The sequence below is a fragment of the Variovorax davisae genome (assembly GCF_030316845.1).
GTDB lineage: Bacteria > Pseudomonadota > Gammaproteobacteria > Burkholderiales > Burkholderiaceae_C > Variovorax > Variovorax davisae.
The window spans coordinates 110,694-163,597 of sequence record NZ_JASZYS010000009.1 but is presented as its reverse complement, the minus strand read 5'-3'; the positions used below and the strand labels follow the sequence as shown (position 1 = coordinate 163,597).

60 protein-coding genes (2 of these 60 cut by a window edge) are annotated in these 52,904 nt (G+C 70.3%); 23 read left to right on the top strand and 37 right to left on the bottom strand.

Annotated elements, in window-relative coordinates; translation table 11 throughout:
* The 5 genes from QTI33_RS21255 to QTI33_RS21235 all read right to left on the bottom strand — a co-directional run.
* Positions 1-195: the 5' end (the start) of an ABC transporter ATP-binding protein gene (locus QTI33_RS21255; protein ID WP_286508253.1), read on the bottom strand. The gene continues 528 nt to the left of window position 1, outside the view; the window shows 195 of its 723 coding nt (coding positions 1-195); it begins with the start codon at positions 193-195; its stop codon lies off the left edge, out of view.
* Positions 192-989 (bottom strand): ABC transporter ATP-binding protein, encoded by a 798-nt coding sequence (locus QTI33_RS21250; RefSeq protein WP_444814864.1) that lies wholly within the window; start codon positions 987-989, stop codon positions 192-194. The genes QTI33_RS21255 and QTI33_RS21250 overlap by 4 nt, the downstream gene beginning before the upstream one ends.
* A complete protein-coding gene (locus tag QTI33_RS21245; protein ID WP_286508252.1) occupies positions 986-1,849 on the bottom strand; it encodes a branched-chain amino acid ABC transporter permease in 864 nt (287 codons plus the stop codon). The genes QTI33_RS21250 and QTI33_RS21245 overlap by 4 nt, the downstream gene beginning before the upstream one ends.
* Positions 1,850-1,851: 2 nt before the next feature.
* Positions 1,852-2,733 carry a branched-chain amino acid ABC transporter permease gene (locus QTI33_RS21240; RefSeq protein ID WP_286508251.1) on the bottom strand — a complete coding sequence of 294 codons (882 nt, stop codon included), beginning with the start codon at positions 2,731-2,733 and terminating at the stop codon, positions 1,852-1,854.
* 145 nt (positions 2,734-2,878) lie between these two features.
* On the bottom strand, positions 2,879-4,030 hold the full coding sequence (locus tag QTI33_RS21235) for an ABC transporter substrate-binding protein (protein ID WP_286508250.1): 1,152 nt from the start codon (positions 4,028-4,030) through the stop codon (positions 2,879-2,881).
* 118 nt (positions 4,031-4,148) lie between these two features.
* On the opposite strand from QTI33_RS21235, the gene QTI33_RS21230 reads away from it, so the two are divergent.
* Together QTI33_RS21230 and QTI33_RS21225 are read left to right on the top strand one after the other, a co-directional pair.
* Entirely contained in the window at positions 4,149-5,228 is a 1,080-nt protein-coding gene (locus QTI33_RS21230; protein WP_286508249.1) for a TRAP transporter substrate-binding protein, read from the top strand.
* A 38-nt stretch (positions 5,229-5,266) separates the two neighbouring features.
* A complete protein-coding gene (locus QTI33_RS21225) occupies positions 5,267-6,487 on the top strand; it encodes an SUMF1/EgtB/PvdO family nonheme iron enzyme (RefSeq protein WP_286508369.1) in 1,221 nt (406 codons plus the stop codon).
* A 6-nt stretch (positions 6,488-6,493) separates the two neighbouring features.
* Here QTI33_RS21225 and QTI33_RS21220 read toward each other — a convergent pair whose 3' ends face one another.
* Positions 6,494-7,597: a substrate-binding domain-containing protein gene (locus QTI33_RS21220; protein ID WP_286508248.1), complete on the bottom strand. Its 1,104-nt coding sequence runs from the start codon at positions 7,595-7,597 to the stop codon at positions 6,494-6,496.
* Positions 7,598-7,722: 125 nt separating this feature from the next.
* Here QTI33_RS21220 and QTI33_RS21215 point away from each other — a divergent pair, with 125 nt between their 5' ends.
* Genes QTI33_RS21215 through QTI33_RS21205 form a run of 3 tightly spaced genes read left to right on the top strand, consistent with a single transcriptional unit; the run spans position 7,723 to position 10,021 of the window.
* A complete protein-coding gene (locus tag QTI33_RS21215) occupies positions 7,723-8,472 on the top strand; it encodes an ABC transporter permease (RefSeq protein ID WP_286508247.1) in 750 nt (249 codons plus the stop codon).
* Entirely contained in the window at positions 8,469-9,179 is a 711-nt protein-coding gene (locus tag QTI33_RS21210; protein WP_286508246.1) for an ATP-binding cassette domain-containing protein, read from the top strand. Before QTI33_RS21215 ends, QTI33_RS21210 begins: the two co-directional genes overlap by 4 nt.
* Positions 9,180-9,190: 11 nt before the next feature.
* Positions 9,191-10,021: an ABC transporter substrate-binding protein gene (locus tag QTI33_RS21205; protein ID WP_444814871.1), complete on the top strand. Its 831-nt coding sequence runs from the start codon at positions 9,191-9,193 to the stop codon at positions 10,019-10,021.
* 18 nt (positions 10,022-10,039) lie between these two features.
* Here the strand turns inward: QTI33_RS21205 and QTI33_RS21200 are convergent, their stop codons facing one another.
* From QTI33_RS21200 to QTI33_RS21160, 9 genes are all read right to left on the bottom strand, one after another.
* The gene (locus tag QTI33_RS21200) at positions 10,040-11,302 is read right to left on the bottom strand and encodes a cation:proton antiporter (RefSeq protein WP_286508245.1); all 1,263 of its coding nucleotides are present in this window, start codon (positions 11,300-11,302) and stop codon (positions 10,040-10,042) included.
* A gap of 39 nt (positions 11,303-11,341) precedes the next feature.
* A complete protein-coding gene (locus QTI33_RS21195; protein WP_286508244.1) occupies positions 11,342-12,142 on the bottom strand; it encodes a ParB N-terminal domain-containing protein in 801 nt (266 codons plus the stop codon).
* A gap of 61 nt (positions 12,143-12,203) precedes the next feature.
* Positions 12,204-13,355, bottom strand: coding sequence for an acyl-CoA dehydrogenase family protein (locus QTI33_RS21190; RefSeq protein ID WP_286508243.1), 1,152 nt, complete (start codon positions 13,353-13,355; stop codon positions 12,204-12,206).
* An 11-nt stretch (positions 13,356-13,366) separates the two neighbouring features.
* The gene (locus QTI33_RS21185) at positions 13,367-14,155 is read right to left on the bottom strand and encodes an enoyl-CoA hydratase/isomerase family protein (protein ID WP_286508242.1); all 789 of its coding nucleotides are present in this window, start codon (positions 14,153-14,155) and stop codon (positions 13,367-13,369) included.
* Between the two features lie 2 nt (positions 14,156-14,157).
* Positions 14,158-14,988 carry an SDR family NAD(P)-dependent oxidoreductase gene (locus QTI33_RS21180; protein WP_286508241.1) on the bottom strand — a complete coding sequence of 277 codons (831 nt, stop codon included), beginning with the start codon at positions 14,986-14,988 and terminating at the stop codon, positions 14,158-14,160.
* A gap of 19 nt (positions 14,989-15,007) precedes the next feature.
* Positions 15,008-15,427 carry a MaoC family dehydratase gene (locus QTI33_RS21175; protein WP_286508240.1) on the bottom strand — a complete coding sequence of 140 codons (420 nt, stop codon included), beginning with the start codon at positions 15,425-15,427 and terminating at the stop codon, positions 15,008-15,010.
* An 11-nt stretch (positions 15,428-15,438) separates the two neighbouring features.
* Entirely contained in the window at positions 15,439-15,879 is a 441-nt protein-coding gene (locus QTI33_RS21170; protein WP_286508239.1) for a MaoC family dehydratase N-terminal domain-containing protein, read from the bottom strand.
* A 13-nt stretch (positions 15,880-15,892) separates the two neighbouring features.
* Positions 15,893-17,077: a lipid-transfer protein gene (locus QTI33_RS21165; protein WP_286508238.1), complete on the bottom strand. Its 1,185-nt coding sequence runs from the start codon at positions 17,075-17,077 to the stop codon at positions 15,893-15,895.
* Between the two features lie 28 nt (positions 17,078-17,105).
* Positions 17,106-18,665: a long-chain-fatty-acid--CoA ligase gene (locus tag QTI33_RS21160; protein ID WP_286508237.1), complete on the bottom strand. Its 1,560-nt coding sequence runs from the start codon at positions 18,663-18,665 to the stop codon at positions 17,106-17,108.
* Positions 18,666-18,814: 149 nt separating this feature from the next.
* Between QTI33_RS21160 and QTI33_RS21155 the strand changes: the two genes are divergently transcribed.
* Positions 18,815-19,822 carry an AraC family transcriptional regulator gene (locus QTI33_RS21155; protein ID WP_286508236.1) on the top strand — a complete coding sequence of 336 codons (1,008 nt, stop codon included), beginning with the start codon at positions 18,815-18,817 and terminating at the stop codon, positions 19,820-19,822.
* Position 19,823: 1 nt separating this feature from the next.
* Here the strand turns inward: QTI33_RS21155 and QTI33_RS21150 are convergent, their stop codons facing one another.
* The gene (locus QTI33_RS21150) at positions 19,824-20,291 is read right to left on the bottom strand and encodes an Lrp/AsnC ligand binding domain-containing protein (RefSeq protein ID WP_286508235.1); all 468 of its coding nucleotides are present in this window, start codon (positions 20,289-20,291) and stop codon (positions 19,824-19,826) included.
* Between the two features lie 130 nt (positions 20,292-20,421).
* On the opposite strand from QTI33_RS21150, the gene QTI33_RS21145 reads away from it, so the two are divergent.
* The 3 genes from QTI33_RS21145 (at position 20,422) to QTI33_RS21135 (ending at position 23,026) form a co-directional block, all read left to right on the top strand.
* Entirely contained in the window at positions 20,422-21,732 is a 1,311-nt protein-coding gene (locus QTI33_RS21145) for a D-amino acid dehydrogenase (RefSeq protein ID WP_286508234.1), read from the top strand.
* A gap of 95 nt (positions 21,733-21,827) precedes the next feature.
* Positions 21,828-22,205: a nuclear transport factor 2 family protein gene (locus tag QTI33_RS21140; protein ID WP_286508233.1), complete on the top strand. Its 378-nt coding sequence runs from the start codon at positions 21,828-21,830 to the stop codon at positions 22,203-22,205.
* Positions 22,206-22,246: 41 nt separating this feature from the next.
* Complete coding sequence (locus tag QTI33_RS21135; protein ID WP_286508232.1) at positions 22,247-23,026, top strand: TOBE-like domain-containing protein; 780 nt, start codon at positions 22,247-22,249, stop codon at positions 23,024-23,026.
* A gap of 8 nt (positions 23,027-23,034) precedes the next feature.
* On the opposite strand, the gene QTI33_RS21130 is transcribed toward QTI33_RS21135, so the two are convergent.
* From QTI33_RS21130 to QTI33_RS21120, 3 genes are all read right to left on the bottom strand, one after another.
* Positions 23,035-23,361, bottom strand: coding sequence for a thioredoxin family protein (locus QTI33_RS21130; RefSeq protein WP_286508231.1), 327 nt, complete (start codon positions 23,359-23,361; stop codon positions 23,035-23,037).
* A 55-nt stretch (positions 23,362-23,416) separates the two neighbouring features.
* Positions 23,417-24,586 carry an ABC transporter substrate-binding protein gene (locus tag QTI33_RS21125; RefSeq protein ID WP_286508230.1) on the bottom strand — a complete coding sequence of 390 codons (1,170 nt, stop codon included), beginning with the start codon at positions 24,584-24,586 and terminating at the stop codon, positions 23,417-23,419.
* Positions 24,587-24,694: 108 nt separating this feature from the next.
* Positions 24,695-25,813 carry a helix-turn-helix domain-containing protein gene (locus tag QTI33_RS21120; RefSeq protein ID WP_286508229.1) on the bottom strand — a complete coding sequence of 373 codons (1,119 nt, stop codon included), beginning with the start codon at positions 25,811-25,813 and terminating at the stop codon, positions 24,695-24,697.
* 181 nt (positions 25,814-25,994) lie between these two features.
* Between QTI33_RS21120 and QTI33_RS21115 the strand changes: the two genes are divergently transcribed.
* The 7 genes from QTI33_RS21115 to QTI33_RS21085 are packed head-to-tail and all read left to right on the top strand — an operon-like array spanning position 25,995 to position 33,512.
* Positions 25,995-26,489 (top strand): (2Fe-2S)-binding protein, encoded by a 495-nt coding sequence (locus tag QTI33_RS21115; RefSeq protein ID WP_286508228.1) that lies wholly within the window; start codon positions 25,995-25,997, stop codon positions 26,487-26,489.
* Positions 26,490-26,499: 10 nt separating this feature from the next.
* Complete coding sequence (locus tag QTI33_RS21110) at positions 26,500-28,941, top strand: xanthine dehydrogenase family protein molybdopterin-binding subunit (RefSeq protein WP_286508227.1); 2,442 nt, start codon at positions 26,500-26,502, stop codon at positions 28,939-28,941.
* A gap of 20 nt (positions 28,942-28,961) precedes the next feature.
* Positions 28,962-29,753: an FAD binding domain-containing protein gene (locus QTI33_RS21105; protein WP_286508226.1), complete on the top strand. Its 792-nt coding sequence runs from the start codon at positions 28,962-28,964 to the stop codon at positions 29,751-29,753.
* A 9-nt stretch (positions 29,754-29,762) separates the two neighbouring features.
* Positions 29,763-30,692 (top strand): AAA family ATPase, encoded by a 930-nt coding sequence (locus QTI33_RS21100; RefSeq protein ID WP_286508225.1) that lies wholly within the window; start codon positions 29,763-29,765, stop codon positions 30,690-30,692.
* On the top strand, positions 30,689-31,894 hold the full coding sequence (locus QTI33_RS21095; protein WP_286508224.1) for a vWA domain-containing protein: 1,206 nt from the start codon (positions 30,689-30,691) through the stop codon (positions 31,892-31,894). Before QTI33_RS21100 ends, QTI33_RS21095 begins: the two co-directional genes overlap by 4 nt.
* A gap of 37 nt (positions 31,895-31,931) precedes the next feature.
* Positions 31,932-32,504, top strand: coding sequence for an SRPBCC family protein (locus QTI33_RS21090; protein WP_286508223.1), 573 nt, complete (start codon positions 31,932-31,934; stop codon positions 32,502-32,504).
* Positions 32,505-32,507: 3 nt separating this feature from the next.
* The gene (locus QTI33_RS21085) at positions 32,508-33,512 is read left to right on the top strand and encodes an XdhC family protein (protein ID WP_286508222.1); all 1,005 of its coding nucleotides are present in this window, start codon (positions 32,508-32,510) and stop codon (positions 33,510-33,512) included.
* Between the two features lie 7 nt (positions 33,513-33,519).
* On the opposite strand, the gene QTI33_RS21080 is transcribed toward QTI33_RS21085, so the two are convergent.
* Positions 33,520-33,747 (bottom strand): hypothetical protein, encoded by a 228-nt coding sequence (locus QTI33_RS21080; RefSeq protein ID WP_286508221.1) that lies wholly within the window; start codon positions 33,745-33,747, stop codon positions 33,520-33,522.
* Positions 33,748-33,822: 75 nt separating this feature from the next.
* Between QTI33_RS21080 and QTI33_RS21075 the strand changes: the two genes are divergently transcribed.
* From QTI33_RS21075 to QTI33_RS21060, 4 genes are read left to right on the top strand one after another with little or no spacing between them, the layout of a single operon-like run.
* A complete protein-coding gene (locus tag QTI33_RS21075) occupies positions 33,823-34,821 on the top strand; it encodes a zinc-dependent alcohol dehydrogenase (protein WP_286508220.1) in 999 nt (332 codons plus the stop codon).
* Positions 34,822-34,845: 24 nt separating this feature from the next.
* Positions 34,846-35,268 carry a 6-pyruvoyl trahydropterin synthase family protein gene (locus QTI33_RS21070; protein WP_286508219.1) on the top strand — a complete coding sequence of 141 codons (423 nt, stop codon included), beginning with the start codon at positions 34,846-34,848 and terminating at the stop codon, positions 35,266-35,268.
* Entirely contained in the window at positions 35,265-36,329 is a 1,065-nt protein-coding gene (locus QTI33_RS21065) for a glycosyltransferase family 4 protein (RefSeq protein ID WP_286508218.1), read from the top strand. The genes QTI33_RS21070 and QTI33_RS21065 overlap by 4 nt, the downstream gene beginning before the upstream one ends.
* A complete protein-coding gene (locus tag QTI33_RS21060) occupies positions 36,326-37,213 on the top strand; it encodes a class I SAM-dependent methyltransferase (protein ID WP_286508217.1) in 888 nt (295 codons plus the stop codon). Before QTI33_RS21065 ends, QTI33_RS21060 begins: the two co-directional genes overlap by 4 nt.
* Here QTI33_RS21060 and QTI33_RS21055 read toward each other — a convergent pair.
* From QTI33_RS21055 to QTI33_RS21045, 3 genes are read right to left on the bottom strand one after another with little or no spacing between them, the layout of a single operon-like run.
* The gene (locus QTI33_RS21055; RefSeq protein WP_286508216.1) at positions 37,210-38,094 is read right to left on the bottom strand and encodes a RibD family protein; all 885 of its coding nucleotides are present in this window, start codon (positions 38,092-38,094) and stop codon (positions 37,210-37,212) included. The two genes, QTI33_RS21060 and QTI33_RS21055, sit on opposite strands and share 4 nt — an antisense overlap.
* A gap of 10 nt (positions 38,095-38,104) precedes the next feature.
* Positions 38,105-38,950 (bottom strand): hypothetical protein, encoded by an 846-nt coding sequence (locus QTI33_RS21050; RefSeq protein WP_286508215.1) that lies wholly within the window; start codon positions 38,948-38,950, stop codon positions 38,105-38,107.
* Positions 38,951-39,006: 56 nt separating this feature from the next.
* A complete protein-coding gene (locus tag QTI33_RS21045; RefSeq protein WP_286508214.1) occupies positions 39,007-39,696 on the bottom strand; it encodes a glutathione S-transferase family protein in 690 nt (229 codons plus the stop codon).
* A 154-nt stretch (positions 39,697-39,850) separates the two neighbouring features.
* On the opposite strand from QTI33_RS21045, the gene QTI33_RS21040 reads away from it, so the two are divergent.
* On the top strand, positions 39,851-41,074 hold the full coding sequence (locus tag QTI33_RS21040; RefSeq protein ID WP_286508213.1) for an NAD(P)/FAD-dependent oxidoreductase: 1,224 nt from the start codon (positions 39,851-39,853) through the stop codon (positions 41,072-41,074).
* 29 nt (positions 41,075-41,103) lie between these two features.
* On the opposite strand, the gene QTI33_RS21035 is transcribed toward QTI33_RS21040, so the two are convergent.
* Both QTI33_RS21035 and QTI33_RS21030 read right to left on the bottom strand, forming a co-directional pair.
* Positions 41,104-41,319: a hypothetical protein gene (locus tag QTI33_RS21035; protein ID WP_286508212.1), complete on the bottom strand. Its 216-nt coding sequence runs from the start codon at positions 41,317-41,319 to the stop codon at positions 41,104-41,106.
* Positions 41,320-41,390: 71 nt separating this feature from the next.
* Positions 41,391-42,188, bottom strand: a complete 798-nt coding sequence (locus QTI33_RS21030; protein WP_286508211.1) for an SDR family NAD(P)-dependent oxidoreductase — start codon at positions 42,186-42,188, stop codon at positions 41,391-41,393.
* Positions 42,189-42,301: 113 nt separating this feature from the next.
* Between QTI33_RS21030 and QTI33_RS21025 the strand changes: the two genes are divergently transcribed.
* Complete coding sequence (locus tag QTI33_RS21025; RefSeq protein ID WP_286508210.1) at positions 42,302-42,493, top strand: hypothetical protein; 192 nt, start codon at positions 42,302-42,304, stop codon at positions 42,491-42,493.
* 144 nt (positions 42,494-42,637) lie between these two features.
* Here QTI33_RS21025 and QTI33_RS21020 read toward each other — a convergent pair whose 3' ends face one another.
* Genes QTI33_RS21020 through cyoA form a run of 7 tightly spaced genes read right to left on the bottom strand, consistent with a single transcriptional unit; the run spans position 42,638 to position 49,324 of the window.
* On the bottom strand, positions 42,638-43,174 hold the full coding sequence (locus tag QTI33_RS21020; protein WP_286508209.1) for a response regulator transcription factor: 537 nt from the start codon (positions 43,172-43,174) through the stop codon (positions 42,638-42,640).
* Positions 43,164-44,468: an ATP-binding protein gene (locus tag QTI33_RS21015; RefSeq protein ID WP_286508208.1), complete on the bottom strand. Its 1,305-nt coding sequence runs from the start codon at positions 44,466-44,468 to the stop codon at positions 43,164-43,166. The genes QTI33_RS21020 and QTI33_RS21015 overlap by 11 nt, the downstream gene beginning before the upstream one ends.
* Positions 44,452-45,201 (bottom strand): SURF1 family protein, encoded by a 750-nt coding sequence (locus QTI33_RS21010; protein ID WP_286508207.1) that lies wholly within the window; start codon positions 45,199-45,201, stop codon positions 44,452-44,454. The genes QTI33_RS21015 and QTI33_RS21010 overlap by 17 nt, the downstream gene beginning before the upstream one ends.
* Positions 45,202-45,224: 23 nt before the next feature.
* Positions 45,225-45,626 carry a cytochrome o ubiquinol oxidase subunit IV gene (gene cyoD / locus QTI33_RS21005; RefSeq protein WP_286508206.1) on the bottom strand — a complete coding sequence of 134 codons (402 nt, stop codon included), beginning with the start codon at positions 45,624-45,626 and terminating at the stop codon, positions 45,225-45,227.
* A complete protein-coding gene (cyoC, locus tag QTI33_RS21000; RefSeq protein WP_286508205.1) occupies positions 45,623-46,264 on the bottom strand; it encodes a cytochrome o ubiquinol oxidase subunit III in 642 nt (213 codons plus the stop codon). The genes cyoD and cyoC overlap by 4 nt, the downstream gene beginning before the upstream one ends.
* Complete coding sequence (gene cyoB, locus QTI33_RS20995; protein WP_286508204.1) at positions 46,257-48,260, bottom strand: cytochrome o ubiquinol oxidase subunit I; 2,004 nt, start codon at positions 48,258-48,260, stop codon at positions 46,257-46,259. Before cyoB ends, cyoC begins: the two co-directional genes overlap by 8 nt.
* A gap of 2 nt (positions 48,261-48,262) precedes the next feature.
* Positions 48,263-49,324, bottom strand: a complete 1,062-nt coding sequence (cyoA, locus tag QTI33_RS20990; RefSeq protein ID WP_286508203.1) for a ubiquinol oxidase subunit II — start codon at positions 49,322-49,324, stop codon at positions 48,263-48,265.
* A 146-nt stretch (positions 49,325-49,470) separates the two neighbouring features.
* Between cyoA and QTI33_RS20985 the strand changes: the two genes are divergently transcribed.
* Complete coding sequence (locus tag QTI33_RS20985; protein ID WP_286508202.1) at positions 49,471-50,811, top strand: MFS transporter; 1,341 nt, start codon at positions 49,471-49,473, stop codon at positions 50,809-50,811.
* 10 nt (positions 50,812-50,821) lie between these two features.
* Here the strand turns inward: QTI33_RS20985 and QTI33_RS20980 are convergent, their stop codons facing one another.
* The 5 genes in view from QTI33_RS20980 to QTI33_RS20960 are tightly spaced (at most 12 nt apart) and all read right to left on the bottom strand, a layout consistent with a single transcriptional unit that may run on beyond the window.
* Positions 50,822-51,373 (bottom strand): DedA family protein, encoded by a 552-nt coding sequence (locus QTI33_RS20980; RefSeq protein WP_286508201.1) that lies wholly within the window; start codon positions 51,371-51,373, stop codon positions 50,822-50,824.
* A gap of 12 nt (positions 51,374-51,385) precedes the next feature.
* Complete coding sequence (gene mnhG / locus QTI33_RS20975) at positions 51,386-51,721, bottom strand: monovalent cation/H(+) antiporter subunit G (protein WP_286508200.1); 336 nt, start codon at positions 51,719-51,721, stop codon at positions 51,386-51,388.
* Positions 51,718-51,996, bottom strand: coding sequence for a K+/H+ antiporter subunit F (locus tag QTI33_RS20970; RefSeq protein WP_286508199.1), 279 nt, complete (start codon positions 51,994-51,996; stop codon positions 51,718-51,720). Before QTI33_RS20970 ends, mnhG begins: the two co-directional genes overlap by 4 nt.
* A complete protein-coding gene (locus tag QTI33_RS20965) occupies positions 51,993-52,484 on the bottom strand; it encodes a Na+/H+ antiporter subunit E (RefSeq protein WP_286508367.1) in 492 nt (163 codons plus the stop codon). The genes QTI33_RS20970 and QTI33_RS20965 overlap by 4 nt, the downstream gene beginning before the upstream one ends.
* A protein-coding gene (locus QTI33_RS20960; protein ID WP_286508198.1) for a monovalent cation/H+ antiporter subunit D crosses the window boundary here: on the bottom strand, positions 52,484-52,904 show its end. 1,280 nt of this gene lie beyond the right edge of the window; the window shows 421 of its 1,701 coding nt (coding positions 1,281-1,701); its start codon lies beyond the right edge, outside the window; it ends in the stop codon at positions 52,484-52,486. Before QTI33_RS20960 ends, QTI33_RS20965 begins: the two co-directional genes overlap by 1 nt.

Sequence of the window (52,904 nt, the reverse complement as noted above, 5' to 3'; positions counted from 1 at the left end):
GAGCAGCACGCGGCCTGTGGCCTTCTTGACCAGTCCCGACAGCGCCAGCAGCGTGGTCGACTTGCCGGCGCCGTTGGCGCCGACCAAGGTCGTGATCTGGCCTTCGTGCAGTTCGAAGTCGATGCCCTTGACGGCCTCGATGTGGCCGTAGGAAACCTTCAGGCCCTCGACCTTGAGCAGGGGAGCGGCACTCATGCGGCGGCTCCCTCGTTGCTCGCTTCGTCTTCCTCGCGGCCGAGGTAGGCCTCGATCACCTGCGGGTCGTTGCGGATCTGGTCCGGGCCGCCGCGCGCGATGATGCGGCCGAAGTTCAGCACGGCGATGTGCTCGCACAGGCCCATCACGAAGCGCATGTCGTGTTCGATCATGAAAATGGTGTAGCCGCGACCGCTGATGTTGCGGATCTCGTGCATCAGGTCGGTCTTTTCGCTGCTGTTCATGCCGGCCACCGGCTCGTCGAGCAGCAGCAGCTTCGGCTCGGTCGCCAGCGCGCGCGCCAGTTCGAGCTTGCGCTGGTCGCCGTAGGACAGGTTGTCGGCCGCGTCCTCGGCCTTGTGGTCGAGCTTGACCCACGAGAGCAGTTCGCGCGCACGCTCGCGCGCTCGGCGTTCCTCGCTGCGGAACAGGCCCGACGAGGCCAGCAGGCCGAGGCCGCCGTAGCGCAGCTTGGCATGCATGCCGACCATCACGTTCTCCAGCAGCGACATCTCCTTGAAGATGCGGATGTTCTGGAAGGTGCGCGCGATGCCGCCGCGCGTGATCTCGTGCGGCTTGATGCCGGCCAGGTCGCGGCCTTCGAAGCGGATCGTGCCGCCGGTGGTCGGCAAGAGGCCGGTGGTCAGGTTGAAGACCGTGGTCTTGCCGGCGCCGTTGGGACCGATCAGCCCGAAGATGCCGCCCTGCGGCACCTCGAGGTTGACGTCCTGCAGCACCTTGAGGCCGCCGAAGTGGCGCGACACGCCGTCGAGTTGAAGCAGCGGCGCGCTCATGCTGCGGCTCCCTTGCGGCCGAACCACTGGCGGAAACGCGCCGGGTCCCAGATGCCCTTGGGCAGGAACAGCACGATCAGCACCAGGATCACGCCGTTGACCACCAGCCGGAAGTCGCCGAAGGCGCGCAGCGCCTCGGGCAGGATGGTGAGGATCACGCCGCCGAGCACCGGGCCGGTCAGGCCGTTGATGCCGCCGAGCACGGTCATGGTGAGGATGTCGACCCCGCGGTCGAAGCCGAATTCATTCGGGCCGATGAAGAAGGTCTGGTGCGCGTTGAGCACGCCGGCCAGGCCGGCGATCGCGCCGCCGAGCACGAAGGCCAGCATCTTGTGGGCCTGGACGTCGATGCCCATCAGGCCGGCGGCGGTTTCGTCTTCCTTGATGGCCTCGAAGGCGCGCCCGACCTTGGAGCGGCGCAGCCGCCAGAGGCCCAGCAGCACCAGCACCAGCGCCAGCGCGACGTGCCACCACTGGGTGATGGGCGGGATGCCGTTCAGGCCCAGGGCGCCGCCGGTCAGCGATTCGGCGTTGAGCACCACGATGCGCACCACCTCGCCGAAGGCCAGCGTGGCCATCGCCAGGTAGACGCCCGAGAGCCTGAGCGTCGGCTTGCCGATCACGAAGGCGGTCAGCGCCGGCGCCGCCATGCCGGCCGCGATGGCGACCGGGAACGGCACGCCGTAGCTCATCGTGAGGATCGCCGAGGTGTAGGCGCCGATGCCCATGAAGGCGGCGTTGGCCATCGCCAGCATGCCGCAGGAGAGGGTGAGCCAGATCGACAGCGCCAGCAGGGCGTTGGTGCCCAGCGTGAGCACCAGGTTGCTGTAGACCGACCAGAAGTTGTTGAAGGCGTCCATGCTCAGACCTTGCGCTCTTGCATGGAACCGAACAGGCCCTTCGGGCGCACCAGCAGCACCAGGAAGAGCAGGCCGAAGGCGACCGCGTCGCGCATCGTCGAGCCGATGTAGGCCACCGACAGCACCTCCGCGAAGCCGAGGAACAGGCCGCCCAGCATCGCGCCGCGGATGTCGCCCATGCCGCCCAGGATGATCACCGCGATGCCCTTGTGCAGCATCGGCTGGCCCATCAGCGGGAACACGGCGTTGGAATACAGGCCGATCAGCACGCCGGCCAGGCCGCCGAGCGCGGCCGCCGCGAACGAGGTCAGGAAGAACAGGCCTTCGACATTGATGCCGAGCAGGTAGGCGGCCTTGGGCGATTCGGCGATCGCGCGCAAGGCGCGGCCGAGCTGGGTGCGCTTGAGCGCGACCATCAGCACCCCCATCAGCACGAAGGACAGCAGGATGATGCCGAGTTCGAGCGCGGTCAGGTGGATGCCCGCGAGGTCCAGCGATTCGCCCGACACCACGCCGGCCGGGAAGCGCACGTTCTCGGCACCGAAGATGCCCTGGATGCCGTTGTTGAGGATGATCGCGACGCCGATGGTGGCGATCATCGGGATCAGGTGGGGGGCGTTGCGCGCGCGCAGCGGCCGCAGCACCAGGAAGTCGATCAGCAGGCCGAGCAGGCCGCAGAACACGAAAGCGAACAGCAGTCCGGCCCACAGCGGCAGATCGAAGCGCGCCATGGCCTGCACCGCGGCATAGGCACCCACCATGAAGACCGCGCCGTGCGAGAGGTTGATGACGCCGAGCACGCCGAAGATGAGCGTGAAGCCGAGCGCAAAGAGCGCATAGACGCAGCCCAGAGAGAGTGCGTTGACGAGTTGCTGTTCAAGCATGGGAATTCCGTTCCGGAAGAAAGCGGGCCGGCCATGCCGGTCCCGCTGTTCGTGAAACACCGCGGAACCGGCTTTGCCGGGCCGCGGGTGTTGCCCCCGGCAGGGGGTGGGCGGCTACACGAAGTGAGCCAACCTGGGGGCGAGCTTACTTTGCGATGACGAACTCGGAGCCCTTCGTCACGCTGACGATCGGGGTCTGCTGGGCGTCGTAGCCGGCCGGCTTGCCGGCCTTGTCGTTGGCGCGGCGGAACTGGAAGGCGCCGGTGGCACCGGTCCACTTGGCGTTCGGCAGCGCGTCGCGCACGGCCGCACGGTCGGCGGTCAGGTTGCCGCTGATCTTGACGCCCTTGAGCGCCTGCGCCGCGATGTACATGGCGTCGTAGGCCTGGGCCGCGAACTGGTCCGGCGCCGTCTTGTACTTCTCGTTGTAGGCCTTGATGAACTTGGTGTTCTCGGGCGTCGCGTTGCTGGCCGACCAGGGGCTGCCGACGTAGAGGTTGTCGGAGTTGCCCTTGGCGAGCTCGAACACCTTGACCGAGTTCATGCCGTTGCCGCCGATGATCGGCACGTTGAGGCCGAGCTGGCGGGCCTGCACCATGATCGGCGCGCCTTCGGCCAGCAGGGCCGACAGCACGATCGCATCGGCGCCGCTGGCCTTGATCTTGGTCAGCTGGGCCTTGAAGTCGACGTCGCCCTTGGCGAAGGTCTCGGTCGTGGTGACCGGGATCTTCAGGTCGTCGAGCGCCTTCTTGAAGTTGTCGTAGCCGCTCTTGGTGAAGACGTCGTCGTTGCCGTAGAGCACGGCGACCTTCTTGATGCCGGCGTTCTTGACCGCGGTCTTGATGGTCTCGGGCAGCACGTCGGCCTCGGTCACCGAGTTGCGGAACACGTGGTCGCCGATCGAGGTGATGCCGTCGGCGGTGTTCGAGGTGCCGAAGGCCACGGTCTTGGCGGCCTGGGCGATCGGGTCGGCGGCCTGGGCCGAGTTCGACAGCGTCGGGCCGAAGACCATCAGCACCTGGTCCTGGAAGATCAGCTTCTTGAAGACGTTGATCGCCTCTTCCTTCTTGCCCTGCTCGTCGGCCACGACCAGCTCGATCTTGTTGCCGTTGATGCCGCCGGCGGCGTTGATCTCGGCGGCGGCGAGCTCGAAGCCGTTGCGGATCGCCACGCCGTACTGGGCGGCACCGCCCGACAGGGCTTCGGCGACGCCGATCTTCAGGTCGGCGGCCTGGGCGGCGAAGGAGGCGAAAGTCGCCAGTGCGAGCAGCGAGGTCTTGAACGGAAGTTGTCTCATTTGGGAAGATCTTTCGGGGAAAGGGAAGGACGGGGGGCGCCATTTTATAAGCTTGCGCGTTCAGTGATTCCTACAATCGCGCGTCCCCGCCTTGGGGGCTTTCCAGGAGTTCCGTTCGATGCAACGTCGTTTTCTGATCCAGCGTGCCGGCCTGGCCGGGGTGCTCGCTGCCGGCGTGGCGCCGGCCGTGCATGCGCAGGCGCTGACGCGCTGGCGGCTGGCATCGAGCTTCGCCAAGTCCCAGGACCTGCTGTTCGGCGCCGCCGAGTCCGTCGCCCGCAAGGTCGGCGAGATGAGCGGCGGGCGCTTCCAGATCGAAGTCCATGCCGCCGGCGAGCTGATGTCGGCGCAGGACGTGCTCGACGGCGTGCAGCGCGGCGCCATCGAGGCCTGCCACACCTCGGGCGCCCTGTTCGTCGACCAGAATGAGGCCTTCGCCTTCGGCGCCGCCATTCCCTTCGGCATGAACGCGCGCCAACTCAATGCCTGGATGACCGAAGGCAACGGCCTGCGGCTCAGCCGCGAGTTCCAGGCCGGCTTCGGCGCCATCGGCTTCCCGTGCGGCAGCGCGGGGGCCCAGCGGCTCGGCTGGTTCGCCCGCGAGCTGCGCGGCGGCAACGACTTCAAGGGCCTGAAGGTCCGCTTCGACGGCCTGGCCGGGCGCGTGATCGCGCGCCTGGGCGGGGTGGTGCAGGGCCCGGCGTCGGGCAGCGACCTGCGCCAGGCCTTCGCCCAGGGCCTGGGCGCGGCCGAGGGCCTGAGCCCGTACGACGACCAGAAGCTCGGGCTGGCCAAGGTCGCGCGCTTCTGCCACACCCCGGGCTGGTGGGCCGGTGCGATGCAGCTCGACCTTCTGGTCCACCAGAAGGCCTTCGATGCGCTCACGCCCGACTACAAGGCGATCCTGCAGTCCGCCAGCGCCACGGTGCACGCCGAGCTGATCGGCCGCTACGACGCCCGCAACCCGGCGGCGCTGCGGCAACTGGCTGCCGCGGGGGCGCAGATCAAGCCCTTCCCCCGGCCGCTGCTCGATGCCGCCTTCAAGGCGTCGATGGACCTGTGCCACGCCCTCGAGCGCAGCAACCCGGCCTGGAAGAAGCTCCACGGCGACTACCGCGCCTTCCAGCAGGGCCAGCTGTTCGCGGACCGCGCCACCGAGGCGCCGTTCGACGCCTACCTGCAAGGCGCCAAGCTGTGAGCCCGGCCGGCACCTCGCCGTCGATCGACTCCCCCGACATGCGCCGGGCCGGCCGCGAACTGCTCTCGCTGGCGTTGATCGACGCCCGCAACCACACGCTGCACCTGCTGTCGCTCTACGAGCAGGCGCTGGGCGGGGATAGCCTCGCGGTGCCGCGGGTCGCGGGCATCGACCCGCCGGTCTGGCTGGCCGGCCACATCGGCTGGTTCGCCGAATGGTGGATCGGCCGCAACACGCAGCGCGCCTTCGGTGAAGAGTGCCCGGTGCGCCCCACGCGGCTGGCGGCGATCGAGCCCGAGGCCGACGACTGGTGGAACCCGGCCCAGCGCCCGCCCGCGGACCGGGCGGCACCCGGACTGCCCGACCTGGCCCAGACCAAGGCCTATCTGCTCGACACGCTCGAGAGCACGCTCGAACTGCTCGAGCATGCGGCCGAGACCGACGCCGGCCTGTACTTCTATCGGCTCGCGCTGTTCCATGAAGACCTGCGCGGCGAGCAGCTGCTGGTGATGGCCCAGACCCTGGGGCTGCCGTTGAAGGTCGAGCTGCCGCCGGCCGCGGTGACCCGGCCGCCGCTCTCGCTGCCTGCCGCGCCGTGGGCGCTCGGCCTGCCGGCGGGTGGCTTTGCCTTTGCCCAGGAGCGCGGCATCGAGCGCGCCGAGGTGCCCGAATTCGAGATCGATGCCCAGCCCGTGACCTGGAGCCAGTACGTCGAGTTCGTCGACGACGGCGGCTACGACCGGCCCGAGCTGTGGCGGCCCGAAGGCCTTGCCTGGCTGGCACGGCAGGTCGAAGGCCGGCGCGGGCCGCGCCACGTCGAGCAGATCGGCGCCGCCCGCCACGGCACCGGCGGCTCGGTGCTGCAGCAGCAGTTCGGCCGCACGGTGCGGGCCGCCGGCAACCGCAGCGCCGTCCACGTCGCCTGGTGGGAGGCCGACGCCTGGGCGCGCTGGGCCGGCCGCCGGGTCGCGACCGAGGTCGAATGGGAAATCGCCGCCCACACGGCGGCCCGGCGCGGCTTCCGCTGGGCCGACGTGCACGAATGGACCGCCGGCACGCTGCAGCCCTGGCCGGGTTTTCGCGCCGACCCCTGGAGCCAGGGCGGCGAGTTCGATCCCCAGCCCGCCTTCGGCCAGGCCCGGGTGCTGCGCGGCGCCTCGTTCGCCACCCGGGCGCGCCTGCGCTCGCCGAAGCGCCGCGGCTTCGCGCTGCCCGAGCGCGACGATGGCTTCTTCGGCTTCAGGACCTGCGCGCTCTGAGCCGGCTCAATCGCCCTTTTTCTTGGGCTTGAGATTCCACCACGGCAGCAGCGAGCGCAGCGACTCGACTTCGCCGCTGCTGGCGCTCTCGTAGCCCGGCAGCGTGCCCAGCTGATGCTGCCAGGCGGCGCCGCGCAGCAGCACCAGCAGCGCCTGGATGGCGGGCTGCTCGAGCGCCGACTTGAGGCAGGCGAGGTGGTAGCGCTCGTGCACCAGCGGCACGAAGCCAAGGCCGGCGCCGAGCGCGGCCGATTCGATGCCGAGAGCGGCATCGGCCCCACCCGATGCCACGGTGTGGGCCGCGGCCGCGTGCGAGGGTTCGCAGTGCCCCTGGCCGTCGATGGCGTCGGCCGCCAGGCCATCGCGCGCCAGCAGTTCTTCGAACAGCACCCGCGTGCCGGTGCCGATCGGCCGGTTCACGTAGCGGGCGCCGCGGGCCGCGACGTCGGCCAGGTTCGTCAAGCCGAGGGGATTGCCGGGCGCGACGATCAGGCCCTGGGTGCGCCGTGCGAAGCCGATGATCTTGTGCAGGCCCGGCTTCAGCAGGGGCTTGTAGGTGCGCTGCGCGAGCGAGCCGGAGGGCGGCCGTTCCAGCGTGTGGAAGCCCGCCAGCACGCAGCGGCCCTGGTTCAGCGCGCTGATCGCGTCCACGCTGCCGGTGAAGCGGATGTCCAGTTGCAGCCGGGCCGTGGCGGCGGCACGCGCGCGCAGCAGCACCAAGGCATCGTCGTGGCTCGCGTGCAGGCTCAGCAGGTGGGTGCTGTCGTCGAAGGCGAGGGCGAAGGCGCGCTCGAGGTCGGCATGGAGCGCCTCGATCTGCGGGGCCAGCCGGGCCTGGGCCTGGCGCTCGGCCCACAGCAGCTTGTCGCCGAACTCCGAGAGCTGGGCCGCGCGCCCCTGGTCGCCGCTCACCAGCGGATGGCCGAGCGCCTGCTCCCAGCGCTTGAGTTCGCCCCACACGTGACGGTAGGAATAGCCGACCGCCCGCGCGGCGGCGGAGATCGATCCGTGCTCGCGCACCGCGTGCAGCAACTCCATCAGCGGATTGCGGATCAGTGCGCGGCCGTGGCGGCGCGGCGCGATGGCGTAGGAGAGTTCGATCTGTTGCACGGGTGAACGCGAGGAGGAGCAGGCGCCGGGGATTATGCAGATCCTGCCCGCAACCTATGCAAGTGCTTTCATAAGTCGGCCGCATCGGTCTGCCCATACTCCAGCGCTTCCCGCTCCACGCCCGCATGAACACTTTTGCCGACAGCGCCGCTGCCGCCTGGCTCCTCGTCGTCTCCGCCGATCCGGCGCTGCTCGCCATCGTCGGGCGCTCGCTGGCGGTCAGCGCGACCGCCTGCCTGCTGGCCTGCGGCTTCGGCCTGCTGCTCGGGGCCTGGCTGGCGGTGGCGCGCTTTCCCGGGCGCGGCCTGCTGCTGACCCTGCTGAACACGCTGCTGGCGCTGCCTTCGGTGGTGGTGGGCCTGGTGATCTACCTGCTGCTCTCGCGCTCCGGTCCGCTCGGCTTCCTGGGCTGGCTGTTCTCGTTCAAGGCGATGGTGCTGGCGCAGACGATCCTGGTGCTGCCGGTGGTCATGGCCCTGACGCGGCAGGCGATCGAGGACGCCGACCGCGGCCACGGCGAGCAGCTGCGCTCGCTCGGCGCCCGCCGCCTCGCGCGCGGCCTGCTGCTGGCGGCCGACGAGCGCTATGCGCTGGTCACGGTGGTGATCGCCGCCTTCGGCCGTGCCGTGTCGGAGGTCGGCGCCGTGATGATCGTCGGCGGCAACATCGATGGTTTCACGCGCGTGATGACCACCGCCATCGCGCTCGAGACCAGCAAGGGAGACCTGCCGCTGGCGCTGGCGCTCGGGCTGGTGCTGCTGGCGGTGGTGCTGGCGCTGAACCTGGCGATCGCGGCGCTGCGCGCCTGGCGCGAGCGGGTCGATGGCGGGGCCGCCGATGCGATGGGCGCGCGGGCGCTGGAGGTCGGGCCATGAATCGCCGGCCCGCCGCCGCGGCAACGCTGTTCAGCCTGCGCGGCATCGCGCTGCGCTTCGGCAAGGTGCAGGCCCTGACCGGCATCGACCTGGAGATCCGGGCGGGCGAGCGGGTGGCGCTGATCGGCGCCAACGGCAGCGGCAAGAGCAGCCTGCTGCGCCTGCTGCACGGGCTGCTGCCGCATTCGGCAGGCGCGTTCGAGAGCCATGTGCCGTCGGCCGCGCAGGCGATGCTGTTCCAGCGCCCGCACATGCTGCGCGCCAGCGTCCGCAACAACGTCGCGCTGGCGCTCTGGCTGAAGGGCTCGCGCTGGCGCGCTGCGCAGCGCGAGGCGGTCGCCGCGCTCGACAGGGTCGGGCTGGCCGATCTCGCGGGACGCAACGCGCGCACGCTGTCGGGCGGCCAGCAGCAGCGCATGGCGCTCGCGCGGGCCTGGGCGCTGCATCCCGAGGTGCTGCTGCTCGACGAGCCCACCGCCAGCCTCGACCCCACCGCCAAGCGCGACGTCGAGGCGCTGATCGCGGATGCGGCGCAGGGCCGCACGCTGGTCTTCGCCAGCCACAACCTCGGCCAGGTCAAGCGGCTCGCCAGCCGCGTCGTCTACCTCGAGCACGGCCGCAAGGTGGCCGACCTGCCGGTCCATGATTTCTTCCACGGGCCGCTGCCCGAGGAAGCCCGTCTGTTCGTCAAAGGAGAACTGGTTTGAAGCTGTTCCATCTGTCCAAGACCCTGGTGTCCGCCGTCGGTGCCGTCGTGCTGGCGGCCACTGCGCTGGCGGCGCAGGCCGAGACCCTCACCATGGCGTCGACCACCTCGACCGAGCAGTCGGGGCTGTTCTCGCACCTGCTGCCGGCCTTCCGGCAGGCCAGCGGCATCGACATCAAGGTGGTCGCCGTCGGCACCGGCCAGGCGATCGACATGGCCAAGCGCGGCGATGCCGACGTGCTGTTCGTGCACGACACCGCCGCCGAGGAGAAGTTCGTCGCCGAGGGCTTCGCGGCCAGGCGCTTCCCGGTCATGTACAACGACTTCGTGCTGGTCGGGCCGAAGGCCGATCCGGCCGGCGTCAAGGGCCAGGACATCGTGTCCGCGCTGAAGAAGATCGCAACCCTGAACGCGCCCTTCGTCTCGCGCGGCGACAAGAGCGGCACCGACGCCGCCGAGCGCCGCCTGTGGACGCAGACCGGCATCGGCGAGGCCGGCCAGCCGCTGCCGAACGACAAGAAGGGCACGGGCTACAAGGAGTGCGGCTGCGGCATGGGCCCGGCGCTCAACATCGCGGCCTCCAGCGGCGCCTATGTGCTGGCCGATCGCGGCACCTGGCTCAGCTTCAAGAACCGCGCCGATCTGGCGGTGCTGGTGGAAGGCGACAAGCGCCTGTTCAACCAGTACGGCGTGATGGTGGTGAGTCCGGCCAGGTTCCCGAACCTCGACAGCGCCGGGGCGCAGAAGTTTGTCGACTGGGTGATCTCGCCGGCGGGGCAGTCGACCATCGCGGCCTACAAGATCGACGGCGAGCAGCTTTTCTTCCCGAACGCCGGGCGCTGAGACGCTGCGCGGACCGGGTCAGCGAACGGGCGCCGACGGCGAGCCGGAACGCGGCACCGGCCGGCGGCCCAGCCCGGCGAACAAGGCCATCAGCGGCGTGGTCATCGCGGTGGTGGCCAAGGCCATGACCAGCAGCATGGTGAACAGCTCCGGACCGATCAGGCCGGCGTCGAGGCCGATCTTCATCACGATGAGTTCCATCAGGCCGCGTGCGTTCATGAGCGCGCCGGTCGCCAGGCTGTCGCGCCAGGGGTAGCCGGCGACGCGGGCGCCGGCCGCGCCACCGGCGATCTTGCCGATGACCGCCATGGCGAGCACCAGCAGCATGGCGCCGAGGCTGCCGCCGACGAAGGCGCTGGGCGTGGTGCCCAGGCCGGCGAGGGCGAAGAACAACGGCATCAGCACGACGATCGAGAACGGCTCGATGCGCTTGGCCAGGGAGTCCAGCAGGCGGTCGTCGCGCGGCAGTGCGACGCCGAACAGGAAGGCGCCGAACACCGCGTGCAGGTGCAGCCACTCGGTGACCAGGGCGGTGGCGAGCAGCCCGATCATCAGCGAGGCCAGCACCGGCAGGCTGGGCTCGCCCTCGGGCGCGTGGCGGCGCAGCAGCCAGGCGAAGGCCGGGCGCACCGCCCCGAACAACACGCCGATCAGCAGCAGTACACCGCCGCCGGTCTTCGCCAGGCCCAGGTAGCCGTCGCCCGCGCCCACCATGGCGACGACGAAGGCCAGCAGCACCCAGGCGAACACGTCCACCACCGCGGCGGAGGCGAGCGAGAGCTGTCCGAAGGCCGTCTGCGTCAGGCCGCGGTCCTTGAGGATGCGCGCCATGACGGGAAACGCGGTGATCGACAGCGCCGCGGCGATGAAGAGCGCGAAGGGCCAGAAGCCGACGCCGGCCGGCGCCAGCGTCGGATGCAGCGCGGGCGCGATGGCCAGGCCCAGCGCCATGGGCACGGCCACGCTCAGCACCCCGACCGAGCCGGCGGCCCGCAATTGCTCGCGCACGCCCTGGCGGGCCCGCAGCTCGAGGCCGACGATGAACATGAACATCACCAGCCCGACGGTCGACAGCGCGGACAGCCCGGCCAGCGAGCCCTTGGCGAACAGCTGCGCATGCAGCGTCGGGAACAGGGTGCCCATCACGACGGGGCCGAGCAGCATGCCGGCGGCCATCTCGCCGACCACGCCGGGTTGCCCCAGGTAGCGCAACAGCCAGCCGCAGGCGCGCGCCGTGGCGAGGATGACGATCAGCTGCAGCAGCAGGACGGTGGCGGACATGGTGCTTCCGATGGCGAGGGAGGGCAGGATATCAGCGGATCAGGCTTCGGCCGCCAGCAGCGCGTGCAGCGAGGCCACCTGGCGACGCAGGTCGGCGTTCTCGGCCGTCAGTTCGGCAATGCGCTGCGTGAGGCGCGCAACCTCGTCCGGTTCATCCGAGGCTTCGGCCGGCGCAGGCTCCGGGCGCGCCGGGCGCTTGGCCTCGCGCACCCGCTTGGCGGCCTGCTTGAGCTCGTCCTTGCCGCCGTTGGCCGCGGCGATCTGCTCTTCGGCCGGCAGCGTCGCCACGGCGGCCGCGGCATTGATCGAGATCGTGCCGGACTTGACCGCCGCCACCAGCTCGGGGGCCGCCTGTTTCTGGATCTTCTCGATCATCACGACCTGGCTGCTGCTCAGCCGCGCGGCCTTGGCGATCGCCTCGCGGCTGTTGAGCGGCGCCGCCGGCGGCAGGGCCGGATCGGCGTCGAAGGGCGGGTCGTCGGCGTCGTCGGCCGGCGCCGCGGCGGCCCGGGCCTTCTGGCCGGCCACGATGTCCTTCTTGCGCAGCGCCAGCACGCCGCGCAGGAAGTCCGACACGCTGCGCCGGCCCAGGTGCTGGTCGATCATCCAGAGGTGAACGTCCTCGAGCGACTTGAAGCGCGTGTTCTGCACCGTCTGGAACGGCAGCCCGTGCTTCTGGCAGATGCCGTAGCGGTTGTGGCCGTCGACCAGCACGTCGCCCCACAGCACCAGCGCATCGCGGCAGCCTTCGGTGAGGATGCTGCGCTCCAGCGATTCATATTCGTCCGGGGTCAACGGGTCGATATAGGATTTCAGTTCTTCGTTGACGACGATGTTCATGGAGCGCGATGCGGATGCGGGACAAGGGGCGGGATTCTAGCGAGCCCCATGCCCGCGACCTTCAGGCGCCGAGCTTGCGTGCGATCAGGTCCTTCATGATTTCGCTGGTGCCGCCGTAGATGCGCTGGATGCGCGCGTCGGCATACAGGCGGGCGATCGGGTATTCGGCCATGTAGCCGTAGCCGCCGAACAGTTGCAGGCATTCGTCCGTGACCTTGCCCTGCTGCTCGGTGCACCACCACTTGGCCATGTAGGCGGCCTCGGGCTCGAGCTGGCCGTCGAGCAGCCGCTGGATGCAGTCGTTGACGAAGCTGCGCACCACGTGTGCGAGGGTCGCGCACTCGGCCAGCTTGAAGCGCGTGTTCTGGAAGTCGAACACGGTGTGGCCGAAGGCCTGGCGCTGCTGCGTGTAGGCGACAGTCAGTTCGACCGCCCGCTCGATCACCGCGGCCGCCGGCACGCACAGCAGCAGGCGCTCGTAGGGCAGCTGGCTCATCAACTGCGCGAAGGCGCTGCCTTCTTTTTCGCCCAGCAGTTGGCCGGTCGGCACGCGCACGCCGTCGAAGAACAGCTCGGCCGTGTCCGATGCATGCTGGCCCAGCTTCTCCAGCCTGCGGCCGATCCGGAAGCCCGGCAGGTCGTCGGTCTCGAGCACCACCAGCGAGACGCCGCGGCTGCCGGCGTCGCCGGTGCGCACGGCCACCACCAGCAGGTTGGCGGTGAAGCCGTTGGTGATGAAGGTCTTGGCGCCGTCGATCACATAGGCATCGCCGTCGCGCCGGGCGCGCGTGCGCAGGGCCTTCAGGTCGGAGCCGCAGCCGGGCTCGGTCAGCGCGATGCCGGCCAGCAGCTCGCCGCTGGCGAGCCGGGGCAGCCAGCGCTGCTTCTGGGCCTCGGTACCGTAGTCGAGGATGTAGTGCGCGGCCAGGTTGTGGACCGCGGTGTTGGCCGGCACCTCGGCCTTGGCGAGTTCGTCCTGCACCACCAGCTGGTAGGCCAGCGAGGCGCCGGCGCCGCCGTAGGCTTCGTCGAGTTCGGGCAACAGGAAACCCAGCCGGCCGAAGGGGCGCCAGGTCTCGCGCGGGATGTAGCCCTGGCGGCGCCAGCCGTCGAGCCGGGGCGCGAGCTCGGCCGCGATGTAGCGGCGCACCGGGTCGCGGAAGGCTTCGATCTCGTCGTCCATCCAGCGATGGCGCAGCAGTGAGGGGAGCATGGGTTGGCTCGTCAGTGGGATGCGCGGGCCAGGAAGCGCGCGCAGGCATCGTGGAAGAAGGGGCCGGCAACGTGCTGGCGCTGCGCCGTGCGTTCGTCGGCGAGCTGCAGTTCGAGGCTGCGGGCGGGCGCCGCGTCGATCAGCCGGCGCGTGTCGCGCAGCGCGGCCGCCGACGTGCGGCCCAGCCGCTGGCCCAGGGCCTGGGCTTCGGCCTGCACCGCGTCGTCGGCGATGCAGCGCCAGACCAGGCCCCATTGCTCGGCCTGCGCGGCGTCGATCCGCTCGCCGAGCAGCGCGATGCCCAGCGCGCGGCTGCGCCCGAGCAGGCGCGACAGCAGCCAGGTGGCGCCCAGATCGGGCACCGCACCGAGCTGCGACACCTGCGGCACCAGGAAGTAGGCCGAACGCGCGGCCAGCACCACGTCGGCCGCCAGCGCGATGCCGACCGCACCGCCGACGCAGGGCCCGTTGACCGCAGCGACCACGGGCACCGGGCATTCGGCGATGGCGAGCGTGAGCGGGTTGCCGACGTCTTCCATGTAGCGGCCGATCTCGGCCTGCGCGTGAGGGCTGCCGCCGGCCAGCACTTCGCCGAACCAGCCGATGTCGCCGCCGGCCGAGAAGGCGCGGCCGGCGCCGGTCAGCACGATCGCGCGGGTTCGCGCGTCGGCGCTGGCGGCCTGCAGCGCCTGCGCCAGTTCGACCATCAGCGGCGGCGAGAGCGCGTTGAGCGCCTCGGCGCGCTCGAGCGTGAGGGTGGTCACGCCGTCCTGGAGCGCACTGCGCACGAGGGCCGTCATTCTCAAATCCCGGTCAGGCCGCCGCTGCACATCAGCGTCTGGCCGCTCACGTAGTCCGACTCGGGAATGCACAGCAGGTAGACCGCGCCGGCCGCCTCGTCGGGCGTGCCGCCGCGGCCGAGCGGGATGCTGCGCTCCATCGCGGCCATCAGCTCGGGGTTGACGCCGACCTTGATGTCGCGGCCGTCGATGCGGGCGGTGCCGCCGTCGGCGGCGCTGCCGGTGAGCCGGGTCTTGATGAAGCCGTAGGCCACGCAGTTGACCGTGACGTTCATGCGCCCCCATTCCTTGGCCAGGGTCTGCGTCAGGCCGACGATGCCGGCCTTGGCGGTCGAATAGTTGGCCTGGCCCGCATTGCCGAACAGGCCCGCCACCGACGAGATGTTGACCACCTTGCGCATCACGCGCTGGCCGGCCTCGCCTTCGGCCTTGGCGAGCGCGCGGATCACCGGCTGGGCGGCGCGCAGGACGCGGAACGGCGCCGTCAGGTGGCAGTCGAGCATTGCGTACCACTGCTCGTCCGTCATCTTCTGGATCACGTTGTCCCAGGTGTAGCCGGCGTTGTTGACGATGATGTCCAGGCCTTTGTACTCGTTCACCGCGGTGGCGACGAAGCGCTCGGCGAAATCCGTCGCCGTGACGTTGCCGATGCAGGCGACCGCCTGGCCGCCGGCCTCGCGGATGGCCTGCACGGCTTCCTGGGCCGGCTCGGCGTCGAGGTCGTTGACGACGATGCGCGCGCCTTCGCTGGCGAGCTTCAGCGCGATCGAGCGCCCGATGCCGCGGCCCGAGCCGGTGACGAGGGCGACCTTGCCTTCGAGTTTGCGTGTCATGCTTTTCCTTCTGTGGGTTTCAGGGCAGGGCGACCAGCGCCTCGCCGACGATCTTGGTCTGGCCGAACTGGTTGGCACTCATGAGCTCGATGCGCACGCAGCGCTCGCCGGCCTGCTCGAGCTTCTCGACCACGGTGCCGCTGCAGCGCATCGCATTGCCCAGGTGGGTGATGCCCTGGAAGCGGGCGTCGAAGCGGCGCAGCCGGCTCTGCGGCGCCCAGGCGGTGAGCAGGCGGCCGAGCCAGGCCATGCCCAGCATGCCCTGCGCGAAGACGTCGGGCATCCCGGCGCGGCGCGCCACGTCGATGTCGATGTGGATCGGGTTGTGGTCGCCCGAAGCGCCGGCGAACAGGGCCAGCGTGGCTCGGTCGACCGGGGGCAGCTGCAGCGGCGGCAGGGCGTCGCCGACCTGCACGCCGTCGAAGGTGGGAGGGTTCATGGGGCGTGCTCCTAGTGGCGGCAGACGATGACGGTGCGCAGCTCGGCGACCAGTTCGCCGTGCTGGTTGGTGGCGCGCGCGGTCTTGACGACGAACTCCAGCGCGCCGTTCTTCTTGTCGTAGATGTCGCTGATCGTGCTGCGCACGGTGATGGTGTCGCCGGCGCAGGCCGGTGCATGAAAGCTGAAACCCTGCTCGCCGTGCAGCAGCTTGGCGATCGGGATCTGCAGGTCGGCCAGCAACCTGTCGGAGGCGCCCGCGTCGAGCTCGGCCGCGAACAGGAAGGTCGGCGGCGCCGGCAGGTCGGGGTAGCCGGCGTCGCGCGCCGCGGCGACATCGGTGTAGACCGGATCGGTCTCGCCGATCGCCTTGGCGAAGAACTGCAGCCGGCTGCGCTCGATCGGCAGCACCGATGCGGGCAACTCGTGGCCGATCCATTTCTTGTCGATCATGGGCACTCCTGGTTCAGACGCGTTCGTAGAGGGTCACGACACAGGCGCCGCCGAGCCCGAGGTTGTGCTGCAGCGCCAGCCGCGCACCTTCGACCTGGCGCTGTTCGGCCGTGCCGCGCAGCTGGTGGGTGAGCTCATAGCACTGGGCCAGGCCGGTGGCGCCCAGCGGATGGCCCTTGCTCAGCAGGCCGCCCGAGGGGTTGGTGACCACCTGGCCGCCGTAGCTGTTGTCGCCGTCGCAGATGAACTGCTCGGCCCCGCCGGGCTCGCACAGGCCGAGCGCCTCGTAGCTGATCAGTTCGTTCTGCGCGAAGCAGTCGTGCAGCTCGACGACGTCGAGGTCTTCCGGCCCGACGCCCGCGGCCTCGTAGACCTGCCGTGCCGCCGCCTGCGCCATGCCGAAGCCGACCACTTCGCGCATGTCGCGGGCCTCGAAGCTGACGGGGCGGTCGGTGGTCATCGCCTGGGCCCGGATGCGCACGCTGCGCGCCAGGCCGTGCCGCTCGGCGAAGGCGCCCGAGCAGATGACGGCCGCGGCCGCGCCGCAGGTCGGCGGGCAGGCCATCAGGCGGGTCATCACGCCGGGCCACATCACCGGGGCGTTCATGACCTCGTCCTCGGTCACCACCTTGCGCAGCAGCGCCAGCGGGTTGTTCGCCGCGTGGCGGCTGGCCTTGGCGCGGACCTTGGCGAAGGTCGACAGCTGGGTGCCGTACTGCTGCATGTGGGCCAGGCCGGCACCGCCGAAGTAGCGCAGCGCCAGCGGGATCTCGTCGTGCCCGACCAGCGCCGCGGTGGCCTTGTCGAAGCGCTCGAAGGGGCTGGGCCGGTCGGTGAAGACCGCGCCGAGCGCGCCCGGGCGCATCTGCTCGAAGCCGAGCGCCAGCACGCAGTCGGCGGCGCCGCTGGCCACCGCCTGGCGGGCCAGGAACAGCGCGGTCGAGCCGGTCGAGCAGTTGTTGTTGACGTTGACGATCGGAATGCCGCTCAAGCCGACTTCGTACAGCGCGTGCTGCCCCGCGGTGGAGTCGCCGTAGACATAGCCGGCATAGGCCTGCTGCACCTGCTCGTAGCCGATGCCGGCGTCGGCCAGCGCCAGCCGGGTGGCCTGGGCCGCCATCTGCGGGTAGGCCTCGCCGGCCCCGGGCTTGGTGAAGGGGATCATGCCGACCCCGGCGACGAACACATCCTGGTTCATGAAAAGCTCCTTGGCAAGGAAAACGGGTTCAGGCCACGGCGCGCTCGCGGCCCTGCCAGAAAGGTTCGCGCAGCCGGGTCTTGAGCACCTTGCCGGCGCCCGACAGCGGCAGCGCATCGACGAAGTCGACGCTGCGCGGGCACTTGTAGCCCGCGATCAGGGACTTGCAGTGGGCGATCAGCGCGGCCTGCGCGAGCTCTCGTTCGGGCCGCCGCACCACCACCGCATGCACGCTCTCGCCCCACTCGTCGCTCGGGATCGCGATCACTGCGCAGGCCAGCACCGCAGGGTGCTGCGCCAGGGCGTTCTCGACCTCCGCCGAATAGACGTTCTCGCCGCCCGTGATGATCATGTCCTTGAGCCGGTCGGCGATGAAGATGAAGCCGTCGTCGTCCATCCAGGCGCCGTCGCCGGTGTGCATCCAGCCGTCGCGCAGTGCCGCCGCGGTGAGGCCCGGCTGGTTCCAGTAGCCCTGCATCACGTTGGGTCCGCGCACGACCACCTCGCCGACCGTGCCGCGCGTCACCTCGATGCCCTGCGGGTCGACGATGCGGACCTCGGTGCAGTGGCTGGCCCGGCCGGCCGAGCGCAGCTTGCCGAGGTGGCGCGCCTCGCGCGTGTGGTACCAGGCCGGATTGAGGGTCGCGAGCGGCGACAGTTCGGTCATGCCGTAGGCCTGCGCGAACGCGACGCCGGGCAGGGCGCTCATCGCGCGTTCGAGCACCGCCTCGGCGATCGTCGAGGCCCCGTACGTGATGGCGCGCAGCGAGCCCAGGTCGCGCCCCTTCTTCATCGCCGGGTGGTCGACCAGCATCTGGATCATGGTGGGGACCAGCAGCGCGTGCGTCACGCGGTCGCGCTCGATGACGTCGAGCACCTGCTCCGGGTTGAACACCGGGATGATCGAATGCGCGTTGCCCTCGATCCAGTGCGGCATCGCCAGGCCCATGTCGGCCAGGTGGAACATCGGCGCGCAATGCAGGTAGATGCCGTCGGGCCCGGCCAGGCCCTCGGCGCGCAGCGCCATGCCCGAGCTGCACATGTTGGTGTGGCTCAGCATCACGCCCTTGGGAAAGCCGGTGGTGCCGCCGGTGTAGAAGATGCCGGCCAGGTCCTCGCCGCGGCGCAGGGCGTCGGGCACCGGCGTGGCCTGCGCCAGCAGGGCCTCGTACGCATGCATGCCGGCAGGCGCATCGTCGTCGCCGCAGTACACGACCTCGCGCAGGGTCGTGGCCTCGCGCCTGAACTGATCGACCAGCGGGGCGAAGCTCGCATCGACCAGCAGGATGGTCGAGCCCGAGTCGTTCAGCGAATAGAGGATCTCGGCCGGCGACCAGCGGATGTTGCAGGGGTTGAGCACGCCGCCGCCCCAGGGCACGGCCATCTGGTATTCGAGGTAGCGGTCGGAGTTGAGCGACAGCATCGCGACCCGGTCGCCGCGCTGCATGCCGAGCGCCTGCAAGGCCGCTGCCAGGCGCGCCACCCGGTCGATCAGTTCGCCGAAGCTGCGTCGGCGATCGCCGAAGCGCACCGCCACGCGATCCGGGTGTTGCTGCGCCGCGCGGTGCAGCGCCTGAGTGAGGTACATGTCTTTTGTCTCCTTGCGGCCCCGGGATTCCGCGGCCTTGTTCTGGGTGGGCTCATGGTAGAAACCGCCGGCCATCCGGACGATTGCGCTTCGCATCGATCCGATGGCAAAAGACCTCAACCCGCATCCCGCCAAGGAGGCTTCGATCGATGCTGCGTCCGCCGGTCACGATCTCGATCGCGTTCGTCAAGGGCATGGTGTCCGGCGTCCAGGCGCGTGGCCGCGGCTGCGACGACCTGCTGGCCGAGGCCGGCATTCCCCCCGGGCTGCTGCAGGAACCCGGGGCGCGCGTCACGGCCGACCAGTACGCGGCGCTGTTCGGGCTCCTGATCGAGCGCTTCGACGACGAATGCCTGGGCTTCCTGTCGCGGCCCCTGCGGCGCGGCAGCCTGGCCCTCATGACCCGCGCGGCGATCGACGCGCCGACGCTCGAAGCCGCGACCCGTCGCGTCGCCCACGTGTTCCGCCTGCTGCAGGACGACCTGCGGCTGGAACCGGTGCGCGACGATGCCCTGGCGGGCGTGGCGCTGCGGGTGGTGGACCCGGCGCAGCCGCGCCCGGCCTTCCTGCACGAACTGATGCTGCGCGTGGTCTGGCGTCTGCTGGCCTGGCTGGCGGGCGGGCAGCTGCCGGCGGTGCGCTTCGATTTCGCGTTCCAGAGCCCGGCCTACGCGAGCAGCTACGGCAAGGTCTTTCCGGCGCCGCTGCAATTCGGCTGCGCGCAGTCGGCGTTCTGGTTCGATGCGGTGCAGCTGAAGCAGCCGGTGCGCCGCGACGAGGGCGCGATGCGGGCCTTCCTGGCCGACGCGCAGGCCCAGGTGATCGTGCCCCGGCGCGGCGACGACCTGTGCAGCGCGCGCGTGCGCGGCCATCTGCAGCACACCCAGCCCGCCTGGCCCGACCTGGCAGCCACCGCCGAGGCGCTGCACATGTCGACCTCGACCTTGCAGCGGCGGCTGGCCAGCGAAGGCACCTCGTTCCAGTCGCTCAAGGACGAGCTGCGCCGCGACACCGCGATCGTGCGCCTGATCTCGGGCACGGTGCCGCTCGCGACGCTGGCCTTCGAACTCGGCTTTGCCGACAGCGCGGCCTTCCAACGCGCCTTCAAGGTGTGGACCGGCAGCGCGCCCGGCGCCTACCGCCGCGGCGGGCCCTGAGTCAGCGGTCCATCGGCAGGTAGATGCCTTCCTTGATCTCCTCCATCACCACGTAGCTGTTCGACTCGGCCGGCACCGGCAGCTTCTTCAGCAGGTCGCCGAGCAGGTTGCGGTAGTCGCTCATGGCGCGCAGCCGGGCCTTGACCAGGTAGTCGAAGCCGCCCGACACCAGGTGGCATTCCATCACCTCGGGCACGTGCAGCAGCTCCTGGCGGACCTTGTCGAAGACATCGGCCGACTTCGACGACAGCGTGATCTCGACGAACACCAGCAGCGTCTTGCCAACCGCCTGCGGGTCGATGCGTGCGTGGTAGCCGGTGATGACGCCCTCGCGCTCCATGCGCCGCACCCGCTCGGAGCAGGGCGAGGTCGACAGGCCGATCTGCTCGGCCAGGTCGGTCATCGAGATGCGGCCCTGGCGCTGCAGGATGTCGAGGATCTTGCGGTCGGTGCGGTCGAGGTCGGTCATTTCACTCCTAGGGGGCCTTCTGGCAGGCTGGAAGCAGCTGAAAACACTGCGAATTGGCAAAAATTCAGTGGAGTTTATCGATGATCAATTCATAACATTGACTCCTTTCCTGCGTCCTTGGAGTTTTGCGATGAAAGTGATCGTTCTGGGCGGTGGTGTGATCGGCGTGACCACCGCGTATTACCTGGCGCGCAACGGCGCCGAGGTGACCCTGATCGATCGCCAGGGCGGCCCGGCGCAGGAAACCAGCTTCGCCAATGCCGGCCAGGTCTCGCCCGGCTACTCGACGCCCTGGGCGGCGCCGGGCATCCCGCTCAAGGCCCTCAAGTGGATGTTCCAGAAGCACGCGCCGCTGTCGATCCGTCCCGACGGCTCGCTGTTCCAGCTGCGCTGGATGGCGCAGATGCTGCGCAACTGCTCGCCCGATCGCTATGCGCTCAACAAGGAGCGCATGATGCGCGTGGCCGAATACAGCCGCGACTGCCTGCGCGCGCTGCGCGCCGACACCGGCATCCGCTACGAGCAGCGCACCCAGGGCACCCTGCAGCTGTTCCGCACCCAGGCGCAGCTCGATGCGGTGCAGCGCGACCTGGCCGTGCTTGACGAATGCGGCGTGCCCTACACGCTGCTCGACCGCAGCCGCCTGGCGAGCGTCGAACCCGCCCTGGCGCGCACCGGCAACCTGCTCGCCGGCGGCCTGCACCTGCCGAACGACGAGACCGGTGACTGCAACCTGTTCACCCAGGGCCTGGCCACGATCGCCCGCGGGCTGGGCGTCGACTTCCGCTTCGACCAACCGGTCGACGGCCTGGTCAGCGAAGGCGGCCGGATCACCGGCGTGCGCCTGGGCGGCGCGGCGGGCGAGGTGCTCAGCGCCGACCGCTACGTGCTGGCCTTCGGCAGCTATTCGCGCGACTTCATCGCGCCGCTCGGGCTCGACATCCCGGTCTATCCGGTCAAGGGCTATTCGCTGACGGTGCCGCTGGTCGATCCCGCGCTGGCGCCGCAGTCCACGGTGCTCGACGAGACATTCAAGGTCGCGGTCACGCGCTTCGACGACCGCATCCGGGTCGGCGGCATGGCCGAGCTCGGCGGCTTCGACCTGCGCCTGAATCCGCGCAGGCGCGAAACCCTGGAGCGGGTCATCACCGACCTGTTCCCCTGCGGCGACCTGCCGCGCGCCAGCTTCTGGACCGGCCTGCGGCCGATGACGCCCGACAGCACGCCGATCGTCGGCCCGACCCGCTACGGCAACCTGTTCCTCAACACCGGCCACGGCACGCTGGGCTGGACCATGGCCTGCGGCTCCGGCAAGCTGGTGGCCGACCAGGTCATGGGACGGCGGCCGGACATCCGCACCGACGGGCTGTCGGTCGATCGCTATCTGACGGCCGCGCCGGGACGGGCCAGCGCGGGCCGCCCGCAAGGCGTGCCGGCCTGAGGGCATGACCTCCGGGGTCATCGACCCGCGCGGGCCGCACGGCGACCATTCATCCACCCCGCGCTGTTGCGGGTCGTGAATCGAAAGGAACCGCCATGAACACCGCCGCCATCGATGCCACCCGCGTGGCCGAGCACTACATCGCCGTCTGGAACGAGACCGATGCCGAGCGCCGCCTGAAGCTGCTCGAAACCCATTGGACCGAGGACGCGCGCTATGTCGATCCGCTGGCGCAGGCCAGCGGCCGCCCGCAGATCAGCGCGCTGGTCGGCGGCGTGCAGGAGCGCTTTCCCGGCTTTCGCTTCGCGCTCAAGGGCCAGCCCGACGCGCACGGCGACCGGCTGCGCTTCTCGTGGACCCTGGGGCCGAGCGGCGCCGAGGACCTGATAGCGGGCACCGACTTCGCGCAGCTCGACGCCGGCCGGCTGCAATCGGTCACCGGCTTCCTGGACAAGGTGCCGGTCGGCGCCTGATCCGCGGCGGGGCGGGTGCGGGCCATCGGCACAATGCCGGCATGGCGAAAGCACCTGCAACCGCATCCCCCCGCTTCGGCGACGCGCTCGGCCACGGCATGAGCGACAAGCGCATCGAGATCCTGCGCGGCATCGGCCGCAGCGGCAGCATTTCGCAGGCCGCGCGCGACGCCGGCGTCAGCTACAAGGCCGCCTGGCAGGCGGTCGCGACCCTGACCAACCTGGCCGGCGTTCCCCTGGTGGCGAGCGCCGTCGGCGGTGCCGGCGGTGGCGGCGCCACCTTGACGGCGCATGGCGCGCAACTGCTCGAACTCGCGCAGGCGCTGGACCTGGCGCGGCGCGCAGTGCAGACGGGCGCCGAAGCGGCAGGAGGGGCGGGCGCCGGCACGGCGGTGGCGCGGCTCGCGATCCGCACCAGCATGCGCAACCAGCTGCCGGCCACCGTCGAGGCGGTCGAGTCGACCGGCCGGCTGGTGCGGGTGCGCCTGGCGCTGGGCGGCAGCCAGCGCATCGCCGCCCGCATCACGCGGGAGAGCGCGGAGCTGCTCGGGCTGGCCGAAGGCATGCAGGCGATCGCGCTGTGCAAGGCGACCGCCGTGCGGGTCGAGCGGGCCTCGGCCGAGGGCCGCCCCAAAGGCAATCACGTGGTGGGCGTGGTCGCCGGCGTGGCGCGGGGCGACGATGGCGACGAGATCTCGGTGGCACTCGAAGGCGGCCTGCAACTGGTGGGCTTCGCGCCCAGCGGCACGGCGCTGCGCGGGCGCCAGCGCGTGCTGGCCGCGGTCGACGAGGCGGCCGTGGTGGTGGCGCTGCCCGGTTGACCGGGTTCTCAGGCCGCCGTGCCGAGCCGGTCGAGTTCCTGCCGGATCGACGCCGCGCTGTCCGGTCGAACCAGCCGGCCGACCTCCTGGCCGTCGCGCAGGAAGACCAGCGTCGGCCACAGCTTGACCTTGAACGAGCGGCCCAGCGCGCGACCGCTGCCGTCTTCGATCTTCAGGTGGCGCAGCGCGGGTGCCGCGGCCAGCGATTCGGCCAGCAGCGGCTGCGCCGCCTTGCAGAAGCCGCACCAGTCGGTGCCGAACTCGACCAGCGTGGGGCCGGGCAGCGCGTCGACCTCTTCGCGCGAAGGCGCGAGCGTTGAATAGCTTGAACTCATCCGGCGATTCTGCGCGAGCCGCAAGAAACCCGCTCGCGGCCGCCGCCGGGGGCGCTCAGCTGAGCAGCCGGCCGTTGGAGCTGATCACGGCGACATCCACGAACTGGTTGCCTTCGCGGTTGCCGCGGCCGTAGTTGATCTTCACGCCGCCGAGGTCGTAGGCCTCGATGTGCTCCAGCGCGGCGATCAGGCCGGCGCGCGTCGGCGACGGACCGGCGCGGCGCAGGCCCTCGCCCAGGACGCAGGCGTCCATGTAGCCCTCCAGGCTCGGCAGCGAGAACTCCTTGACGCCACTGGCCAGCATGTCGGCCTGGTAGCGGCGCACGATCTCGAACTTGGTCGCGAAGGGCGAGGGCACGACGATCGCGAAGCCCAGGCCATGGGCCAGGTCGCCCATCGCGCCGAGCGCGCTGGCCGTGATCGACAGGCCGTAGGCACTGCTCTTGCCGCCGGCCTTGCGCAGGGCGCGAACGAAGGCCGGCGCGGTCCCGGCCAGGCCGATGATGACGATCTGCGGCTCGGCCGCAGCGATCTTGGCGGCGGCGGCGTCGACCTCCATGCTGGTCGTGCTCGGCGTGCTGGCGACCACCGCGGGCTCGAGCTTGGCCTTGGCGAGCGCGGCCTTGAAACCCGCCAGCAGCGACTGGCCCAGCGGGTCTTCCGAATAGACGATGCCGATGCGCGACTGGCCCAGCACGGAGGCGGTGGCGATCAGGCGGTCGAGTTCCTGGTCGTAGTTGGCGCGCACCCAGAAGGTGTTGGGCGCCGCCTTCTTGCGCAGCGAGACCGTGCCGGTGTTCGGGCCGACCACGGCCATGCCGGGCACGGCATCGCTGATCTCGGCGGTCTGCCGCGTGCCCAGCGGGTGCACCATGGCCAGCACCGAGCTGTCGGCGGCGAAGGCGAGGGCGTTGGACTTGGCGATGTCCGGCTTGAACTGGTCGTCGGCCATCACCAGCTCGACCTTCGTGCCGTTGATGCCGCCGGCCCGGTTCAGGGCGTTGAAGTAGGCCGACGATCCCACGAACAGGGCGATGCCGTTGGCCTTCTCGACGCTGCTGTTGTCGAACGAGGCGCCGATGCGCAGGGTCCGGGCCTGGGCGAACACCGGCAGTCCGAAGCCGGCCGCGGCTGCAAGGCCGGCGGCGCCGGCGATGCGGGTGATGACCTGGCGCCGGGTGGGTTTCGACGGCAGGGAAAAGCTATTGGCCTCAGGCTCACGCATGGTCAACGTCCAATCAGGCCGCCGGATTCGGCGCGCGGGTTTTAACAGACGCTGACAATAGCAACAATTTGTAAAACTGTCACTAGGGCGATGCCGGGCGTGGGTCCGTCAGCGACCCCGGCCGAGCTTTCTGTAGACGGTGGCGCGGCTGATGCCCAGTGCCCGCGCGGCCTCCGCCACGTTGCCGCGGGCGTCGTCGACGGCCTTGCGGATCAGGGCCGACTCGACGTCGCGCAGCCGCGGCGCAGGGGCGCCGGCGACCGCGCCCGGCCGGGGCTGCCGCGCCAGCCGCGGCCGGGCCTGGACCCGCAGGCCCGACCACAGCGGCACCTCGAGCACGGCGTCGCCGCGCCGGGCGGCATCGAACAGCATTTGCGGCGGCAGCGCGAAGAGGTCGTTGCAATGGAGCGACGGTCGCCCGCCGAGCGGCTGGTGCAGCATCTGGCGCGCGGCGGCGTTGGCCCCGCTGATGCTGCCGTCGGCGTCGACGCACAGCAGGCCTTCGGTGTCGGTGCCGGCGACGCTGCCCGGCCAGCCGATCTGCAGCAGCAGCTCGCAGGGGTGGCCTTGCACCAGCGCGTTCTCGATGCTGCGGGCCGATGAAGCCGCCAGATGGCGCAGTTCGGGCCGCTCGACCACCTGGACCCCGGTCAGGTCGAGCATCCCGATGCATTCGCCCCGCGGGCCGAACAGCGGCGCGCCGGCGCAGCTGTAGATGCTGGTGTCGTCGAAGAAATGCTCGCCGCGATGCAGCCAGACCGCGGCCTGTTCGGCCAGCGCCGCACCGATCGCCGTGGTGCCGACGGCGCGCTCCGACAGGTCGACGCCGACGCGCGCGATGTCGCGCGCATGGCGCGCGGCCGGGTCGCTGCCTGCGGGCAGGGCACCGACGTCGACCACGATGCCGTCGGCGTCGGTCAGGATGGCGAAATAGCGGGTGTCGGCGATTGCCCGTGACAGGCGGTCGAGCACCGGTCGCGCCGCCGCCACGAGCGCGCGGTTGCGCTCGGCCACCCGCCGCGCCTGCTCGGCCGACACCGGATCGAAGCTCACGTGCTGCCGCGGGCGGTGCCCGGCGGCCAGGCAGCGCTGCCAGGAGCGCACCAGCCAGGGTTCGACGGGCGCCGCCAATGCATCGGCCGGGCGCTCGCCGTCGATCCAGGCGCGGCGCGCCTGGGCGATCGACAGGGCGCGCTCGGGCGGCGGCGAAGCGAAAGAGGGCGTCATCGTGTGGGCATCGGGCCTGAGCGGCGCCTGTTCGGGACTCGCCGAAGGGCGAGCTGTTTCATTTTGAGAATTTCAAGGACAACGCGCAAGCGCCTAGGGTTTTGCCTAGGATCGTGCCTTGGCCGGCCGTCCAAGATCATGCGGCCGAAGTTCAGCCATCACCTACAACGGAGACAGCCACATGCAGGTTCCTTTCACGGTCAACGGCCGCGAGGTCACGGTCGACGCCCCCCCGAACACCTTCCTTGTGCAAGCGATTCGCGAGCATCTCCACCTGACCGGAACGCATGTGGGCTGCGACACCGCGCAGTGCGGCGCCTGCACCGTCCACGTCAACGGCCGCGCGGTCAAGTCGTGCAACGTGCTGGTTGCGCAGGTGGCCGGCGCCGAGATCACCACCATCGAGGGCATCGCCCAACCCGACGGCACCATGCACCCGATGCAGGCCGCCTTCAAGGAGTGCCACGGCCTGCAATGCGGCTTCTGCACGCCGGGCATGGTGATGAGCGCCATCGACCTGTGCACCCACCATCCGAAGTCGAGCGAGACCGAGATCCGCGAGCTGCTCGACGGCAACCTGTGCCGCTGCACCGGCTACCAGAACATCGTCAAGGCGGTCCAGATGGGCGGCGAGGCGATGGCCGCCGCGCCCGCCAAAGCCACGGCCACGGCCTGAGGAGCACGACATGGGCGCACCCGACTTCGCAGGCCTCCCGCACATCGGCGAGGCTCTCAAGCGCAAGGAAGACTACCGCTTCCTGACTGGCGCCGGCCAGTACACCGACGACATCGACCTGGCCAACCAGGCCCACTGCATCTTCGTGCGCTCGCCGCACGCGCATGCCACGATCAAGTCCGTCGACATTGGCGCCGCATCCAAGATGCCCGGCGTGGTCGGCATCTTCAGCGGCAAGGACGTCGAGGGAAAGATGGGCGGGCTGCCCTGCGGCTGGCTGATCAACAACCCCGACGGCACCCCGATGAAGGAGCCGATGCACCCGATCCTGGCGATCAAGAAGGTGCGCTATGTCGGCGACCATGTCGCGATGGTGGTGGCCGAGACCGTCGAGCAGGCGAAGAACGCGGCCGAGGCGGTGGTGGTCGACTACGACGTGCACCCGGCGCTGGTCGGCGTGGCCGATGCCGCGAAGAAGCAGAGCGGCGTCACGATCCATGACGAGGCGCCCGACAACCAGTGCTACAAGTGGGCGATCGGCGACAAGGCCGGCGTCGATGCCGCGTTCGTGAATGCGGCGCACGTCACCAAGCTCGACCTGGTCAACAACCGGCTGATCCCGAATCCGATGGAGCCGCGTGTCGCCATCGGAAGCTACAGCCGGGCCAACGAAGAGTACGTGCTCTACGTGTCGAACCAGAACCCGCACGTCGAGCGGCTGCTGATGACCGCCTTCGTGCTCGGCCTGCCCGAGCACAAGGTGCGCGTGATCGCGCCCGACGTCGGCGGCGGCTTCGGCTCCAAGATCTACCTCTATGCCGAGGATGTCTGCCTCACCTGGGCCTCGAAGCAGCTCAACCGCAGCATCAAGTGGACCGGCGAGCGCTCCGAGTGCTTCCTGTCCGACGCCCATGGGCGCGACCACGTGAGCCACGCCGAGATGGCGATGGACGCCCAGGGCAAGTTCCTGGCGCTGCGGGTGCACACCGACGCCAACCTCGGCGCCTACCTGTCGACCTTCTCGACCGCGGTGCCGACCATCCTCTACGCGACCCTGCTCGCGGGGCAGTACACGACGCCGCAGATCTACGTCGAGGTCGACGCCTGGTTCACCAACACCGCGCCGGTCGACGCCTACCGCGGCGCCGGCCGGCCCGAGGCCACCTACCTGCTCGAGCGCCTGGTGTCGCGCTGTGCCTGGGAGATGAACCTGGGCCAGGACGAGATCCGCAAGCGCAATTTCATCACCACCTTCCCCTACCAGACGCCGGTGGCGCTGCAGTACGACACGGGCGACTTCCACGCCTGCATGGACAAGTCGAAGCAGCTGGCCGACGTCGCCGGCTTCGCGGCCCGCAAGTCGGCCAGCGAGGCGCAGGGCAAGCTGCGCGGCATGGGCTACTCGAGCTACATCGAGGCCTGCGGCATCGCGCCGTCGAACATCGCGGGGGCGCTCGGCGCCCGCGCCGGCTTGTTCGAGTGCGGCGAGATCCGGGTCCATCCGACCGGCAGCGTGACCGTGTTCACCGGCTCGCACAGCCACGGCCAGGGCCACGAGACCACCTTCGCGCAGGTGGTGGCGGCGCGCCTGGGCATCGCGGTCGAGGCGGTGGACGTGGTGCACGGGGACACCGGGCGCGTGCCCTTCGGCATGGGCACCTACGGCTCGCGCTCGATCTCGGTCGGCGGCGCGGCGATCATGAAGGCGCTCGACAAGATCGAGGCCAAGGCCAAGAAGATCGCGGCCCACCTCATGGAGGCCAGCGACGCCGACATCGAGTTCGCCAACGGCGAGTTCACGGTCAAGGGCACCGACAAGAAGATCCCCTTCGGCCAGGTGGCGCTGACGGCCTACGTGCCGCACAACTACCCGCTCGACAAGCTCGAGCCCGGCCTCAACGAGACCGCCTTCTACGACCCGACCAACTTCACCTTCCCTGGCGGCACCTACATCTGCGAGGTCGAGATCGACAAGCAGACCGGCGAGGTCAAGGTCGACCGCTTCACCGCGGTCGACGACTTCGGCACCATCATCAACCCGATGATCGTCGAGGGCCAGGTGCACGGCGGGCTGGTGCAGGGCATCGGCCAGGCGCTGATGGAGAACTGCGTCTACGACAGCGAGGGCCAGCTGCTCACCGGCAGCTTCATGGACTACGCGATGCCGCGCGCCGAAGACTTCCCGATGTTCAAGCTCGACACCGTCTGCACGCCCTGCACCCACAACCCGCTGGGCACCAAGGGCTGCGGCGAGGCCGGCGCCATCGGCTCGCCGCCGGCGGTGATCAACGCCGTGCTCGACGCGCTGGCGCCGCTGGGCGTCAAGGACTTCGACATGCCGGCGTCGCCGCATCGCGTCTGGGAGGCCATGCGAAAGGGCAGCACCAGCGCCACCCAGCAGCCGCAGCAGCCGTCCCTGGCCGCGAGCACCCAAGGCCGTCCGGCTCCCTGAACAGCGAAGGAAAAAACACCATGTACGCCTTCACCCTCGAACGTCCCGCCACCCTGGCCGACGCGGTCAAGCTGGCCGCTGCGGGCGCCAAGCCGCTGGCCGGCGGCCAGACCCTGCTGGCTTCCATGAAGCTGCGCCTCTCGGCCCCGGAGCAACTGGCCGACCTGAGCGGCGTCAAGGAGCTCACCGGGATCAGCAAGTCCGCAGACACCCTCGTGATCGGTGCCATGTCGCGCCATCTCGATGTGGCCAACAACGCCGAGGTCAAGGCCGCCTACTCGGCGCTGGCCGACCTCGCCTCGCGCATCGGCGACCGGCAGGTCCGGGCCATGGGTACGCTCGGCGGCTCGGTCGCCAACAACGACCCCGCGGCCTGCTACCCGAGCGCGGTGCTCGGTTCGGGCGCCACCGTCATCACCAGCCAGCGCGAGATCGCGGCCGACGACTTCTTCCAGGGGCTCTTCACGACGGCCCTCGAAGACGGCGAGCTGATCAAGGCGATCCGCTTCCCGATCCCGCAGCGGGCCGCCTACGTCAAGCTGCGCCAGAAGGCGTCGAACTTTCCGCTGGTCGGCGTGTTCCTCGCGCAGTACCCGAGTGGCGTGCGGGTGGCGGTCACCGGCGCGGGCAATGGCGTGTTCCGCCACCAGGGCCTCGAGGACGCGCTGAACAAGGCTTTCACGGCGGAGTCCGCCGCCGGCGTCAAGATCGATGCCTCCGACCTCAACAGCGACCTGCATGCCTCGGCCGACTACCGGGCGAACCTGATCTCGGTGCTGACCCAGCGCGCCGTGACACAGGCCCTGGGCTAAGCTCTTTCGATGACCGAATCGACGCCTGCCGCGACCTCGCCTTTTTCCTCCATCGATGCGGTCGTGCAGGCGCTGCAGGGCGTCGGCTACTACGCCGATCGACGGCTGGCGACCGCGGTGTTCCTGGCCCTCAAGCTGCAGCGTCCGCTGCTGCTCGAGGGCGAGCCCGGGGTCGGCAAGACCGAGCTGGCGAAGGCCCTGTCGGCGGCGCTCGGGCGCGAACTCCTGCGCCTGCAGTGCTACGACGGGCTCGAGCAGCGCGAGGCGCTCTACGAGTGGAACTACGCGGCCCAGCTGCTCCACATGCGGGCCGCCGAGGCCCAGGGCGCATCGAGCGACATCGAGTCCGAGGTCTACCAGCCGCGCTACCTGATCCGCCGGCCGCTGCTGCAGGCGCTGCAGGCCGCGCCGCCGGGCGCGGTGCTGCTGATCGACGAGGTCGACCGCGCCGACGAGCCCTTCGAGGCCTTCCTGCTCGAATACCTCGGCGAATACCAGGTCAGCATCCCCGAACTGGGCACGGTGCGGGCGCTGGTGCCGCCGGTCACCCTGCTCACCAGCAACCGCACGCGCGAACTCAACGACGCGGTCAAGCGGCGCTGCCTCTATCACTGGCTCGACTATCCGGAGCGCGAACGCGAGCTGGCGATCGTGCGGGCCCAGGTGCCCGAGGCCGGCCGCGTGCTGTCGGAGCAGGTCGCGGCCTTCGTCGGCCGGCTGCGCTCGGCCCCGTTCGCCAGCGCCTTCCAGCGGGCGCCGGGCATCGCCGAGAGCGTCGAGTGGGCCAAGGCCCTGATCGCGCTCGACACGGTCGAGCTCGACCCCGAGGTGGTGGCCGACACCGCCGGCATCCTGTTCAAGCAGCGCGACGACGTCGCCGCGCTGACGCGCGAGCTGGCCTCCGACCTGCTCAAGTCCGAGGAGGAGGCCGCGTCTTGACCGCGCGCGTGCAGCAGCTCGGCGATGCCCGCCGCGGCAAGCTGGCCGGCAATCTCGCGGGCTTCGGCCGGGCGCTGCGGCGCGCCGGCGTGCGCACCGACGCCATGCGCATCGGGCTGGCGGCCGAGGCCGCGATGCTGGTGGGCGTCGACAGCCGCGGCGACCTGGCGTCCGCGATGGAGGCCGTGATGATCAGCCGCGAGGAAGACCGGGGGGTGTTCCGCGAGTTGTTCGACGCCTGGTTCCGCGACCCCGAGCTGGCCAACAAGCTGCTGGCCCAGATGCTGCCGAGCGCCGAAGGCAAGGCCGAGCCGTCGAAGCGTCGGCCGCGCGTGCGCGAGGCGCTGGCGGCACCGCGCGATGCGGTCAAGCCGGCGCAGACCGAGCGCGAGATCGACTTCGATGCCGCGATGACCGCCAGCGACCGGCAGCGGGTCCACCATGCCGATTTCAACGCGCTCGGCGCCGCCGAGTACCGGCTGGTCGAGCGGCTGGCGCGCGACATCGCGCTGCCGGTGCCGACCCTGCCTTCGCGCCGTCTGCGCGTGGCCGGCGACGGCGGCGTGCATTCGCGCATGCACTGGCCCGGCGTGCTGCACGAGGCGGCGCGCACCGGCGGCGAAATGCTGCGGCTGCCGAAGCTCTCGCGCCGCCGCCAGCCGCTGCCGCTGCTGGTGCTGATCGACGTCTCGGGTTCGATGGAGCGCTACGCCCGCCTGCTGCTGGCTTTCCTGCATGCGTCGACCCGGCGCGCGGGGCGGCGCGACGTGTTCGCCTTCGGCACCCACCTGACCGACCTGACGCCGACCTTCCGCATCGCCGACACCGATGCGATGCTGGCCGCGGCCGGCGCCGCCATCGACGATTTCGCCGGCGGCACCCGCCTGGGCGATTCGCTGGCCCAGCTGCGCCACGCGCACGCGCGGCGCCTCACCGGACGCCGCACACTGGTGCTGGTGATCAGCGACGGCCTCGACACCGGCGAGCCCGAGGCGCTGGAGCGCGAACTGCTGTGGCTCAAGCGGCATTCGCGGCGCGTGCTGTGGCTCAACCCGCTGCTGCGCTACGAGGGCTACGCTCCCCTTGCGCGCGGTGCGGCCATGTTGCACCGCCATGCAGACGCGATGCTCGCGGTCCACAATCTCAGCGCCCTCGAACAACTGGCGGCCAGCCTCGCGGCGCTGATGCGCGCAGGCCGGTAGCGGCCCGTCCCCCCACCAAGACAACAAGGAATCCACCATGGAAATGCTCGGCAACCGCCGTCTCGGCGTCACGCAGCAACAGGCCTGGGATGCGCTCAACGATCCCGAGACCCTGAAGAAATGCATCCCGGGCTGCGACCGGTTCGAGCTCACCGGCGAGAACGAGTATTCGGTCGGGCTGGCGCTCAAGATCGGGCCGGTGTCGGCCAAGTTCAGCGGCAAGGTCACGCTGGCCGACATCCTGGCGCCCGACAGCTACAGGCTGTCCTTCGAAGGCCAGGGCGGCGTCGCCGGATTCGCCAAGGGCGCGTCGAGCGTGTCGCTCAAGCCGGTGGTCGACGGCGGCGAAGGCTGCGAACTCGACTACACCGTGCAGGCCCAGGTCGGCGGCAAGATCGCGCAGATGGGCCAACGCCTGATCGACGGCGCCGCCAAGTCCACCGCCGACGATTTCTTCAAGCGCTTCGATGCCGAGATGCAGAGCCGCTACGGGCCGCCGCCCGAGGCGGCGGACGAAGCGCCGGCGGAGAAGGTCGGCGCCGTGGCCGGCTTCATGCAGAAGCTCGGCATCGGCAAGAAGGCCGACACCGACAACAAGGACCCCGGCTGAGCCATGGAAAACCTGGACGTCATGGTGCTGCGCACCCTGCGCGACTGGCGGCTGGCGGGCCGCCGTGCGCTGCTGTCGACCGTGGTCCGCACCTGGGGATCGTCGCCGCGCCCGGTCGGCTCGATCATGGCGCTGGCCGAGGACGGCGCGGTGGTCGGCTCGGTCTCGGGCGGCTGCATCGAGGACGACCTGATCGCCCGCTACAGCCGCGCCCACGGCGACGGCGTCATGCCGACGGGTGCGCCGGCGCTGGTCAAGTACGGCATCACGGCCGACGAGGCGCATCGCTTCGGGCTGCCCTGCGGCGGCACGCTGGAGCTGCTGCTCGAATACGACCCCGACGCCGAATCCTTGAAGACGCTGGTGGCGGCGCTCGAGCAGGGGCGGCTGATGCAGCGCACGGTGCGGCTGGCGGATGGCGCGGTCGCGCTGGCCGAGGCGACCTCGCCGGCCGAACTGCTGGTCGACGACACCGAGCTGGTGAACACCTTCGGCCCTGAATACCGCATGCTGCTGATCGGTGCCGGCCAGCTCGCCGAATACCTGGCGACGATGGCCAAGTTCAGCGGCTTCGCGGTGACGCTGTGCGACCCGCGCACCGAATACCACACGGCCTGGACCCTGCCCGGCGTCGCCATCACCACCGAGATGCCCGACGATGCCGTGACCGCGTTCAAGCCCGATCGCCGGACCTGCGTGGTGGCGCTCACGCACGACCCCAAGCTCGACGACCTGGCGCTGCTCGAGGCGCTGCAGAGCGAGGCCTTCTATGTCGGCGCGATCGGATCGCGGCGCAATGCCGAGGCGCGGCGCGAGCGCATGATCGAGCACTTCGAGCAGACCGCGCAATCGCTGGCGCGCCTGCGCGGCCCGATCGGCATCTACATCGGCAGCAAGACGCCGCCCGAGATCGCGGTCAGCGTGATGGCGGAGATCCTGGCGGTCAAGAACGCGGTGGCCTTGCCGCGCGAAGCGGCGGTGGCGGTGGCCAAGGCGGCCGTGGGCTGATTTCGCGTCAGCGCTTGCGCGGGCCCAGCAGTTCCGCCAGGAAGCTGGTGTTGCGGCCCATCGCGCGCTGCATCTGGCGCGACTCGCGGGCTTCGGTGCGGGCCATCGAGAAGGCGAAGAAGCCGGCCACCAGCACGAAGCAGAGGCCGGCGGCGATCAGGACGCCGGTCAGCGAGGCCGCCCACCAGGCGATGGCGAGCACGGCGACATTGAGGATCAGGATGAGGGCGCGCATGGCGGTCAGGCTAACAGAGCCGGACAGTGTGCGGCGTGAAATAGTGCACGGGCACCGCCTTAAGATGAAAGCACCATGCCAGCCATTGCGCCCCTAGTGATTGCCGCCGCGCCGCGCGCCTGCTGGATCGAAGCGCCCGGTCGGGCCGCGATCCGGACCGAGCCGGTGGCCGCGCCCGGCGCCGGCGAAGTCGAGGTCCGGACGCTGCACAGCGCGGTCAGCCGCGGCACCGAAACGCTGGTGTTCCGCGGCCAGGTGCCGGCCAGCGAATTCGAGCGCATGCGCGCACCGTTCCAGTCGGGAGACTTCCCCGCACCGGTCAAGTACGGCTATGCCAGCGTCGGCATCGTCGAGCAGGGCCCCGAAGGATGGCCGGGCCGGCTCGTCTTCTGTCTGCATCCGCACCAGACGCGCTACGTGGTGCCGCTCGACGCGGTGCACCCGCTGCCCGACGGCCTGCCGCCCGGGCGCGCGGTGCTGGCCGCCAACATGGAGACCGCCGTCAATGCACTCTGGGATGCGGCGCCGCGGGTCGGGGACCGCGTCACGGTGGTGGGCGGCGGGGTCGTCGGCCTGCTGGTCGCCTGGCTGGCGGCACAGATGGCGGGCTGCGAGGTCGAACTGGTCGACGTGCGGGCCTCGCGCCGCGCCGTGGCCGAGCGGCTCGGCTTTGCCTTCTCGCTGCCGCAGGACGCCCGGCCCGAGGCCGACCTGGTGCTGCATGCCAGCGGCCAGCCCGAGGGCCTGGCCACGGCGCTGGCGCTGGCGGCCTTCGAGGCCCGCGTGATCGAGCTCAGCTGGTACGGGCAGCGGCTGGTGTCGCTGCCGCTGGGCGAGGCCTTCCATGCGCGCCGGCTGGTGCTCAAGAGCTCCCAGGTCGGCCACGTGGCAGCGGCGCAGCGCAGCCGCTGGCCGCACCGGCGGCGGCTGGCGCTGGCCTTGTCGCTGCTGCGCGATCCGGTGCTCGACCTGCTGGTGACCGACGTCGCGCCCTTCGACCAGCTGCCCGAGGTGCTGGCGCGCCTCGCCACCGGTGCGCCGGACACCCTGTGCCAGCGCATCGACTACGACTGAAACCCGACCGCCAGGAGCCCCCGCATGTACAGCGTCAACGTCCGCGACCACTTCATGATCGCCCACAGCTTTCGCGGCGAGGCCTTCGGCCCGGCCCAGCGCCTGCACGGCGCGACCTACGTGGTCGATCTCGAATTTCGCCGCGCCGAGCTCGATGCCGACGGCATGGTGGTCGACATCGCCCGGGCGACCGAGGTGCTGCGCAGCGTGCTGGGCGAGTTCAACCTGCGCAACCTCGACGACGATCCGGCCTTCGAGGGGCGCAACACGACCACCGAATTCATGGCCCGCGTGATCTTCGGTCGGGTCGCCGCGCGCGTCGCGGCCGGCGAACTCGGGCCGCATGCGGGCGGGCTGTCGGGCCTGCGGGTGCGGCTCAACGAGTCGCACGTGGCCTGGGCGGCCTACGAGGGTGCGCTGCCGGCCGAGGCGGGTCGAACCCCTTGAACGCGCGCTGCAGCTTCCTGGTGCCGGGCGATCTCGGCACCCGCACCGGCGGCTATGGCTACGACCGCCGGATCATCGACGGCCTGCGCGCGGCCGGCTGGCGGGTCGACGTGGCGTCGCTGGGGCCCGGCTTTCCCGATCCCGATGCGTCCGCCCTGGCGCTGGCTGGCCGCGTGATCGAGGCGCTGCCCGACGATGCGCTGGTGGTGGTCGACGGTCTGGCCTTCGGCGTGCTGCCCGAGTTCGCCGCGGCCCATGCGCAGCGGCTGCGCTGGGTCGCGCTGGTCCACCATCCGCTGTCGCTGGAGACCGGGCTGGCGCCCGACCGGCAACGGGCGCTGCTCGAGAGCGAGCGCCGCGCTCTGGCGTCGGCACGCGGCGTCGTCGTCACCAGCCCGGCCACGGCGCGGGCGCTGGCGGCCTTCGACGTCGAGGCCGCCAGGATCACGGTGGTCCGGCCGGGCACCGATCCTGCGCCGCTGGCACAGGGCTCGGGCGCGGCCGAACTGGCGCTGCTGTGCGTGGCCAGCGTGACGCCGCGCAAGGGCCATGCGGTGCTGGTCGATGCGCTGGCGGGCCTGCGCGATCGGTCCTGGACGCTGGATTGCGCCGGCAGCCTCACGCTGGACCCGGCCTGCGCGGCGGCCCTGGCGGCGGCGATCGCCGCCCAGGGGCTGCAGGGTCGCGTGCGGCTGCACGGCGAATGCGACGAGGCCGGCCTGCGCGCGCTCTACCGGGTGGCCGACGTCTTCGTGCTGCCGTCCTTCCACGAGGGCTACGGCATGGCGCTGGCCGAGGCGCTGGCGCATGGCCTGCCGGTGATCAGCACGCGGGCGGGCGCCATTCCGGACACCGTGCCTGCCGCTGCGGGCCTGCTGGTGCCGCCCGGCGACGTCGGCGCGCTCCAGGGCGCCTTGCAGCAGCTGCTGGACGACGCCGGGCTTCGGGCCAGGCTCGCCGGCGGCGCCCGCGAAGCCCGGCGCGATTTGCCGACCTGGGCGGACGGTGCGGCGCGCTTCGCCGCCGCACTCGACGCCGCCGCGCGCGCGCCGCTGCCATGACCGGATTCAGCGCCGACTGGCTCGCGCTGCGCGAGCCCTTCGACCGGGCAGCCCGCGAGGCAGCGGCCGCCGCCTTCGACCTGCCCGGGCTGGCCGTCCGATGGCGCGGCGGTGGTGCGACGCTCGGCGTCCTCGACCTGGCCTGCGGCACCGGGGCCAACCTGCGCGAACTGGCGCCCCGCCTGGGTGGCGCGCAGCGCTGGCGGCTGGTGGATCACGATCCGCGGCTGCTGGCCGCGTTGCCCGGTGCGCTGGCGGCCTGGGCCGCCGCGCAAGGCTTCACGGTGCGCACGCAGGGGGATCGGCTGCGCGTCGAAGGACCGGGCTGGCGGGCCGATGTGGAAGCCGTGCACCTCGATCTCGCGGGCGGGCTGGCCGCGCTGCCGCTGGCCGGGGTGGGATTGATCACGGCATCGGCGCTGCTCGACCTGGTCTCGGGCGCCTGGCTCGACGCGCTGCTGAGCCGCGCCTGTGCGGCGAAGGCGGCGCTGCTGTTCGCATTGACGGTCGATGGGCGCATCGACTGGCGCCCGAAGCGGGAGGCCGACGAGATGGTGCGGCGCCTGTTCGAGGCGCACCAGCGTGGCGACAAGGGCTTCGGCCCCGCGCTCGGCAGCCGGGCGGTGGCGGTGGCGGCCGACCGGCTGCTTGCCCTGGGTGGCCAGCTTCGGCGGGCGGCCAGCGACTGGCACATCGACGGCCGGCAGGGCGCGCAGGCGCAGGCGATGCTGGCCGCGCTGGTTGAAGGCAGCGCGGCCGCCGCCCGCGAGCAGGACCCGGGCGCCGCCGGCGCGGTGGCTGCATGGGCCGCCGAGCGCAGGCAACTGCTCGCGCGCACCACGCTTTGCATCGGCCACGCGGAATTGCTCGCGGACTGGCCCTAGTCCGCTGACCGCGCGGCGCGCAGATCGAGGTCCCAGAGCACGTCGGCGCCCATGCGGAACAGGCGCGCCGGCGGCCGCAGGCAGTCGCGCATCGCGGCGCTGCGCGGCAGTTGCAGCCCCGGCCGGCCGGCCCCGATGATCACCGGCGCGATGCTGAGATGCAGCCGGTCGAGGCAACCCTGCGCGATGAATCGCGACACGGTGACACCGCTGCCTTCGACGAACAGCACGCCCAGCCCGCGCTGCTGCAAGGCGGCCTGCAGCGCACGCAGGTCCGCGCTGCCGTCGGACCGCAGCAGGCCGGGCACGCCGAGCACCTGGTCCGCACCCACGCGTCGCGCCGCTTCCGGCGTGCGTGCGGCGTCGCAGGCCAGCAGGGTGGGTGACTGGCGGTCGCAGAAGACCCGCAGCGTCGCCGGCAGGCGCAGCGCCGGGTCGAGCAGCACGCGCACCGGGTTCGGGCCGGCCACCCGCCGCGTGGTCAGCTGGGGGTTGTCGATGGCCGCGGTGCCGGCGCCGACGACGACCGCGTCGCACAGCGCGCGCAGGCGGTGCAGGTGCGCCAGCATCTCCGGCCCATTGACGTAGTTGGAGTCGCCGCCATGGGTGGCGACGCAGCCATCCAGGCTCTGGCCAAGCTGGCCGATCGCCCAGGGCGTGCCCGCCTGCGGCTGGTCGAGCAGGGGCTTGAGCAGCTCGAACAGCTCGAGCGCCTGGTCGTCCCACAGGCCCTGCAACGCGAAGCCCCGCCCCGCGCTCCAGGCGATCGGCGTGCCGGCGTCGGGCGCGGGCGGCGCCTGGCGGCTTCGCCTGCGCGCCGCGATCTCCAGGCACAGCGGCCACAGCGCATCGATGCCGGGGAGGGTGGGGGCGGAGTGCATCATGGGCGTGTCAGCGAGGCGTGGAATGAGGGGTGTCCTGCGTCTGGCGAGGTGCCGGGGGCTGGCCGTGAAGCGCCAGCGCGACCGCGCCGGCCACCCACAGCGCCGCCAGTGCCGCGACGATCACCGCATCGATCGCAGGGCGTCGTCCGCGCCGCAGCCACTGCACCGTCGGCCCCGAGGTCAGGGCACAGGCCAGCAGCAACAGTACCTCGGGCTGCACCGGCGTCAGCAGGGCGAGGCCCTGCGCCAGCGTCAGCCAGGCGATGACGCATACCACCGCGCCACAGGCACCGAAGCCGATGCGGACCTTGGGCCAGAGCCACAAGGCGCAGCCGGCGATGGCGGCGGCGATCGCCAGGCCGAGCTCGAACAGCAGCGGCGATCCGGCGATGAAGGCCACCGCCGCCAGGCCGATGCCGGCGACCAGCAGGCTGGCGGGCGCGTCGGCCTGCTCGAGCGGCGCGCCGAGCACCGCCGCGATCGCCGCGGCGCCGACCGCCCAGGTCGCGACCTGCAGCACCGGGGGCTGGTCGCTGAGCCCGACCAGCACCAGCGCCCACAGCACGCAGCTGGCGAGCCAGGTGGTGCGCTTCATTGCGCGCATGCCTTCCAGGCCGATGCCGAGCAAGGCGGCCGAGGCGTAGATCCAGGGCAGCTCCTCGGTCAGCTCGCCCGGCCACATCTGCCAGCCGAGCACCCAGGCCGATGCGACCAGGATGGCCGGCGCCACGCCCGCCGAGGCCCAGCGCCGGCCATGCACGGCGCCGAGGACGGCGCGCAGCAGGCCGGTGGCCGCGAACGACAGCACCAGCGGCAGCGCCAGGCTCTCGAACAGCGGGTGGTGGAAGTCCATGCCCGTTTATGCCGGCCGTCCGGGGCGGCCGTCAATGAGACAGGTCGGCGGCGGCATCAGGCGGACTCCACCGGCGGCGGACGCGTCGAGGTCCAGGGCGAGACGCCCTGCGCCACGGCCGCGTCGTGCTGCGCGGCCAGCGCGCGCCGGAAGCCATCGCGTTGCTGCAGCCGTTCCCAGTAGGCCGCCACCGCGGCCGGGAAGCGCGGCACCAGGTCGAGCTCGTTGGCCAGCATCAGGGCGTAGCCGACCGAGATGTCGGCCACCGTGAAGCGGTCGGCGGCAAGGAAGGCATGCTGCTGCAACACCGCATCGATGCCGCGCAGGCGGGCGATGAACCACTTGGCATAGTCGTCCGCCGCCTGCGGCAGCTTGCGCTCTTCAGGCTCGAAGCGGCCGTAGCGCAGCACGATGGTCTGCGGGAAGGTCAGCGTGGCCTCGCCGTGGTGCAGCCAGTTGAGCCAGGCGCCGAAGCCGGTTTCGTCCGGCCGCACCGCGAGCCCGCGCCGGTTGTCGGGGTCGCAGCGCTGCACCAGGTACTGGCACATGGCCGACGACTCGGTCATGCGCGTGTCGCCGTCGAGCAGCAGCGGCACCGTGCCGAGCGGGTTGAGCGCCAGGTAGCTGCGCTGCAGCGCGCGCGGCGGAAAGGGCAGCATCCGCAGCTGGTAGGGCGCGCCCAGTTCCTCCAGCGTCCAGAGCGGGCGGAACGAGCGTGCGCTGACACAGTGATAGAGCTCGAGCATGCGGGTCCTTGTCTCCGGGGTGGCGATCGCGCCGTCCTGCGGCGTCCGCCATCCTAAGGCCAAGGTCGCTCAGGGGCGCAGTAGCATTCGGTGCGCTGCAGCGGCCCCGGGCGGACCCGGGCCGGCCGGCTGCCAGCCACGACCGAAGGAATTCATGAGCACCAACATCGTCATCGTCGGCGGCGGCCATGCCGCCGCCCAGCTGTGCGCCGGCCTGGCCGAGGCGGGGCAGGGCGGGCGGGTCCACCTGGTCTGCGAGGAAGCGGCCCTCCCCTATCACCGGCCGCCGCTGTCCAAGACCTTCCTGAAGAGCGCGGAGGAGCAGCCGCAGCAGCACCGGGCCGAGGCCTGGTATGCCGAATCGGGCATCACGATGCACCTGGGCGATGCGGCGCTGGCCGTCGACCGCGCCGCCCGCACCGTCACGCTGCAATCGGGGACCGTGCTCGGCTGGGAGCGGCTGGTGCTCGCGACCGGCACCCGGGCCCGTCGCCTGTCGGCGCTGGCGGGCTTGTCCAACGTGGCGCTGCTGCGCGCCGCCGACGAAGCGGCGCAGTTGCGCAGCCTGCTGGCCGCGGCCCAGCACGTGACCGTGCTCGGCGGCGGCTTCATCGGCCTCGAGGTGGCCGCCACCGCGCTGGCGCTCGGCAAGCAGGTGCTGGTGCTGGAAAGCGCGCCGCGGCTGCTGAGCCGGGCCGTGTCGCCCGAGCTGTCGGCGCATGTGCTGGCGACCCACCGCGCCGCCGGCATGGACTTGCGGGTGGGCGTGCAGGGCGCCGAGATGCAGGTCGAGGGGCCGCGGCTGGTGGCGATCGAGGTCGACGGCGCGTCGCAGCCGATCGACCTGCTGCTGCTCGGCATCGGGGCGGTGCCCGAAACCGCGCTGGCCGAGGCCGCCGGCCTGGAGTGCGCCGACGGCATCGTGGTGGACGCCTACATGCAGACCAGCGACGAACGCGTGCTCGCGGTGGGCGATTGCACCCGCTTCCCCGACCGGCGCGCGGGCCAGGCGCTGCGCCTGGAGTCGGTGCAGAACGCCAACGACCAGGCCCGCACCGCGGTCGCGACCCTGACCGGTGCGCCACGGCCGCACGACGCGGTGCCGTGGTTCTGGTCCGATCAGGGCGGCCTGCGGCTGCAGATGGCCGGCCTGGTGCCCGCGCCCGGCACCCCCGGCCACCTGACGGTGCGGCGGCCCGGGGCCAGCGCGGCCTCGTTCTCGCTGCTGCACTACGTGGACGGCCAGCTGCGTTGCGTCGAATCGGTGAACGCGCCGGTGGATCACATGATGAGCCGCAAGCTGCTGGAAGCGGGCCGTAGCCCCGATCCGGCGGTCGCGGCCGATCCGGCCGTGCCGCTCAAGACGCACCTGGCCTGAGGCTCAGCGGGCCCGGTACGCCGGCAGGTTCAGGCCGCGCCCGCCGGATGCGGCGCCAGGTTCTTGCGAATCTCGGCGTCCATCATGCGGGTGCCGGCCGCCAGCGCGGCCTCGTAGGTGTCGGCGCCGTATTCGGCGGCGCGCACCACCTTGTGGGGGACGCCACCGGCGTCGCATTCGAGCAGCGTCCAGAGAAAAGACCCGGGCGCCGGCTCGTCGATGACGAGTTTGATCGGATTCTTCATGCGTTGATGGTGGGCGCTTCGGCGCGGCTTTTCTGTAGGCGAAGGCCTACGTTACGTGGGAATCGCCGGCCTCAGTCGACCAGGAATCCGGCACTGAGATTGGCGACGGTGCCGGTGATCGCGCCGGCATGCCTCGAGGCCAGGAAGACCGCCGTGTTTGCCACCTGGTCGAGGGTCGGCAGGCGCTTCAGCAAGGTGCCGGAGGCGGCGCCCGCGAGCATCTGATCGACCGTCAGTCCGGCGCGCTCGGCCAGCGGGGCGAACACCGCGCGGGTGTGCGAGCCCATGGCGGCGGCTTCGGGGATCGCATGCGGCCGGAGGCAGACCACGCGGACGCCCCGGGCGCCGAGTTCGCCTGCGAGATGGCGCGACAGCGCCTCGACCGCGGCGCTGGCGACGCAGTTGCCCAGGTAGCCCGGTCCCGGAAGCCGCGCGCCGGGCGTCGACAGCGTGAGGATGACGCCCGCGCCCCTGGCCGCCATGTGCCGCGCCGCGGCCTTGGCGGTGAGGAAGTTGGCCCGCGTGTAGGTCGTGATCGGCAGTTCGTAGTCGGCGAGCGACAGATCGGCCAGTGGCGTGCCTTGCACGTGCGCGATGCCGATCGCGTTCAGCGCGACGTCGATCCCGCCCGCCTGGGCCGCCACGGCATCCGCATGGCGCTCGACGGCGTCGCTGTCGAGGACATCGAGCCTGGCGCTCTCGGCCTGCCCGCCCGCGGCGCGGATGGCGTTCGCGACCGTGTCGAGGCGGGAGAGGGTCCTGCCGGCCAGGAATACACGAGCGCCTTCGCGCGCGAAGGCGCGGGCCACGGCGCCGCCGATCGCGCCGCCCCCGCCATGGATCACCGCGCTCTGGTTCTCGAGCAGCATCCGCATCTCCTGGATTGTGTACGGTATCCACAAACCTTAGCAAAGATACTGGACGGCGTCCACATTTAAAGGGGCTTGCCATAAATCATGTAATGTTAGTTAAAATGTATTACATGAACACCGAACGAGACAACTTCCACGACTGGGCGCGGGACAAGCCTGATTCGACCTCGTTCTCGGGCCTCCACCGTTCGGAGCTGCACGATCTCAACAGCCACCCCCGGGTCCGATGGGGACGGCTGTTCTTCCTGGTCGCGCTGGCGGTGGCGTTGGGTGTCGGCTTCAAGTACCTGGCGGCGCCGTAGTTTTCCACGCCGGGCCAGGCTGCCTGTTTGGCAGGCAATGCGGCGGGAACCCGCATGGAGACTGGCCCCGCGCATTCGCCTCCACGCCCTTCGCACAGCGTTATCCACAGAAGCCCGGTACAAGTCCCGGCGACCGCGGCCGTCTTACTTGACGCGCTGCTTGACCAGCTTGCGGGCCAGCGTCCGCCGATGCATGCCCAGCCGGCGGGCGGTCTCGGAAATATTGAAGCCGGTTTCGGCCAGGGTCTCGTGGATGCGCTCCCATTCGAGCGTCTTGATCGAGGTCGAGCGGTTGGTCAGCTCGATGTCGGTGTCGCCCTCCGCGCGCCCGAAAGCGGCCTCGATGTCGTCGGTGTTGGAAGGCTTGGCCAGGTAGTGGCAGGCGCCCAGCTTGATCGCCTCGACCGCGGTCGCGATGCTCGCGAAGCCGGTCAGGACCACGATCAGCATCGCCGGGTCGTGCCGGTTCAGGCGCTGGACGCAGGCCAGCCCCGAGGCTTCGCCGCTGAGCTTGAGATCGACCACCGCGTAGCGCGGCGAATGGGCCTGGAGCAGGGCAGCGACCTCGTCGACGTTGGCCGCCAGCAGCACGGTGTAGCCGCGCCGCTCGAACGAACGCCCCAGCGTGCGGGCGAAGGCCGCGTCGTCCTCGACGATCAGCAGCAGGCGTTCAGCTTCCATTTCCTTCGTCTTCTTCCTCTTCGAGAATGATCGATGCCAGCGGCAGGGTCAGCGTCACCTCGGCGCCCCCTTCGGGGCGGTTGCGGGCGCTGACCTTGCCGCCCAGCGTGCGCGCCACGTTGACCACCAGGAACAGCCCGAGCCCGCCTTCCGGCCGGCCCTTGGTCGACAAGTAGGGCTTGCCGAAATCGGCCAGCATGCCGGGCGCGAAACCGGGCCCGGCATCGGTGACCGTGAGCCGCAGGGTGTCGCCCTCGTGGGTCGCTTCCAGGCGCACCCAGTCGGGCGACGCCTGCAGTGCATTGTCGAGCACGTTGCAGAGGGTCTGCTTCAGGGCCGAATCGGAGACCATCGGCAGGTCGTGGCCGAAGCGGTTCTCGTACTCGAAGGCCAGCACCGGCCGGGTCGAGCGCCACTCCTCGGCCGTGTCGTCGAGGAAGGTGCTGACCGTGGTTTCGAGCGACGACTCGCCGCGCGCCTCGCCGGCCGACAGCAGGATGCCGCTCAGGGTGGCCTTGCAGCGCTGCACCTGGGCCTGCATCTCGTCGATCTCGGCCAGCAGCTCGGGGTCGGACGTGAAATGCGGCAGGTGCCGCCAGTCGCCGAGGATCACCGACAGCGTGGCCAGCGGCGTGCCCAGGTCGTGCGCCGCGCCCGAGGCCAGCAGGCCCATGCGCACGATGTGCTCTTCCTCGGCGGCGCGTTCGCGCAGCGCCGCCAGCCGGGCGTCGCGGGCGCGCAGGTTGCGGCTGATGCGGTTGATGAACACCACCAGCAGCGCCGCGTTGAGGCCGAAGCAGATCAGCATGCCCAGGATGTACGGGCTCAGCAGGCCGCGCCCGTGCTCGATCGGCAGCTGCAGCGGACCGCTGAAGACCGCCAGCCCGGCGAAGCAGGCGCTGGTGATGCCGACGATGGTCCAGGTCGACCAGGCCTCCAGCAGCACCGCGCCCAGGATCACCTGCAGCAGGTACAGGAAGACGAAGGGGTTGGCGGCGCCGCCGCTCAGGTAGAGCTGCGCGGTCAGCATGGCGACGTCCACCAGCAGGGCGACGAAGAGCTCGCCGTTGCTGACGTCGCGGTGGATGCGCCAGCGCAGCTGGCTGGCGGCATTGAAGGCGGCCAGGAAGGCCAGCACCGCCAGCATCTGGTCGAGCGGCAGGCGGATGCCGAAGCCGTAGTGCACCACCGCGATGGTGGCGACCTGGCCGACCACCGCCATCCAGCGCAGCTGGATCAGCTGCTGCATGTTCTCGAGGCCGGTGGCGTCGCCGTAGTCAGTCGTGCGTGCCATCGGGGTTTCCTTCGTCGGCGCGCCGCCGTTCCTGCCGGATCACGATCCAGGTGGCGCCGGCGACCATCAGGGCCAGCGCGTACCAGGTCAGGGCATAGACCAGGTGGTTGTTGGCAAAGGCGATCACGGTCAGGCCGCCGACCGGGCCGCCCGGCGCGGTCGCATCGGCATCCGCATCGACGAAGTAGGGCGCCACCTCGCCCAAGCCGCGCGCCAGCGCGATCGCCTGGACGTCGCGCGAATACCAGCGATCGGCGCCCGGGTCGTTGTCGCGCAGCAGGGCGCCGCGCGGCTCGGTCAGGCGCAGCAGGCCGGTGACGGTGACCGCTTCAACCGCTTCGCCTTCGCGCCGCGCCGCACGCTCCTTCTGCTGGGCCGGCGACACGAAGCCGCGGTTGACCAGCAGCGAGCGGCCGTCCGCCAGGCGCAGGGGGGTCAGTACCCAGTAGCCACTGCCCAGTTCGGTGGTGGCCTGGACCAGGGTCTCGCGGTCATGGAGCCAGCGGCCGCTGGCACGCACGTGCCGGTATTCGTCGTCGGCCCGGTTGACGCGCGGCCATTGGCCGGGTCCGGGCGCGTCGATGGCGGGTGCGTGGACCCGCTGGTCGACGCGCTCGATCAGGTCCAGCTTCCAGGCCCGGCGCTCGAGCTGCCAGGTGCCGAGCGCGAAGAAGCCGGCGAAGGCCGAAAGCGCGCACAAGGCCAGCGCCAGCCGCGGAAGAAGTCTCCTCACCGAAGCGCCGTGCCTGGGGCCGGTCAAGGCATCTTGTGCGTCTCGTTCATCAGGCCCGGCATCATGTTGTGGTTCATGTGATACATCACCCACAGCGAGCCGCTCAGCGTGATCACGACCACCACCACCGTGAAGATCAGGGCCAGCATGGTCCAGCCATGCTCGGACTTGGCGTTCATGTGCAGGAAGTAGATCATGTGGACGACGATCTGCACCGCCGCGAAGGCCAGGATCACGAAGGCGGTCGTGCTGCTCTTCTCGAACACGTTGCCCATCACGATCCAGAACGGGATCGCGGTCAGGATCACCGACAGGATGAAGCCGGTCAGGTAGCCCTTGACGGTGGCGTGCGGGGCGCCGTCGTCATGGTCGTCGTGGTGATCGCCATGGCCGCCGTGGGCGGCGTGTTCGTTGTGCGCGCTCATGGCAACACTCCCATCAGGTACACGAAGGTGAAGACGCCGATCCAGACCACGTCCAGAAAGTGCCAGAACATCGACAGGCACATCAGCCGGCGGCGGTTCTCGGGGATGAAGCCGCGCTTGGTCAACTGCACCATCAGCACCACCAGCCAGACCAGGCCGAAGGTCACGTGCAGGCCGTGGGTGCCGACCAGTGCGAAGAACGACGACAGGAAGGCGCTGCGCTGCGGCACGGCGCCTTCGTGGATCAGGTGCGCGAACTCGTACAGCTCGACGCTGATGAAGGCAGCGCCGAACAGGGCCGTGATGGCCAGCCAGGCCATCGTGGCGCCCATGCGCTTGCGCTGCATCTCGATCATCGCGAAGCCGTAGGTGATCGACGAGAACAGCAGGAAGGCGGTGTTGAGCGCCACCAGCCGGAGGTCGAACAGGTCGGCGCCCGAGGGGCCGGCCGCGAAGCTGCGGCCCAGCACGGCGTAGACCGCGAACAGGCACGCGAACACCAGGCAGTCGCTCATCAGGTAGAGCCAGAACCCGAGCAGGGTGCCGTTCTCCGGGTGATGCTCGCCCGGCAGGTGGAACAGCGGGTGCTGGCCGGCGCTCACGGCGCCGTGGGAGGGGAGGACGTTGGTATCAGACATGGCCGGCGAGCAGGCGGGTACGGGCGCCTTCGGTGCGGACGACTTCCTCGGTGGGGATGTGGTAGTCGCGCTTGTAGTTGAAGGTATGGATGATCACGGCGAGCAGCATGGCGACGAAGGACACGCCGGCCAGCAGCCACATCTGCCAGATCAAGGTGAAGCCGCAGGCCGCGGCCAGGGCCGCGATGATGAAGCCGGCGCCGGTGTTCTTCGGCATGTGGATCGGGATGAAGCCTTCGAGCGGCCGCACGTAGCCGTGCTTCTTCATGTAGGTCCAGGCGTCGTTGTCGTACACGCGGGGCGTGAAGGCGAAGTTGTAGGCCGGCGGCGGCGAGGAGGTCGACCACTCGAGGGTGCGGCCGTCCCACGGGTCGCCGGTCAGGTCGCGCAGCGAATCGCGGCGCACGTAGCTCACCACCAGCTGGATCAGGAAGCAGGCGATGCCCAGCGCGATCAGCACGGCGCCGAAGGCCGCGATCTGGAACCAGATCTGGTAGGACGGGTCCTCGAAGTGGCTCAGGCGGCGGGTCACGCCCATCAGGCCCAGCACGTACAGCGGCATGAAGGCGAAGTAGAAGCCGATGACCCAGAACCAGAACGAGCACTTGCCCCAGAACTCGTCGAGCTTGTAGCCGAAGGCCTTCGGATACCAGTAGGTGATGCCGGCCAGCAGGCCGAACAGCACGCCGCCGATGATCACGTTGTGGAAGTGGGCGATCAGGAACAGGCTGTTGTGCAGCACGAAGTCGGCCGGCGGAACCGCCAGCAGCACGCCGGTCATGCCGCCGATCACGAAGGTGATCATGAAGGCGATCGTCCACATCATGGGCAGCTCGAAGCGGATGCGGCCCTTGTACATCGTGAACAGCCAGTTGAAGATCTTCGCCCCGGTCGGGATCGAGATGATCATCGTCGTGATGCCGAAGAACGAATTGACGCTGGCCCCCGAGCCCATCGTGAAGAAGTGGTGCAGCCACACGAGGTACGACAGGATCGTGATCACCAGCGTGGCGTAGACCATCGACGCATAGCCGAACAGGCGCTTGCCGCAGAAGGTGGCGACGACTTCGGAGAACACGCCGAAGGCCGGCAGGATCAGGATGTAGACCTCGGGGTGGCCCCAGATCCAGATCAGGTTCACGTACATCATCGCGTTGCCGCCGAAGTCGTTCGTGAAGAAGTTGGTGCCGACGTAGCGGTCGAGCGACAGCAGGGCCAGCACGGCGGTCAGCACCGGGAAGGCGGCGACGATCAGGATGTTGGTGCAGAGCGCGGTCCAGGTGAACACCGGCATCTTCATCAGCGACATGCCCGGGGCGCGCATCTTGACGATGGTCGCGATCAGGTTGATGCCCGACAGCAAGGTGCCCACCCCCGCGATCTGCAAGGACCATATGTAGTAGTCGACCCCGACGTCGGGACTGAACTCCAGCCCCGACAGCGGCGGGTAGGCCAGCCAGCCGGTGCGCGCGAACTCGCCCACGAACAGCGAGGCCATCACCAGGCCGGCGCCGAAGGTGGTCATCCAGAAGCTGAAGTTGTTCAGGAACGGGAAGGCGACGTCGCGGGCGCCGATCTGCAGCGGCACGACGAAGTTCATCAGGCCCGTGACCAGCGGCATCGCGACGAAGAAGATCATGATCACGCCGTGGGCGGTGAAGATCTGGTCGTAGTGGTGCGGCGGCAGGAAGCCGGCGTTGTCGCCGAAGGCGAAGGCCTGCTGGGCCCGCATCATGATGGCGTCGGAGAAGCCGCGCAGCAGCATCACCAGGCCGAGGATGATGTACATGATGCCGATCTTCTTGTGGTCGATGCTGGTGATCCAGTCGCGCCACAACGTGCCCCAGACACGGAAGTAGGTGATCGCGCCGAGCACCGCCACGCCGCCGAGGACGACGGCGATGAAGGTGAACAGCAGGATCGGTTCGTGGAAGGGGATGGCCTCCCAGGAGAGGCGGCCGAAGACGAGCTTCGTCAGGTCGAGATGGTCGAGCATCTTTATTCTTCTCGGATGCGGGCGGTGGAAAGCGGAAGCGAAAGTCCGGCGGGGTCGTTGACGCTGCACATGGCCGTCACGTAGGTGCGGGGCGGGATGCCGGCCTCGGGCTGCCAGGGGCGCGGCGAGACGTTGTAGGCGCCGACCTTGCCGAGGCCGCCATCGGCGTCGATGGCCATCATCTGCTCCATGCACATCTTGTTGCGGTCGACGCAGCGGTTGACGATCGCATGGTAGAGGTCGGGCTCGACGCTGGCGAAGCGGCGCACCGGCTCGCGTTCGCTGGGGCGTTCGAGTTCGAGGTAGGCCGCGCGGGTCAGCGCGCCGCCGGCGGTCTTCGACTTCTGGACCCAGGCCTGGAAGTCGGGCTCGCTCACGCCATGGAAGCGGAAGCGCATGCCGGAGAAGCCGGCGCCGCTGTAGTTGGCCGAGAAGCCTTCGAAGTCACCGGGCTTGTTGATGACCGCGTTGAGCTTGGTCTCCATGCCCGGCATGGCGTAGATCTGGCCGGCCAGCGCCGGGATGAAGAAGGAGTTCATCACCGAGGAGGCGGTGATCTTGAAAACGATCGGGCGGTCGATCGGCGCCGCCAGCTCGTTCACCGTGGCGATGCCCTGCTCGGGGTAGATGAACAGCCACTTCCAGTCCAGGGCCACCACCTCGACGGTCAGCGGCTTGACCTCGGACGGCACCGGGCGCCCGGGCTCGATGCGGCGCAGCGGCCGGTAGGGGTCGAGGGTGTGGGTGCTGATCCAGGTGATCGCGCCCAGGGCGATGATGATCAGCAGCGGCGCGCCCCAGATCGCCAGCTCGAGCTCGGTGGAATGGTCCCAGTCGGGCGAATAGTTCGCCTCCTTGTTCGTCTGCCGGTAGCGCCAGGCGAAATAGATGGTGAGACCGATCACCGGCACGATGATCAGCAGCATCAGGACCGTGGAGACCACGATCAGCTGGCCTTGCTGGCGCGCGATGTCGCCGGACGCATTGAACAGCACCATGTCGCAGCCCGCCAACAGGGCGAGCGGGAGCAGGAGCAGTCCGCGGAAGTTCTTGAGGGGAGGCATGCCGGAGGATGAGCGTTTGGTGCGCAAAGGGACCACAATCTACTTCGTTTGGCGACTGCGGGATATTGGACGTTTTGTCCTATGGCGGCAATCTCGATTCGGTGAGACCCTCGGGGAATCCAGTTGAACACGACCCAAAAGCAGAAATGACGACGTCCAGCATCAGTCCCGGCGGCTCCTCGCCGCTGCACGACACCCAGCACGACAGCCCCGACGCCGCCTCGGACCATTCGCCGATCGCCCCGGGCGAGATCGCGGTCGGCGTGATCATCGGCCGCGCCTCCGAGTATTTCGACTTCTTCGTCTACGGCATCGCCTCGGTGCTGGTGTTCCCGGCGGTCTTCTTCCCGATGGAAAACCGCCTCGAGGGCACGCTCTACGCCTTCGTGATCTTCTCCTTCGCCTTCATCGCCCGGCCCTTCGGCACCGTGGCCTCGATGGCGATCCAGCGCCGCTTCGGCCGCGAGGCCAAGCTCACTGCCGCGCTGTTCCTGCTCGGCATCTCGACCGCCGGCATCGCCTTCCTGCCGGGCTACGCGAGCATGGGCTTCGCCTCGATCGTGGTGCTGTCGATCCTGCGGGTCGGCCAGGGCCTCGCGCTCGGCGGCTCCTGGGACGGCCTGCCTTCGCTGCTGGCGCTCAACGCGCCGCCGAACCGCCGCGGCTGGTACGCCATGCTGGGCCAGCTGGGTGCGCCGGTGGGCTTTTTCATCGCCAGCGCCCTGTTCGCGTTCCTGTACTCCAGCCTGTCGACCGAGGACTTCCTCGACTGGGGATGGCGTTACACCTTTTACGTCGCGTTTGCGATCAATGTCGTGGCGCTGTTCGCCCGCCTGCGGCTGGTGGCCACCAACGAATACGACCGCCTGCTCGAAGAGCGCGAGCTGGAGCCGGCCAGCGTGGTCGAAATCACCCGCTCGCAGGGCTCCAACCTGGTCATCGGCGCCTTCGCCGCCCTGGCCAGCTATGCGCTGTTCCACCTGATCACGGTGTTCCCGCTGTCGTGGATCACCCTCTATTCCACCCAGTCGGTGAGCGAGTTCCTGGTCATCCAGATGATCGGCGCGGTGCTCGGCGCCATCGGCATCGTGATCTCCGGCGTGATCGCCGACCGGGTCGGCCGCCGCAGCACCCTGGGCAGCCTGGCGGTGGCGATCGCGGTCTTCAGCGGCTTTGCCCCGACGCTGCTGGACGGCGGCAAGCTCGGGCAGGACGTCTTCATCCTGGTCGGCTTCGTGATCCTGGGCCTGTCCTATGGCCAGGCGGCCGGCGCGGTGACGGCCAATTTCGAGTCCAAGTACCGCTACACCGGCGCCGCGCTCACGGCCGACCTGGCCTGGCTGATCGGCGCCGCCTTCGCGCCGCTGGTGGCGCTCGGCCTGTCGGCCAACTTCGGCCTCGGCTATGTCAGCGTCTACCTGCTGTCGGGCGCGCTGTGCACCCTGGCCGCGCTGCGGCTCAACAAGGCGCTCGAAATCCGGGATTAGCGCCGCGCTTCTAGCGCCGGGCGTGCCATTGGCGCCACAGCGCCACGGCGAGCGTGATCGCGAGCGCGCCGAGGATCAGCTGGTGCTCGTGCGGCTTCAGGTGGCCGACCGCCGCGTGCAGCCAGCCCGTGAGCTGGAGGCCGAACAGGCTGACCACGGTCGCCCAGAGCAGCGCGGCCACGGCGTCCAGCGCGGCGAACAGCGGGGCCCGCATCGGGCCCATGCCCAGCGTGGCCGGCAGCGCGATGCGCAGGCCCCAGGCGAAGCGCATCAGGAAGATGGTCGCCACCGGATGCCGGTCGACGAAGCCGTTGACCCGCTCGATGTGGGCCCGCAGCTTGGGCCGGCTCGCCAGCAGCGCGGCGCCCTTGCGGCGGCCCAGGTGGAAGTAGAACTGGTCGGTGATGAATGCCGCCGCCGCACCGCAGGCGATCAGCGGCCCGAGCGCGAGGTAGCCCTGGTGCACCGCGAAGGCGCCCAGCATCAGGATCGTCTCGCCCTCGAACAGGCCGGCCACGAAGACCACGACATAGCCGTATTGCTGGAGCAGTTCGGACAGCATCGGCAGCGGGCCTCAGGCCGGCGGCGGAACGTCGCTTTTCTTCTGCCGCTCGCGGAACAGCGCCGCGCGCATCAGGAAGATGGTGGTGACCGGCGCCGTGAGGGCGACGAAGAGGGCGATCAGCACCGCGTGCAGGAACAGGCTTCGCCCCTGCACCGAGAAGTAGATGATGGTGGCCAGCGTCATGCACCAGACGCCGAGCGTCGCGCCCAGGGTCGGCGCGTGGATGCGGCGGAAGAAGGTCGGGATGCGCACCAGCCCGAAGGAGCCGATGGCGGCGAACGCGGCACCGACCACCGCGAAGACGGCGGTCAGCACCTCGGCCCACAGCGGCAGCGCTTCGTTCATTCGATCACCTCCCCGCGCAGCAGGAACTTGGCGATCGCGGTCGAGCCGACGAAGCCGAACAGCGCGATCAGCATCGCCGCCTCGAAGTAGACGTTGCTGGCGTAGACGATGCCCAGCACCAGCATCATGAGCATGCCGTTGATGTAGAGGCAGTCGAGCGCCATCACCCGGTCCTGCGCGGTCGGCCCGACCAGCAGGCGGAAAAGCGCGCACAGCATCGCCACCGCCAGCAGCAGCAGCGCGAGCTTGAGCGCCCAGAAGAGCACGGGCGTCATGATTCGAAGATCTCCATCAGCGGGACTTCGTAGCGGGTCTTGACCAGGGCGATGAAGGCCGGCACGTCGTCGAGGTCGAACACGTGGATCAGCAGGGTCGAGCGGTCGAGCGCGATCTCGGCCCAGGCGGTGCCGGGCGTCAGGCAGATGATCATCGCCAGCACCGCCAGCGCGTTCGGGTCGCGCAACTCGAGCGGCACCCGCACGAAGCAGGGCGACATCTGCGCGCTGCGGCGGGTCAGCAGCAGGCGGGCGACGGTCAGCGCCGATTCGACCAGGTCATGGGCCACCACGCCCGAAAGCCGCAGCGCCACCGCCGGCCGGCGCATGTGCGCGCGGGCGGGCCTGAGCGACTGGGTCAGCAACGGCACCGCGATCGCGAGGATCGCCGCCAGCAGCAGGGTGGCGGCATCGAGCGACTGGTTCAGCAGCAGCCAGACGACGAACAGCGCGATCGACAGCGAAGGCGCCGGCAGCCAGCGGGCCATCATTTCGCCGCTCCCGGTTTGGCGGGCGGATTGGGCACCTGCGCCGCACCGAGCACCGCCCGGCGGTAGGCGGTGGGCGAGAACAGGCCCTCGGCGGTCGCGGCCGCGTGGTGCATCACCGGGCCGGCTTCGATCGTCAACGCCAGGCAGGCGGCGAGCAGCGCCGCCACCGGCAGCACTTCGAGCGCGGGCAGGGCCGGCAAGGTGGCATGGGCCTGGGTCCAGAAATGCCGGATGCCGGTGCGGCCGAGCGCGAGCAGCGAGAAAAAGCCCGAGAACATCAGCAGCCCGAGGAAGACCCAGCCCGCCGGCGTGACACGCTCGGCGCCGAGCAGGCCCGACAGCATCGCGAACTTGCCGACGAAGCCCGACAGCGGCGGCATGCCGGCCAGCAGCAGCGTGCAGCAGACGAAACTGAGG

Excerpts from the sequence above, each read along its gene's own strand:
- QTI33_RS21115 (WP_286508228.1), top strand. The coding sequence starts at position 25,995 with ATGCAGGTTCCTTTCACGGTCAACGGCCGCGAGGTCACGGTCGACGCC.
- QTI33_RS21020 (WP_286508209.1), bottom strand. The coding sequence starts at position 43,174 with ATGGAAGCTGAACGCCTGCTGCTGATCGTCGAGGACGACGCGGCCTTC.
- QTI33_RS21025 (WP_286508210.1), top strand. The coding sequence starts at position 42,302 with ATGAACACCGAACGAGACAACTTCCACGACTGGGCGCGGGACAAGCCT.
- QTI33_RS21230 (WP_286508249.1), top strand. The coding sequence starts at position 4,149 with ATGCAACGTCGTTTTCTGATCCAGCGTGCCGGCCTGGCCGGGGTGCTC.
- QTI33_RS21125 (WP_286508230.1), bottom strand. The coding sequence starts at position 24,586 with ATGCGTGAGCCTGAGGCCAATAGCTTTTCCCTGCCGTCGAAACCCACC.
- QTI33_RS21135 (WP_286508232.1), top strand. The coding sequence starts at position 22,247 with ATGGCGAAAGCACCTGCAACCGCATCCCCCCGCTTCGGCGACGCGCTC.
- QTI33_RS21210 (WP_286508246.1), top strand. The coding sequence starts at position 8,469 with ATGAATCGCCGGCCCGCCGCCGCGGCAACGCTGTTCAGCCTGCGCGGC.
- QTI33_RS21110 (WP_286508227.1), top strand. The coding sequence starts at position 26,500 with ATGGGCGCACCCGACTTCGCAGGCCTCCCGCACATCGGCGAGGCTCTC.
- QTI33_RS21180 (WP_286508241.1), bottom strand. The coding sequence starts at position 14,988 with ATGACACGCAAACTCGAAGGCAAGGTCGCCCTCGTCACCGGCTCGGGC.
- QTI33_RS21245 (WP_286508252.1), bottom strand. The coding sequence starts at position 1,849 with ATGGACGCCTTCAACAACTTCTGGTCGGTCTACAGCAACCTGGTGCTC.
- QTI33_RS21035 (WP_286508212.1), bottom strand. The coding sequence starts at position 41,319 with ATGAAGAATCCGATCAAACTCGTCATCGACGAGCCGGCGCCCGGGTCT.
- QTI33_RS21140 (WP_286508233.1), top strand. The coding sequence starts at position 21,828 with ATGAACACCGCCGCCATCGATGCCACCCGCGTGGCCGAGCACTACATC.
- QTI33_RS20980 (WP_286508201.1), bottom strand. The coding sequence starts at position 51,373 with ATGCTGTCCGAACTGCTCCAGCAATACGGCTATGTCGTGGTCTTCGTG.
- QTI33_RS21120 (WP_286508229.1), bottom strand. The coding sequence starts at position 25,813 with ATGACGCCCTCTTTCGCTTCGCCGCCGCCCGAGCGCGCCCTGTCGATC.
- QTI33_RS21055 (WP_286508216.1), bottom strand. The coding sequence starts at position 38,094 with ATGCACTCCGCCCCCACCCTCCCCGGCATCGATGCGCTGTGGCCGCTG.
- QTI33_RS21150 (WP_286508235.1), bottom strand. The coding sequence starts at position 20,291 with ATGACCGACCTCGACCGCACCGACCGCAAGATCCTCGACATCCTGCAG.
- QTI33_RS20965 (WP_286508367.1), bottom strand. The coding sequence starts at position 52,484 with ATGGCCCGCTGGCTGCCGGCGCCTTCGCTGTCGATCGCGCTGTTCGTC.
- QTI33_RS21165 (WP_286508238.1), bottom strand. The coding sequence starts at position 17,077 with ATGAACCAGGATGTGTTCGTCGCCGGGGTCGGCATGATCCCCTTCACC.
- QTI33_RS21225 (WP_286508369.1), top strand. The coding sequence starts at position 5,267 with ATGCGCCGGGCCGGCCGCGAACTGCTCTCGCTGGCGTTGATCGACGCC.
- QTI33_RS21160 (WP_286508237.1), bottom strand. The coding sequence starts at position 18,665 with ATGTACCTCACTCAGGCGCTGCACCGCGCGGCGCAGCAACACCCGGAT.
- mnhG (WP_286508200.1), bottom strand. The coding sequence starts at position 51,721 with ATGAACGAAGCGCTGCCGCTGTGGGCCGAGGTGCTGACCGCCGTCTTC.
- QTI33_RS21145 (WP_286508234.1), top strand. The coding sequence starts at position 20,422 with ATGAAAGTGATCGTTCTGGGCGGTGGTGTGATCGGCGTGACCACCGCG.
- QTI33_RS21240 (WP_286508251.1), bottom strand. The coding sequence starts at position 2,733 with ATGCTTGAACAGCAACTCGTCAACGCACTCTCTCTGGGCTGCGTCTAT.
- QTI33_RS21090 (WP_286508223.1), top strand. The coding sequence starts at position 31,932 with ATGGAAATGCTCGGCAACCGCCGTCTCGGCGTCACGCAGCAACAGGCC.
- QTI33_RS21050 (WP_286508215.1), bottom strand. The coding sequence starts at position 38,950 with ATGGACTTCCACCACCCGCTGTTCGAGAGCCTGGCGCTGCCGCTGGTG.
- QTI33_RS21015 (WP_286508208.1), bottom strand. The coding sequence starts at position 44,468 with ATGGCACGCACGACTGACTACGGCGACGCCACCGGCCTCGAGAACATG.
- QTI33_RS21250 (WP_444814864.1), bottom strand. The coding sequence starts at position 989 with ATGAGCGCGCCGCTGCTTCAACTCGACGGCGTGTCGCGCCACTTCGGC.
- QTI33_RS21080 (WP_286508221.1), bottom strand. The coding sequence starts at position 33,747 with ATGCGCGCCCTCATCCTGATCCTCAATGTCGCCGTGCTCGCCATCGCC.
- QTI33_RS21045 (WP_286508214.1), bottom strand. The coding sequence starts at position 39,696 with ATGCTCGAGCTCTATCACTGTGTCAGCGCACGCTCGTTCCGCCCGCTC.
- QTI33_RS20970 (WP_286508199.1), bottom strand. The coding sequence starts at position 51,996 with ATGACGCCCGTGCTCTTCTGGGCGCTCAAGCTCGCGCTGCTGCTGCTG.
- QTI33_RS21085 (WP_286508222.1), top strand. The coding sequence starts at position 32,508 with ATGGAAAACCTGGACGTCATGGTGCTGCGCACCCTGCGCGACTGGCGG.
- QTI33_RS21040 (WP_286508213.1), top strand. The coding sequence starts at position 39,851 with ATGAGCACCAACATCGTCATCGTCGGCGGCGGCCATGCCGCCGCCCAG.
- cyoA (WP_286508203.1), bottom strand. The coding sequence starts at position 49,324 with ATGCCTCCCCTCAAGAACTTCCGCGGACTGCTCCTGCTCCCGCTCGCC.
- QTI33_RS21130 (WP_286508231.1), bottom strand. The coding sequence starts at position 23,361 with ATGAGTTCAAGCTATTCAACGCTCGCGCCTTCGCGCGAAGAGGTCGAC.
- QTI33_RS21235 (WP_286508250.1), bottom strand. The coding sequence starts at position 4,030 with ATGAGACAACTTCCGTTCAAGACCTCGCTGCTCGCACTGGCGACTTTC.
- QTI33_RS20985 (WP_286508202.1), top strand. The coding sequence starts at position 49,471 with ATGACGACGTCCAGCATCAGTCCCGGCGGCTCCTCGCCGCTGCACGAC.
- QTI33_RS21195 (WP_286508244.1), bottom strand. The coding sequence starts at position 12,142 with ATGAACATCGTCGTCAACGAAGAACTGAAATCCTATATCGACCCGTTG.
- QTI33_RS21190 (WP_286508243.1), bottom strand. The coding sequence starts at position 13,355 with ATGCTCCCCTCACTGCTGCGCCATCGCTGGATGGACGACGAGATCGAA.
- QTI33_RS21170 (WP_286508239.1), bottom strand. The coding sequence starts at position 15,879 with ATGATCGACAAGAAATGGATCGGCCACGAGTTGCCCGCATCGGTGCTG.
- QTI33_RS21105 (WP_286508226.1), top strand. The coding sequence starts at position 28,962 with ATGTACGCCTTCACCCTCGAACGTCCCGCCACCCTGGCCGACGCGGTC.
- QTI33_RS21175 (WP_286508240.1), bottom strand. The coding sequence starts at position 15,427 with ATGAACCCTCCCACCTTCGACGGCGTGCAGGTCGGCGACGCCCTGCCG.
- QTI33_RS21030 (WP_286508211.1), bottom strand. The coding sequence starts at position 42,188 with ATGCTGCTCGAGAACCAGAGCGCGGTGATCCATGGCGGGGGCGGCGCG.
- QTI33_RS21155 (WP_286508236.1), top strand. The coding sequence starts at position 18,815 with ATGCTGCGTCCGCCGGTCACGATCTCGATCGCGTTCGTCAAGGGCATG.
- cyoB (WP_286508204.1), bottom strand. The coding sequence starts at position 48,260 with ATGCTCGACCATCTCGACCTGACGAAGCTCGTCTTCGGCCGCCTCTCC.
- QTI33_RS21060 (WP_286508217.1), top strand. The coding sequence starts at position 36,326 with ATGACCGGATTCAGCGCCGACTGGCTCGCGCTGCGCGAGCCCTTCGAC.
- QTI33_RS21215 (WP_286508247.1), top strand. The coding sequence starts at position 7,723 with ATGAACACTTTTGCCGACAGCGCCGCTGCCGCCTGGCTCCTCGTCGTC.
- QTI33_RS21100 (WP_286508225.1), top strand. The coding sequence starts at position 29,763 with ATGACCGAATCGACGCCTGCCGCGACCTCGCCTTTTTCCTCCATCGAT.
- QTI33_RS21200 (WP_286508245.1), bottom strand. The coding sequence starts at position 11,302 with ATGTCCGCCACCGTCCTGCTGCTGCAGCTGATCGTCATCCTCGCCACG.
- QTI33_RS21075 (WP_286508220.1), top strand. The coding sequence starts at position 33,823 with ATGCCAGCCATTGCGCCCCTAGTGATTGCCGCCGCGCCGCGCGCCTGC.
- QTI33_RS21070 (WP_286508219.1), top strand. The coding sequence starts at position 34,846 with ATGTACAGCGTCAACGTCCGCGACCACTTCATGATCGCCCACAGCTTT.
- cyoC (WP_286508205.1), bottom strand. The coding sequence starts at position 46,264 with ATGTCTGATACCAACGTCCTCCCCTCCCACGGCGCCGTGAGCGCCGGC.
- cyoD (WP_286508206.1), bottom strand. The coding sequence starts at position 45,626 with ATGAGCGCGCACAACGAACACGCCGCCCACGGCGGCCATGGCGATCAC.
- QTI33_RS21185 (WP_286508242.1), bottom strand. The coding sequence starts at position 14,155 with ATGACGGCCCTCGTGCGCAGTGCGCTCCAGGACGGCGTGACCACCCTC.